This is a genomic window from Marinobacter algicola DG893, assembly GCF_000170835.1.
Classification (GTDB): Bacteria; Pseudomonadota; Gammaproteobacteria; order Pseudomonadales; family Oleiphilaceae; genus Marinobacter; species Marinobacter algicola.
This window is the reverse complement of sequence record NZ_ABCP01000026.1, coordinates 1-52,696: the sequence shown is the minus strand read 5'-3', so window position 1 is coordinate 52,696 and position 52,696 is coordinate 1. Positions and strand designations below refer to the sequence as shown.

The window sequence follows — 52,696 nt, the reverse complement described above, 5'->3', positions numbered from 1 at the left end:
ACCGCTGGTGTTCGGGTTGTGTCGCCAGACGCATTGCCCGGTAGCTATGTTCGGACAGGATAACCGCTGAAAGCATCTAAGCGGGAAGCCCCTTCCAAGATGAGATCTCCCTGGACCCTTGAGGTCCCTGAAGAGCCGTTCAAGACCAGGACGTTGATAGGTCGGGTGTGTAAGCGCTGCGAGGCGTTGAGCTAACCGATACTAATTGCTCGTGAGGCTTGACTATATAACACCCAAGACAATTGCGGATAACGCAAGAGCCATTGTGCTCAATCGAAATCAACATCACATCGTTCTACCTCGTCCACCCAGTGATCAACCGTTTTGCCTGACGACCATAGCGGTCTGGAACCACCTGATCCCATCCCGAACTCAGCCGTGAAACAGACCAGCGCCGATGGTAGTGTGGCTTCTGCCCATGTGAGAGTAGGTCATCGTCAGGCTCCTAATATAAAACAGCCCCGACAGCGTATGCTGCCGGGGCTTTTTTATGTTTGGATCGGGGCCCTGCTGTGCACTACAACGGCCCCCATGTGACAAGCTTGCCAACGGCAAGCGCAGGACGCCAGAGCGCAGCGACGGCGGGCCCGAAGGGCCGAAGGCCGACAGGCCTGAGCAATGTAGGTCATCGTCAGGCTCCTAATACCGAAAACCCCCGCGGCTTCGCCGACGGGGGGTTTTTATTGCCGGAAAAAAAGTAACGAACAACAACCTATAGTGGTGCGGTGCTGCTCAGGTTGCCCGGCATTGGTGCATTGTTGTGGTTTTTTATTTCTGGATATATGTGTAATGCATTGTTTTAAAACGTTAAAAACATTATGGAATATATCTTGCTGAAGTTATGGCTCAAGATTTAGGCTCCAACAGGTACCGGCAACGACGCCGCAAGAAGGAAGTGAAGGTGTCGGTCATTCCTGTTTTGCTCTGATAATTCACCAAATTTTGGTCCCTTCAGTAGAACCTTCCGCACGACCTGTTGGCAAACTCCGTATGTGAACAGGCCAACCTATGAGCGATACCTCTTTTCGATTCTTTTCTTTCGTAGGAAGGATCAAGATACTCCATCTCAGTTGGGTGGCGTTTTTCGTCAGCTTTCTGGTGTGGTTTAACCACGCACCCCTGATGTCATCCATTCGTGAACAGTTCGGACTTACAGCGTCGGAAGTCAACACTCTGCTGCTGCTCAACGTCGCTTTGACGATTCCCGCGCGAATCCTTATCGGCATGTTAGTGGATGCCCTTGGCCCCCGCCGTGTGTATAGCCTGGTCCTTGTTGTTTCAGGGCTTCTCTGCATCGCATTTTCACTCTCGACAACCTTTGAACAGCTCGCAGTGACCCGATTCTTGTTGGGCTTTGTTGGTGCGGGATTTGTTGTGGGTATCCGCCTGATAAGTGAATGGTTCCCGGCGAAGGAGCTGGGACTGGCTGAGGGTATCTATGGTGGTTGGGGTAACTTTGGAGCTGCGTTTGCCGGGCTTTCATTGCCGGCACTTGCGCTGTGGTTCGGTGGTGATAACGGCTGGCGCTGGGCGGTAGGCGCTACGGGCATCATTTCGATTTTCTATGCGGCGGTTTTCTATGCCCTGGTTCGCGATACTCCAAAAGGTTCGACCTATTTCAAGCCAAAGCGTGGCGGTGCGATGGAAGTAACCAGCAAGGGGGATTTCGTCCTTTACGTGGTAATGAACTTGCCGCTTTTCTTTGCTTTGGCTTTGATCGTTTGGCAACTGGGGCCCTATAAGCTCGGTATGCTGGGGGTTCCGACAACCTACCTCCTGTATGGTGTGATAGGGGTGATGGCTGCGTTCCAGTTTCTGCGGATCTGGCAGATAAACGGTCACGTCTTTCAGCGGCCTGTACCGGCATTTGATCGTTACCCGTTCAAGCAAGTCGCACTTCTCAATCTCGTCTATATGGCGAGCTTTGGGTCGGAACTGGCTGTGGTCTCCATGCTGCCGCTGTATTTCCTGGATACGTTTGATATTTCTCCCATGTTGGCAGGGATGCTCGGCGGCAGTTTTGCTCTGATGAACCTGTTTGGTCGCCCTGGCGGCGGCTACCTGGCTGACCGATACGGTCGGAAAATGATAACCATACTGATGCTGGCTGGCATCGCGGTTGGATACTTCTTCATGTCAAGGATCGACAGTAGTTGGCCTCTGCCATTGGCTGTCGCACTGGTTGTGCTCTGCTCAATATTCGTGCAGGGCGGGTGTGGTGCTGTGTACGCGTCGGTTCCGTTGGTGAAGCGTCGTCTTACCGGCCAGGTAGCGGGGATGGCAGGTGCCTACGGCAACGTAGGGGGTGTTGTCTTCCTGGTTGTCTTGGCCCTGGTGCCCTCGGAGCAGTTTTTTCTGGTGTTGGGGCTAATTGCTCTGGCGATCATGACCCTGGTGATGATTTTCATGGATGAACCTGATCCGCAAACAAGCGAGGTCATGCCGGATGGTTCAGTCAGGATGATTGACGTAACGTGAGTGCCCGTCTTCAGTTGCAAGCGGGCCAATACAGCATCGCCGGCAGGAAACCCGAAAATCAGGACAGCCTGGGTATTCGGTATCCAGAAGGTGAGGCCCTGATTCTCAAAGGTGTTACTGCTGTTATTGCCGATGGTGTGAGTGCTTCCGCCGCAGGCCGTGAGGCGGCCGAGACCTGCGTAAAAGGATTTCTGCACGACTATTACAGTACGCCGGATACCTGGGCCGTTGAAACTGCGGCCGGTCGAGTCCTTGGGGCCCTGAATCGATGGTTACACGGCCGCGGTCACGCCGGTCATGCAGATGCTCATGCGATGGTGTGTACTTTTAGCGGCGTCGTCATCAAGAACAATCGAGCTTATGTGTTCCATGTAGGGGATAGCCGAGTTTGCCTTGTTCGCAACGGCGAACTGGAGTGTCTGACCAGGGATCATCATGCCGTTGTAGGCGCCGATAGAGGCGCGCTAACAAAGGCCATGGGTGCTGAGCTGAATGTCGAAATTGATGTGTTCCGTGCGAATCTCCTGCCGGGGGATTGCTTGTTATTGACCACTGACGGTGTGCATGAATATCTCGATCCAGCTGTTATGGCCGGACTTGCAGCGGTGGGTGATGCGGATAAAGTTGCCAGGGCGCTAGTGGACGCAGCCTATTCCGCTGGAAGTCCAGACAACCTGAGTGCTCAGGTACTTAATATTGAGCACCTGCCGGCGGAAGATGTTGAGGCTCATTATGAGCGGCTGACGTCACTGGCATTTCCGCCGGTTTTGGAGCCCGGGCAAAGGCTTGACGGTTATCGGATTGTCCGGGAAATCCATGCCAGCCGTCGCACCCAGATTTACCTTGCCAGCCCCGATGCCGGCGGTGAGCCGGTGATTATCAAAACGCCGTCGCCGAACTTTGTGGATGATCCGGCCTATATTGACCGTTTTCTCAACGAGTGCTGGGTGGGGCGCCGTGTAAACAGTCCCCATATTGTGCGGTTTATTGAGCCGCCCCAGAACCGTCGCTGCCTCTATTGTGTCACCGAATATGTTCAGGGGCCGACGCTACGTGAGTGGATGAACGATAACCCTCGGCCAACACCTGCTGAGGTGCGGAATCTCATTCAGCAGATTGCCCTTGGTTTACGGGCTTTACACCGTCTTGAAATGGTGCACCAGGATCTCAAGCCAGAAAACGTACTGATTGCCAGAGACGGAACCGTTAAAATCATTGATTTGGGTGCAGTGCGAATTCGTGGGATTGAGGAAATTGATGTGCCGTGGGGACAGGAGGGTTGCCTGGGGACCGAAAGTTACGCTGCGCCGGAGTGCCTTGAAGGTGATCGGGCAACACCCGCCTCTGATCGCTATTCCCTGGCCGTCATTGCCTATGAACTGTTGACCGGTCAGCTTCCCTATGCGAAACCGCCCAGACCCTCCGTCCGTCGCCGCTTGCGCTATCGAAGTATGCGCGAATTCAACCCGGACCTACCGGCATGGCTGGATGCCTGCCTGCAACGCTCCGTTTCCTTAAGGCCGGAGTCTCGATACCCTTCGTTGTCGGAGTTTTTGCGGGATCTCGGACATCCTAACCCCGCGCTGACACCCACGACATGGCGCCCACTGGTGGACCGCGTGCCACCGGAAAACTGGCGTTTCATCGCGGTTGTTTCTCTGGTGCTCAACGGTTTTCTGCTCTGGCTAATCTGGATGAGCAGCGTCGACTAAACGCTATGCCCGCCCCGTCGGCACCGCGATAGATGATATACTCCCTGAGACACTGGTCTTCAGTTGCCCTGATGGAGAGCGCCATGCCTGCGAACGATCACCTGGTTATTTTTGACACAACATTGCGTGACGGTGAGCAAAGCCCCGGCGCAACGATGACAAAAGCGGAGAAACTGCGCATAGCCCGGATTCTTGAGAAGCTGAGGGTTGACGTCATAGAAGCAGGTTTTGCGATTGCCAGCCAGGGTGACTTCGAGGCGGTAAAGTCGATTGCGGAGTCTATCAAGGAATCTACCGTTTGCAGCCTTGCCAGGGCGCTGGACAAGGACATTGATCGTGCCGCCGAGGCCATAAGGCCGGCCGAGCGCGGACGTATCCATACCTTTATTGCGACGTCTCCGATTCACATGCAGTACAAGCTGCAGATGCAGCCGGACGACGTGGTTGATCAGGCCGTCAGATCCGTTAGGCGTGCCCGCAGTCACGTTGACGACGTTGAATTTTCCTGCGAAGACGCCGGTCGGTCAGAACTGGATTTCCTGTGCCGTATTATCGAAGCTGCAATCAAGGCCGGGGCAACAACCATCAACATTCCGGATACAGTGGGCTACGCCATTCCGGAACAGTTTGGGGAGACCATCCGTCAGTTGCTGAATCGTGTTCCAAATGCCGACAAAGCCGTGTTCTCCGTTCACTGCCACAACGATCTCGGGCTTGCAGTTGCAAACTCCCTTGCCGCCGTCAGCAGCGGTGCTCGGCAGGTGGAATGTACCATCAATGGCCTCGGGGAGCGTGCAGGAAACGCCTCCCTCGAGGAGCTTGTGATGGCGGTTCGCACTCGCCAGGATCTTTACACCATCGACACCCGGGTAGATGCGCAGCACATTGTGCCTGCCTCTCGACTGGTATCGACCATTACCGGCTTTCCGGTACAGCCTAACAAGGCGATCGTTGGTGCAAACGCCTTTGCCCACGAATCGGGTATCCATCAGGATGGCGTCCTGAAGCATCGGGAAACCTACGAAATCATGCGGGCTCAAGATGTGGGCTGGCACACCAACAGCTTGGTGCTGGGCAAACATTCCGGTCGCAATGCTTTCCGTTCCCGTCTGTTGGAACTCGGTATCCAGTTTGAAACCGAGACTGAGCTTAATGAAGCCTTTACCCGGTTCAAGGCGCTGGCTGATCTCAAGCATGAGATTTTCGATGAGGACCTTCAGGCGATTGCCAGCGATACCCGGCAGAAGGAAGAGGACGGCCGCTATGGGCTTGTTACCATGCAGGTGTGCTCTGAGACCGGTGTTATTCCCCGGGCTCGCTTGACCCTTTTGGTGGATGGCAGGGAGCACAAGGTAGAGGCAGAAGGCAGCGGGCCCGTTGACGCCACCTTCAAGGCCATTGAGTCCTTGGTAGACTCAGGCTGTAACCTGCAGCTCTATTCCGTGAACAACATTACCAGCGGTACGGATGCCCAGGGAGAAGTAACTGTTCGCCTGGAGCGCGGTGGTCGAATTGTAAACGGTATCGGTGCCGATACCGATATCATTATTGCCTCCGCAAAGGCTTACATTGAAGCCCTGAACCTGATCAGCCGCGGCGGTGTACGTCAGCACCCACAGGGCGCCGATGTCTGAACAGGGTAGGCGAAGGGGGCTAGCACAATGATGATGCCGGAGGCAGAGCGTCAATTTTATCTGGGCAAGGCGGGAATCCATCTCTGGTACGCAAGAAAGGCGTTACCCGGTGCTGCTCCGAGCCCTGAGTTCGCGTTTCCCGAGCACGAAGAGCCGGAACTGGAAGCCGCTGCGATTGCACCGCCTCCGGTTCCGACGCGGCCATCGGTTCCTCCGCGTAAGGTTGATGGTGTCGGCAAGGATCGAATCGCCGGCATCCAGGCGCTGATGGCCAATAGCACGCCGGAACCGACTGACGTACCGGTGGCCGAAAAAACGCTGGAAGCTCCGGTTGTCGCTGAGCCGGAGGCACCGGCCGAAGCGTCGTCCGACAAAACGCTGAACGTTGTTGGGGACTTGCCCCGTCAGATTCACGCCCACCTTGGATTCTGGTTCTCAGAGCGGCTTGTGCTGATCAGTGGTGTATCCGACCAGGCCAGCACGCGGCTTCAAGACACGCTGGCCAAAAACATCCTGGCGGCGGTCGGTGAAACCCGGATTGAGAAAGGGCGCGAGCTTCGCTGGCCGGTGTTTGGAAATCTGCGGGTTCCTGGAAACAGTGCAGACAATTTCCGCGATACTCTTCGTTCTCTGGCCAATGATTTTGGCGCCCGCAAGGTGGTCTTGCTCGGAGTGTTGGCTAACGATTCTCCGTCAGAAAGAGCGGTATTGCTCGACGACGCGTTGGGCGACGCTGCTGTCGACTTCTCCCATACTCTTGCCGAATTGGCTGCGGTGCCCGCTTATAAACGCGAGCTCTGGCAGCAGCTGAAGTCCACCGTTGGGGGCTGACTTGTGGGGCAGGATCCATACCGCAAGATAGAAAGTGCTGACCTTACGATCCGGGCGTTGCATCAGGAGGATCTGCCTGATGTCCTCAATATCGAAGCCCAGGGCTACTCCTTCCCCTGGAGCGAGTCCGTTTTTTTTGGATGCTTTCGGCCTGACTATCGGCTCTGGGCGCTTGTATGGGGGCAGCGGCTTAGCGGATATGCCGTCGTGGCTTACATGGTTGGTGAAGCCCATTTGCTGAATCTATGTGTGGCGCCGGCTAAACAAGGCAGTGGCGGAGGGCGTCGTTTGCTTCGGCACCTTGTGCTAGAGGCGGCGCGGGATGGCATGAGCCAGGTTTTGCTGGAGGTGCGCGCCAGCAACCGCGCAGCAATTGATTTGTATGCGGCGGAAGGTTTTGACGTGATTGGTCGCAGGAAGGGCTACTATCCTGCAGGCCGCGAGCGAGAAGATGCGTTGGTCATGGCGCTACCCTTGGGCGGATAGTCTCTCGAAATTCCGCGGTTAGATCGGGCATGCTCACAACGGATGCGGGTTCGCGTCAGTGTCTTAATATCCCTATAATGACGTCCGTTTTTTCAGTCTCTCCGAACCAGGTTGTTACCAATTATGACCAGCCTTGCCAGCGAAGTATCCCAACGCCGCACGTTTGCAATTATCTCGCATCCGGATGCCGGTAAAACCACCATTACAGAAAAGGTTCTGCTGTTTGGGCAGGCCATCCAGAAAGCCGGCACGGTAAAGGGCAAAAAGTCGGGACAGCACGCAAAATCCGACTGGATGGAAATGGAGAAGGAGCGTGGTATTTCCGTCACCACCTCGGTAATGCAGTTCCCGTATGGTGGGCGCCTGGTCAACCTCCTGGATACGCCTGGCCACGAAGATTTCTCGGAAGATACCTACCGCACGCTAACGGCAGTGGATTCTTGTCTGATGGTGATCGACAGTGCCAAGGGTGTTGAGGAGCGTACCATCAAGCTGATGGAAGTAACCCGCCTGCGGGACACGCCAATACTGACCTTCATGAACAAGCTGGACCGTGATACACGTGATCCTGTGGAGCTGATGGATGAGGTTGAGGATGTTCTCAAGATTGCCTGCGCACCGATTACCTGGCCCATCGGTATGGGTAAGAATTTTAAGGGTGTCTATCACCTGACCCGGGACGAAGTGATCCTGTACAAATCGGGGCAGGGCCATGCCATCCAGGAAAAACGAGTGATCCAGGGGCTTGAGAATCCTGAGTTGGATGAGGTTCTGGGGGGGTATGCTGGTGATCTTCGAGACGAGATTGAGCTGGTCAAAGGAGCGTCCCATGAGTTTGATCTGGACGCCTTCCTCGCGGGCAAGCTCACGCCGGTGTTCTTCGGTACGGCGCTGGGCAATTTCGGTGTGGATCACATGCTTGATGGTTTGGTGGAGTGGGCTCCCACACCGCAACCACGTGAAACCGATCAGCGATTGGTGAAACCGGAAGAGGATGTCTTCTCGGGCTTTGTGTTCAAAATACAGGCAAATATGGACCCCCAGCACCGGGACCGTGTGGCTTTTCTGAGAATCGTGTCTGGAAGTTACAATCAGGGCATGAAAGCACGCCACGTACGGATCGGCAAGGAGGTGCGTTTTTCCGATGCGCTGACCTTCATGGCAGGCGACCGGGAACATGCGGGAGAGGCCTTTGCAGGCGACATTATCGGCCTTCACAACCACGGCACCATTCAGCTGGGAGATACCTTCACTGCTGGTGAGGATATGAAATTTACCGGCATCCCCAATTTCGCACCGGAATTGTTCCGCCGTATTCGCCTGAAGGACCCGCTCAAGTCCAAGCAGCTGCAAAAGGGTTTGATCCAGCTTGCGGAAGAAGGCGCGGTACAGGTTTTTCGCCCGCTTCGAAACAACGACTTGATCGTGGGAGCGGTGGGTGTCCTGCAGTTTGATGTGGTGGTCAGTCGGCTCAAGAGTGAATATAAAGTAGAGGCAGTGTATGAGCCGATAAATGTCGCAACGGCACGCTGGGTAACGGCCTCTGATGAGCGTAAACTGGATGAGTTTGAGCGCAAGGCAAACGACTTCCTGGCTCTGGACGGCAGCGACCGATTGGCCTACATCGCGCCAACGATGGTTAACCTGCAATTGGCCCAGGAGCGCTATCCGGAGATCAGCTTCCATAAAACGCGGGAGCACTAGAAACACTAAATAGTGCTGGAGTGAGTGAATGCGACTCATTGATGCTCATTGCCATTTTGACTTCCCTGAGTTTGATGGGCGTCGCAAGGCAGTGCTTGAGGACGCTCGCAGCGTTGGTCTGTCGCATCTTGTTATTCCCGGCGTTCGGCGGCCCGACTGGAGCAGGGTGAGTCGCATTGCGTCGGAATACGATGGGCTCTACTACTGTCTCGGAATCCATCCCTGGTATGTGGCTGAGCATACCGCCGACGACCTATGCGCACTGCAAGGCTTGCTTGAGGACCGCCCCGGCCATTGTGTAGCCCTGGGGGAGTGTGGTCTGGATCGGCTCCACGGTGACATGAAAGATCAGTACGCCTGGTTTGAAGGGCAGGTTGATATTGCTGCGTTATTGCATTTGCCGCTGGTTATTCACTCCGTCAAGACCCACGACGAGGTTTATGAGGTGCTGCGGCGCAAGCGCTTTTCAGGGCGGGTAATGGTGCACGGGTTCTCGGGCAGCTACGAGCAAGCCGCCAAGCTGATCGATCTCGGTTGCTTCATTGGTGTTGGTGGTGTCATTACCCATCAGCGAGCCCGAAAGACCCGGGACACCATCGCCCGATTGCCCGTTGACGCGCTGATCCTGGAGACGGACGCCCCTGATATGGCGCCGGCGGGCATCGAAGCAGGGCATAATTCGCCAGTGTTTCTGCCGTCGGTGCTTGAGGCCCTTGCGCGTTTGCGGAATTCGGGGCTCGAAGATCTGGCCCAATCGCTGCTCTGCAATGTGCAGCGGCTGTATGGCTGGAACGAAATCGGCGCATCCGAGCGCTAGAATCATGTAGATCGCGACCACGGGTTGTTCCGGTGCCCCCGCCCCGGTAGGTGACTCCGCTATGCGCTGCCAACGCGGACACGTGAATAACGAAACAGTCTCTTTCAGGGTTGGCTTTTTTTTTGGGTTCGGATATACTTCGCGCCCTGGCTTTTCAAGGCGATGCCGTCATCTCAGCCCCGAATGATGTCAACGCCGCATAACATACAGGTAAAGAACCTCCTCCGGATGCCGAGCATTTACCGGTGGTGGTTTTTAACGTTTCTTATATAGCGTTCAAGGCGGAATCAATGAAGACTCTGAGTGCGAAACCAGAAACAGTAACACGTGACTGGTACGTTGTAGACGCAGCCGGCAAGACGCTGGGTCGTCTGTCAACTGAAATCGCCCGTCGTCTGCGGGGCAAGCATAAGCCTGAGTACACCCCTCACGTCGACACTGGTGATTACATTGTGGTTATCAATGCCAGTCAGGTACGGGTTACCGGCAAAAAAGCATTTGACAAGATGTACTACAGTCACACCGGCTTTCCGGGTGGAATCAAGTCCATCAACTTCGAGAAGCTGGTCGACAAGGCTCCTGAGCAAATCATCCAGAAGTCTGTTAAAGGCATGCTTCCGAATGGCCCGCTTGGCCGTGCCATGTTCAAGAAGCTGAAAATTTATGCCGGCGCTGAGCATCCTCATGCAGCCCAGCAGCCCAAAGAACTCGACATTTAACGGAAGGCGGATATGTCTGTAGCACAAAATTACGGTACTGGTCGCCGCAAGACATCCACGGCTCGGGTTTTTATCAAGCCGGGAAGCGGTAACATTTCTATCAACGGTCGCTCCATTGAGCAGTTTTTCGGTCGCGAAACTCTGCGGATGATTGTTCGTCAGCCCCTGGTGGTTGCCGAATCCACGGATCGTTTTGATATCAACATCACTGTTAAGGGTGGTGGCATCAGTGGTCAGGCTGGCGCTATTCGTCACGGCCTGACTCGCGCCCTGATGGATTACGATGAAACCTTGCGCCCTGCGCTGCGCAAAGCGGGTTACGTTACCCGTGACGCTCGTGAAGTGGAGCGTAAGAAAGTTGGTCTGCGGAAGGCGCGTAAGCGTCCTCAGTTCTCCAAGCGTTAAAAATCGCTGGAGCAGATCCGAAAAAAAACCCGGTCCTTTGGCCGGGTTTTTTGTTGTCTGGAAAATCAGTCTCGAGCAGGCTTGAGACAGGTAATGGCCCGGCTCAAAGCCTTTCCGACTTGTAAGGGCAGGGTAATTTCATTACCATTTGAGCGCTTATAATTTTAGGTTGAGAGAAGTCCTTTTCGATGTGCAGTTTCCCTGTAAGCAGGGCTGTATGTTGCCTGATGGGAGATAACCATAATGAGTAATGGCGACGTGAGCCAAGGCAGGCGCCGATTTTTGATCGGTGCCACGTCTGTGGTGGGTGGTGTCGGCGTCGTCGGTGCGGCCGTGCCTTTCGTAGCATCCTGGAATCCCAGTGCCAAAGCGGAAGCAGCCGGTGCACCGGTCACCGTCAATGTCAGTAAACTGGAGCCAGGTCAGCAAATGACCGTCAAATGGCGCGGTAAGCCGGTGTGGGTTATTCGCCGCACCGAAGAGATGAACGAAAACATTCTCGAGCTGAATGACCAGGTGAAGGATCCCCTTTCCAAGGAAGCGGACCAACCTGCCTACATCGAAGGCGAGCTCCGGGCAATCAAGGACGAGTACGCTGTTCTCGTTGGTATCTGTACCCATCTGGGGTGCTCTCCCCAATTCAGGCCAGAAGTTGCTCCAGCCGACCTCGGGGAAAACTGGCTCGGCGGCTTCTATTGCGCGTGTCACGGCTCCCGTTACGACCTTGCCGGGCGTGTCTATCCAAATATGCCGGCACCCGCGAACCTTCAGGTGCCTCCCTATCGCTTTGACGACGAGAACACTCTGACCGTCGGTCTGGATCCTGAGGGGGCCGCATAATGAACAAGTTAGTGAACTGGGTAGACGAACGTCTTCCAATTGTCGATGCGTGGAACAAGCACGTTGGCAAGTATTACGCGCCCAAGAACTTCAACATGTGGTACTTCTTCGGTTCGCTGGCAATGTTGGTGCTGGTGAATCAGCTTGTGACCGGCATCTGGCTGACCATGAGCTATAACCCCACAGCGGAAGGTGCGTTCGCGTCAGTTGAATACATCATGCGTGATGTTGAGTGGGGATGGTTGCTTCGATACCTGCATTCCACGGGCGCTTCCGCGTTCTTCGTGGTGGTTTATCTCCACATGTTCCGTGGCTTGATGTACGGCTCTTATCAAAAGCCGCGCGAGCTGATCTGGATCTTCGGTATGCTGATCTACCTGGTCTTGATGGCTGAAGCGTTCATGGGTTATCTGCTGCCCTGGGGCCAGATGTCCTACTGGGGTGCACAGGTGATCGTAAACCTGTTTGGCGCCATTCCGGTCATTGGCGATGATCTGTCACTGTGGATCCGCGGTGATTACCTGATCTCTGGTATTACTCTGAACCGATTCTTTGCATTGCATGTGGTCGCGTTGCCAATCGTTCTGCTCGGTTTGGTGGTGCTGCACATTCTTGCCCTGCACGAGGTTGGCTCCAACAACCCCGACGGTATTGATATCAAGAAGAACAAGGATGAAAACGGCATTCCCAAAGATGGTATACCGTTCCATCCTTATTACACGGTGCATGACCTGTTGGGCGTGGGTGTTTTCTTCTTCATCTTCTTTATTGTGGTCTTCTTCTTCCCCGAGATGGGCGGATTGTTCATTGAAAAGCCGAATTTCGAGCCTGCCAATGCCCTCAAGACGCCCGACCACATAGCGCCGGTATGGTACTTCACGCCGTTCTACGCCATGTTGCGGGCTGTGACTATTGACCTCTTCGGCCTGGACGCGAAGTTCTGGGGTGTTGTCGTGATGGGCGCTGCTATCGCCATTCTGTTTGTTTTGCCCTGGCTGGACAGAAGCCCGGTACGCTCAATGCGCTACAAAGGCTGGTTGAGCAAGATCGCTCTGACGATCTTCGCCATCAGCTTCATTGTCCTGGGGTATCTCGGTATTGTTCCGGCCACTGAGGGCCGCACAACGGTTGCCCAGATCCTGACAACGCTTTACTTCCTCTATTTTATTCTCATGCCGTTCTACACACGCATGGAGAAAACAAAGCCAGTTCCAGAGAGGGTGACAGGATGATGAGAAAGCTGATAGTTGGTCTTTTCATAGCGATCCTGCCGGCTCTCGGGCTGGCAGCGGGGGCGTCCGTGCCGCTTGATACCATGGAGCCGGACCATACCAACAAAGCGTCGCTCCAGCGCGGCGCGGCCCTTTTCACCAACTACTGCATGGGGTGTCACTCCATGGAGTATGCCCGGTATAAGCGTGTATCGGATGATCTGGGGATTCCCGCCGAGCTTTACGAGGAAAATCTGATTTTCACCGGGGCAAAGATCGGTGAGCTCATGAAAAATTCCATGAGCAAGGAAATGGCTGCGAGCTGGTTCGGCGCTCCGCCACCAGACCTGACGCTTGAATCGCGTCTTCGTGGTGAAGACTGGATCTATTCCTATCTTCGTGGCTTCTACAAAGATGAAAGTCGTCCGCTGGGTGTGAACAACGTGGTCTTCGAAAACGTTGGTATGCCCCATGTGTTGACCGGTTTGCAGGGCCTGTGCGCGGTTGAGCCGAGAATTGGTGAAGGTGCGAGTGTTGATCCTCTCAGCGGCGATGTTCGTAACGCGGACATTTGCCCGGAATGGGAAACGGAAGGTTCCATGGAGCCGGAGGAATTCAACCGGGCTATGTACGATCTGACCAACTTCATGTCTTACATGGGTGACCCGGTAAAGGTTGAGCGTGAAAGGCTGGGTATGTTCGTACTGATCTTCGTGGCGATTTTCTTTATCTTTGCCTACCTGCTTAATCGCGAGTACTGGAAGGACGTACACTGAGATTTCAGGTATAATTCCTGTCCCTGAGTTCCAGCGGGCAATAGCCGGCCCGCTGGATTTTTGCGTTTTTCAGGATCAATTCGGTTAGTCAAATCGTGAGGTAGTTCTATGGGCGTTGTGACCAAGCGGTCATCAATGACGTTTTTCTCGGACCCGGCCAGTCATTACAGCCACAGAGTCCGCATTGTGCTGGCAGAGAAGGGGGTAACGGTTGACGTCGTGAACGTTGATCCGGATAACCCGCCTGGAGAGCTGGCTGACCTGAATCCGTACAATGCCCTGCCGACGCTGGTGGATCGTGACCTTGTGCTCTACGAGCCAAACATCATGATGGAGTATCTGGACGAGCGTTTCCCGCATCCGCCATTGCTGCCGGTTTATCCTGTTGCGCGGGCGAACAGTCGCCTGATGATCCACCGCATCCAGAAAGACTGGTGTGGGTTGGTGGATCAGATTCTGGCGCAGCCCAACGCAAAAGCGTCGGACGCAGCCCGAAAAGAGCTTCGCGAGAGTTTGCTGGCCACGGCGCCGCTGTTCGGTGAAATGCCCTTTTTCCTGTCGGAAGAATTCACGATTGTGGATTGCTGTATTGCTCCGATTCTGTGGCGCTTGCCGTCACTGGGTATTGAGCTGAATGAAAAGCAGGCGAAGCCGCTTCAAAAGTACATGGAGAGCATTTTCAGTCGTGAAGGTTTCAAGGCGAGCCTATCAGACCTGGAAGAAGATATCCGTAACTGATATGCAGCGCCTGAAACCGGTTCAGGAGAAAGGCAGTGCCTGATAGTAAGATAACGATGACATCAAGCCGTCCCTACCTCGTTCGGGCATTCAACGAGTGGATTCTCGAAAACGACTGCACGCCCTACATTGTTGTGGATGCGGGAGTTCAGGGCGTTCAGGTTCCGACTGAGCATGTGGCCAATGGGCAGATCGTGCTCAATATCAGTCCTGGAGCTGTACGTGGTCTGGTGATTGGTAACGGCGCTCTGGAATTCAGCGCACGCTTTGGCGGTGTGCCAATGCAGGTCTTTATCCCGTTGCAGGCTGTCATGGCGGTCTACGCAAAGGAGAATGGTGAGGGCATGGTCTTTGGTAGCGAGCCAGGCTCCCCTGATCCGGAAGGACCTGGTGGCAAGGATTCCGAGCATGGTAGTGGTGATAACGGTCAAGGTGGTGACCGGCCCAGCGGTCGACCAACTCTCAAGGTGGTGAAATAGCGCTGTCTTGAAAGGCAAGCCTCAGGACGTGTAAAAGCCAGCTGTTAGCAACAGCTGGCTTTTTTGTTTATCCGCCGAACAGTTTTTCGTCGATCAGTCCGCACAGGGCGTTGATGATCACTAGCAGGATGGGCGTTGCAGCGGTCGGGGAAAGGTTGTCCAGAGCGATTTCATGGTCCTCCGGGTGCAGCAGGGAGGTGATGTCGGTTTTCTCCTTGGCGCTCAGTACTACCACATGCATTTCCCTGTCGTGCGCGGCCTGTATCGCCTGGATCAGGTTGGCTTTGTGGCCATCGTCCACAATAACCAGAAGCAGGTCGTTGGCTTTGCCAATAGCGCGAACCTGTCTTGAGAAGGTGTCATTGAAGCGATTGTCGCGACAGATTGCGGAGTAGGTTGTCGCATCTGCTCCCAGATTGATGGCGGGCAGTGCCGGTCGGTCATGCTCAAAGCGGTTGAGCATCGCCGTGCAGAAGTACTGTGTAAGTACGTTGGCGTTGCCGTTGGCGCAGGTAATGATTTTGCCATCATTCAGTAGCGTGTTAACGAGAGCGTCCGAGGCCCTCTCAATGGCCGGTGCCGTGAGGCTGGCAGAGTGGGCCGTGTGTTCCATATGGTTGGCAAACCATTGGTTTATCTGTTGTTCGGTATCCGTCATTAGTCAGACCTGAATGGCGTTTTTAATCCATTGTATCCGGTATTTTTTGAGTTCGCCCGGGGCTATCGCGATTACGTCAATTCTTGCGTTCGCATTCCACAACCCATGCCTATGGAGGTAAAACGAAGCGGCGCGGATTAGGCGCCTTTGTTTCGTGGGTGTGATGGATTCTGCCGCACCGGTCAGGCTACCCCTTCCGCGGAAACGCACTTCGAAGAAAACCAGCGCATCATTGTCCCGGCCGATGAGGTCAATTTCGCCTCCGCGACTGAATACGTTGCGTGCCAGGATGGTGACGCCCCGTGTCTGTAGGTAGCGAGCGGCAACGCCCTCGGCATGATCCCCTGTGGCTTTTCGTGTTCCTGAGCTGCCATCCATGGCACAACGTCCCCTGATTGCTAATTGGGATTGGAGGCGCCTTCCATGGCTGGAGTGCCCGATTCGGTTTCTTCGGGTTTCAGTGATGGCAGTTGTTCAGGCGTTCCTTCGCTGAATCGGGCCCAGAGCTGTACCCTGTGAATGCTGCCTTGGGGGGTCATGGTTAGTACCCCGGTCTGGCCGTCTATCTTGGCGCCATCGACCTGCCTCAGTAGTGGCAGGCGTTTGCTCAGGTTCCAGGCATCCGCTCCCATGGCGAACAGCCGGCCAATCTGGCCCCGGACATCGGGCATGGCTTCCTTGACGATGTCGCGGAAGCGGTTCGTCTTTTCAAGAACCCAGGGCGTGTCGGTGAAGGTGACGCCGTTCAGGTCCCGGTCCCTTGAGGGGTCCGGGTTACCTTCATAGACCATGGAGGGTGAGTAAACGGGCAAATCGCCGCCAAAATAGAAGGCGAATAGGGGCTTGAACTGCCGTGCGATGGTTGGCTCCGCCACCATAACGATGCCGTCGGCATCCTGGCGCCGCCGAGGCTCGAACTCAACGTCAATACCAGCAGTGCGTTCAACGTCTATGGCCCGGTCGCGGGATACGGTGATGCCAAGCAGGTCGGCAGTAACGGCGCGGAGATTGTCCTCGCGGAAATAACGCTCAATATCCAGGGCGATGCCTCCGTTCTCTGCCAGTTGGTCCAGCAGGGCATTTTCCAGTCGGTCCCCCCAATTTCCCATTGGGATCAGCACAAGAATCTGGTCGATACCTTCAGAATCAAGGCGATTGGCGATTTGCCTGGCTTCGTCTTCTGCCGACAGCCCGAACTGGTAGAGTCCTTCAGGAGCTGTGGTATCCCGTGGCAGATAGTTCAGGCCCAGAACCGGCACGGGCAGAGTCGACATGTCGCTAAGTGCTGCCAGGGACTCTTTCTCCAGGGGGCCGACAATCAGATCCTGTTCCTCTTTAGTCAGCTCGTCATAAAGCGAACGAAAATTACGATCCGAGGTGTCGACGACCCGAATGCTGATTTTTCCGCGCTCCGCCGACTCGTCCTCGTAGTAGGCGGCGAAAAAACCATCGCGGATGGCGGCGCCCGCGCTCGACAGTGGTCCGCTGAGTGGCAGTGCCAGGGTGATTCTTTCCGGCCGGCTGTCTGCGAGGCTCGTAATCAATTGCAGTTCAGCTGGTAAAACCCCGGCGGCGGGGTGATCAGGCCAGTTGTTCTGCCAACTGCGGATCATTCTTCCCTGTTCGTCCAGGTTGATGCCCGGCTGCCGGAGAATGCCCGCCAATTCAAGCCAGCCCTGGGCTTCATAGCCGATCGCTCGGCCTTTCCTGTCGACGAGCTGGGTGTCTGAGGTCTGTTTCAGGTTCTTCCAGATATCGTCATGGACCGATTGTGTATTGGCGTCTGTGTCCGCTCCGGACAGTAAGATCAGGGTAATCGCCGCCGCAAGGTTGTCTCCGGCAAGTCGATAGGTTTGTTCCTGCAGTCTTGCGGCGCGGTTAATCAGGTTTCTTTCATAGTTAAGGAAATGGTCTGGCTCAATGCCGGATACAATGTCCTTTGCCCAGTCGCCATCCTCGAGCGCAGTGGCGCTGGCCATGGCCAGCAGAAGCCGCTGGTTTTCGGTGGCCTCCGTGGCGGTTGAGAATTGCTCACTCTGAAGCAGCTTTCTGGCGGCCCGGTGTTCGTTTTGGCCCTGGAACCTGTCTGCTGCTCTTAACAGGTAAGCCTGTGCGCTTTGCCGGTTGGTTTCGCTGGCAGCGACTTCCAGGGCTTCTCCAGCGGTTTTGGCAATGTACGATTCCAGGTTCACGCTTGCGCAACCCGCAAACAGCACCGTCGTGGCCAGGAGAATGGCGATGGTTTTCAGGTTCTGGCGGTATTTGGTCATGGCTGGCTCACAGTACTCCGGGTTATTACGCTTGTGGCGCCGGGTAATCGGCGGCATCATGCCGGGAGCCCTGGTGCCCGCCGGGCTTCCCATTAATGGTTTGATTTATCAGGCCGCAAGTTTAACAGCTCCCGCGTGAATTCACATGACGTTGGTGTCATGCGCAGGGGGTAAAGAGGGGGATGTGTGAACTCAGAAAGCGAGCCGCCGGAACAGGCTGGCACCCTGTATATCGTTGCCACGCCGATTGGCAACCTGGATGACCTGTCTCCCAGGGCCGCGGCTGTTTTGTCGCGGGTTGCGGTGATTGCCGCCGAGGATACCCGCCATAGTGGCCGGCTTTTGCAGCACCTGGGCATCAGCAAGCCAATGATGGCCTTGCACGAACACAATGAACGGGACAAGGCGGGCCAGGTTCTGGGCAAACTTGCGGCCTGCCAGGATGTGGCTTTGATTTCCGATGCAGGGACGCCGCTGATCTCTGATCCGGGCTTTGTGTTGGTAAGGGAGGCTCGGGCGAGGGGGTATCGGGTTACTCCGGTGCCTGGTGCTTGTGCGCTCATTTCTGCGCTGAGCGCGGCAGGGTTGCCGACGGATCGGTTTTTGTTCGAAGGTTTCCTTCCCTCCAAATCCGGAGCGCGCAGGGCTGCTTTGGATCGCCTGGTGAGGGAATCCGCTACCTTGGTGTTCTATGAGTCGCCTCATCGTATTGTCGATACGGTGGGAGATATTGCAGAGGTAATGGGCGCAGAGCGAGAGCTCGTGCTGGCCCGGGAGCTGACCAAAACGTTCGAGACTTTCTATGCAGGGGCGGCGGCCCATGTCAGGCAAACTCTGGAGGCGGACCCCCATGGCAGTCGTGGCGAATTCGTGGTGATGGTGCGTGGCGCTAGCGCAGAGGAGTTGTCGGTGGGGTCGGCAGAGGCGGATCGGGTGCTGACGTTACTGCTGACAGAGCTGCCGGTCAAAAAGGCCGCGAAGCTGGCCTCGGAGTTAACCGGAATCTCCAAGAATGAGCTGTATCAGCGAGCGTTGTCTCTGAAGGACTGATCTCAGGAAGTCGCTGGTTCGCGGTTTTGCTTGCCTGCCGCTGCGGGCTGGAGTATGGTCTCGCCCGAGCTCGCCAGACAGTCGCCGCCGGTTTTACCGGGGGAGGAAAGTCCGGGCTCCACAGGGCAAGGTGCCAGGTAACGCCTGGGCGGCGCGAGCCGACGGAAAGTGCAACAGAAAGTATACCGCCTAAGTGACCGTGACATGTTTGCGGGCACCGGTAAGGGTGAAACGGTGCGGTAAGAGCGCACCGCGTGACTGGCAACAGTTCACGGCGATGGTAAACCCCACCTGGAGCAAGACCAAATAGGAATCCTATGGCGCGGCCCGTGCTGGATTCGGGTAGGTTGCTTGAGGCCTGTGGTGACGCAGGCCCTAGATGAATGACTGTCCCAGACAGAACCCGGCTTACCGGCGAGCTCATTTTTCTTTCCCCGTTTGATGTGACATTTGTCATTCTCACCAGAAAGCTTTTATAGCCAAAAAATCTTAGAGTTCACTTGCCGTCTTCAGAACTGACTGCAGGTGATTGATTTTTAGGTTTTTCTTTTCCGTAATCTCCGTCTTTTTACCAATCTTGTTCTGTAACCTCTTGTCATGAAAGGAACTTTTCCGGGTGTGGCGCTGTTCGCGGCGCTTGCATTGTGTATTGCGTGTTTCTATAGTGTGCACAAGTGGGAAAAAGTGGTTTCTAGTGGTTATTTGTGGTTTCTGAACCCCGGAATTGGTGCAAATGAGCAATTTTCTTGGCAGTCATGCCATCAATATGGATGCGAAGGGTCGCTTGGCGATCCCAGCCAGGGTGCGCGAAGAGCTCGCGCATGCCTGCAGTGGGCGCATTGTATTGACGGCCAATGCCGATGAAGAGCGCTGTCTGCTGATGTATCCGGAGCCCCAGTGGGAGGCGCTAAGGCCACAAATTGAAGCACTTCCCAATATGAATAAGGCTGCCCGCAGGTTGCAGCGACTGTTGCTTGGCCATGCCACGCCTTTGGAGCTGGACTCAGCGGGGCGCATCCTGGTGCCGCCCACACTGCGCAGTTATGCGCGCCTGGAGAAGAAATTGATGCTGATTGGTCAGGGCAAGAAGTTGGAGCTGTGGAGCGAAGAGCGCTGGTTCGCTTGGCTTGACGAATCATCGGATGAAGACGAAATGCCGCCGGAAATGGAGGCGTTGTCGCTATGACAGCCGGCCGCGAGCATGAGCCTGCCGGTCAGTACCGGCATCGTTCCGTGCTCCTGGACTCGGCGGTGGACTTGTTGGTCAACGATCCAGATGGCGTTTATGTCGATGGCACCTTTGGTCGCGGAGGTCACAGCCGGCTGATTCTGGGGCGGCTCGGGCAGGGCGGAAAGCTGCTGGGTATCGACAAGGATCCGGACGCAATCCAGGTGGCCCGAGACCTGTCGGCGAGCGATGCTCGGTTTCAGCCATTTCACGGCTCGTTTGCGGAACTGGGCGCTGCCGCTGAAGCCCAGGGGTGGATGAAGGTTAATGGTGTTTTGCTGGATCTTGGTGTTTCATCCCCGCAGCTGGACGATGCTGCTAGGGGGTTCAGCTTTATGCGCGATGGGCCACTGGATATGAGAATGGACCCCGGGCAGGCGCCAAGTGCGGCGCAATGGTTGGCCGAGGCGGACGAAAAAGACATCGCGAACGTGATCTGGCGATACGGCGAGGAGAAGTTCTCCCGCCGTATCGCTCGTCTTGTTGTGGAGCGGCGTAAGGAGGCGCCGCTGGAAACCACGCGCCAACTGGCGTCGTTGGTCAGTGAGGCGGTGCCGAAAAAAGAAAAGCACAAGCATCCGGCCACCCGGACGTTCCAGGCAATCCGGATTTTTATCAACCGGGAGCTGGAAGATCTGGAGCTTGGGCTCAATGCCGCTGTTGAAAAGTTGATGCCCGGTGGAAGGCTGGTGGTTATCAGCTTCCATTCGTTGGAGGACCGGCTGGTCAAACGCTTCATGCGGGACTTGGCGCGCGGACCGAGATTGCCAAAAGGCGTGCCGGTGACGGCAGAGCAGGAAGCATCGGCGTTTCGGTTGATCGGCAAGGCGAACAAGGCGGATACAGAAGAAGTGAGCGACAACGTGCGGGCGAGGAGCGCGGTTATGCGTGTACTTGAACGGATACCGGAACAACACAAGTTAGGGAGCGCGTAATCATGGGCGCGGTAGCGATTGAACAGCCAACAAAAACAGCGCGACTGAACAGGAAGCGTGTCAGGGACGGCGTTGCCACTGCGGTCAGGTTGTCGAACCAGGTCTTTACCGCACTTCAGCAGAAGCGCGTGTTGATCACCGTGGGTTTGGTGATGCTGTTGATTGTGTCCTCGTTGGGCGTAGTTGTCAGTGCCCATGAGAACCGTGAATTGTTCAACTCCTTATCTCAGCTGCAGGAGCAGCGTGACAACTACCAGCGTGAGTGGAGTCAGTTGTTACTGGAGCAGAGTGCTTTGAGTGCCCACGGACGGGTAGAGCAACTGGCCTCCGAGCGTTTCGGGATGGTCGTGCCAGGCAAACAGGATATCGTTCTGGTGCCGTTGATGGCGCCGCTCGTCGGGTCGCGTTAAGCGAAAACAACAAACCGTAAGGTGAAGACAGTGTCGGACCAGGGAAAAACAGCAACATGGGGCCAGCGACTGGCTGCCGGGCTTGGGGCCTGGCGGTACGGCACCGTGTTGGGCGTTTTTCTGTTGGTTGTCGGTGCCCTTGCCTGGCGGTTGGTGGACCTGCATGTGGTGGACAACGAGTTCCTGCGTAAGCAGGGTGACGTTCGCACCATTCGGGTGGAAAGCATCGATGCGCATCGTGGTGTGGTGACGGACCGGCACGGCGAATCACTGGCGGTGAGCACTCCAGTCCAGACCATCTGGGCGAATCCGTCCGAGATCGATGCGGATGAGCCGCGACTGACGAATGTCGCGCGCCTGTTGGGCCTTCAGGAGGCCAGGCTGCGCGAGCGGCTGCGTAAGTATTCGGGCCGCGAGTTTATTTACCTGCGCCGTAAGCTTCAGCCAGAAATTGCTCGGCAGGTGCTGGCAATGGGTATTCCGGGTGTGTACAGCCGCCAGGAGTACCGTCGTTACTATCCCGCTGGAGAGGTGACGGCTCATGTGGTCGGGTTTACGAATATCGATGAAAGCGGTCAGGAAGGTATCGAGCTGGCCTACAACCAGTGGCTGAGTGGTGAGAGCGGTCGCAAGCGGGTGCTCAAAGACAACCGTGGCCGTGTGATCAAGGATCTGACGTTGATCCGCGACGCGAAGCCTGGTCGCAACCTGGAACTCAGCATTGATTTGCGGCTCCAGTATCTGGCTTACCGGGAGCTGAAAGCCGTCGTCGGTGCGCACGACGCCAGGGGTGGCACTCTGGTGATGCTGGACGTGGACACCGGCGAGGTGTTGGCCATGGTGAATCAGGGGTCCTACAACCCCAACGACCGCAGCCAACTGAGCCCCGACCGTTTACGGAACAAAGCCATTACCGATCTGTTTGAGCCGGGGTCCACGATGAAGCCTGTTTCCATGGCAGCAGCGCTGGAGTCGGGAAAATTCAAGGCATCCAGCACCATTGACACAGCGCCGGGGTACCGGCGCTTTGGTCGTTTCACGATCCGTGATCATCGGAATTATGGGGTGATCAGCCTGACTGACGTGATTGCGAAATCGAGCAACGTTGGCATCAGCAAGATTGCCACTGAATTGGGCGGCGACACTATCCGGGATCTGTATGCCCGTCTGGGGCTGGGCCAGCCAACCGGTATCGGGTTCCCTGGTGAAGCCGTTGGCGTGCTGCCTGCGCCACCAAAGTGGCGCCCGGTCGAAGAGGCAACCCTGTCCTATGGCTATGGCATGAGCGTCAACGCGCTTCAATTGGCGCAGGCATACATGGTCCTGGCCAATGGCGGAATCCGTTACCCGCTGAGCCTGCTGAAAGCCGAAGAAAAACCCGTTGGGGAACGAGTTCTTTCCGAAGAAGTCTCATTCCAGATCAGGGGGATGTTGCGAGAAGTGGTCGAGAACGGTACCGGAAAGCGGGCTCAACCGGGATTCTATTCCGCCGGTGGTAAAACCGGGACGGTGCACCTGGTGGGCAAGAATGGATATGAGGACAGCCAGTACAAGGCGATATTTGCCGGTATGGCTCCCATCGACAATCCGCGGATTGTTACAGTCGTGGCTGTCGATGCTCCCCAGTCCGGCGAATACTACGGTGGCGAAGTGGCTGCGCCCGTATTCGCCCGGGTGATGGGTGATGCATTGCGGCTGCTGAACGTAAAGCCGGAACTGGAGCTGGGCGACGCAAAAGCGCCGCGTCGGGCATCCGGGGAGCGGGGTTAGGGTTATGTGTATTACATCACTCAGCACATTGTTGCAGGGAATCGCACCGGTACCGTCGGTGTTTGATGTCACAATCCACGGCCTGAAGACCGACAGCCGTGACGTCAGGGCGGGAGATGCGTTCGTTGCCCTGGCCGGTGCCCGAACGCCCGCCGACCACTACATCGAACAGGCGATCAGTGCGGGTGCCACCGTCATCCTGCTGGAGTCAGCGCAGCCGGATGAATGTTACGAGCATGAAGGTGTTCTTATCGTTCCGGTGACAGCATTGCGCGCTCATCTCGGGAAGATTGCGGATCGATTTTTCGAGCATCCCTCTCAGCGATTGCGCCTGATTGGCGTGACTGGAACAAATGGCAAAACCTCGGTAAGCCACTACATAGCGACATTGTTGCAGGAGACCGGCACCCCTTGCGGCGTTATCGGCACCCTTGGTTATGGTATGCCCGGTGCGCTGCAGGAAGGCGCACACACTACGCCGGATGTGGTGCAGGTAAATCGCGTGCTGTCGAAGATCATCGCCCAAGGTGGACGCGCGGCGGCGATGGAAGTCTCATCACACGCGCTCGAGCAGGGGCGGGTCGATAACCTGACCATGACCGGTGCGGTGTTTACCAACCTTACCCGGGATCATCTGGACTACCACGGTTCCATGGACGCATATGGGGCGGCAAAGGCTCGTCTTTTTCATCGCGAAGAGCTTCATTTCGCAGTCATCAATTTTGATGATCCGTTTGGCAGGCAGCTCTACGAGAAGCTTGACGGCAAATGCGACCGTGTCCGTTATAGCTTGCATGAGGCTCAGACCGAGCTCTGGTTGACGGAATTCGCACCGTCCATTGATGGTTTCAGCGCCAGTGTGGACGGGCTTTGGGGCAGGTTTAACGTGTCCGCCCGGGTTTTGGGTAGCTTTAACGTCAGCAATATTCTGGCAGCCATGGCGTCCGTGCTCAGCCTGGGGGTTCCGGTAGAAAGGGTTCAGCAGGCGGTTGAGCGGTTGTCGCCGCCGCCGGGACGGCTGGAGCCCTTCGCCGGCAGTAACGATGTGCGCGTTGTTGTGGACTACGCCCATACCCCGGATGCCCTGAACAGCGCGCTTGCCGCCTTGCGCCCCCATGTTGGCGGGCGGCTGTTCTGTGTGTTCGGCTGTGGCGGCGACCGCGACACCGGAAAGCGGCCAGAGATGGCCCGGGAAGCGGAAAGAGGAGCGGATGTCGTAATCGTGACGGATGACAATCCGCGCAGTGAAGACCCGGATGCCATTACCTCAGACATCGTCGCCGGATTTGAACATCCGGAACAGATTGCGGTTATCCATGATCGTGCAGAGGCGATTCGCCAGGCCATTCACTCTGCCGTGGCGGGGGACATTGTACTGGTTGCCGGAAAGGGCCACGAGGCGTGGCAGGAAGTGGCAGGCCAGAGATTTCCGTTCAGCGACGCTGAACAGGTGCGGCATGCGCTGTCGCTGAATGGGGGTGTCGCATGATGCGGCCATTTGCGCTGGCCGATGCTGTCAACTGGCTTGGTGGCACTGTGGCTGTGGGTGATCTGGACGGCCTGATGTTTCAGGGTGTCTCGACCGATACGCGCCGAATCGCCAGCGGAGACGTGTTCGTGGCGCTTCGGGGTGAGAACTTCGATGGACATGATTATCTGGCTGTGGCCGAGAAGGCTGGAGCCGTTGCAGCTGTTGTAGACAAGGCAGACCCGAGCATGGGGCTTCCGCAGATCCGGGTTTCGGACACGATAGACGCATTGGCACAACTGGCCCTGGCGAATCGCAATGCAAGCACTGCGCGTTTTGTGGCGATCACCGGTAGCAGCGGTAAGACCACGGTACGCGAAATGGTGGCCGCGATTCTTTCGCAGGTAGGCAATACCCTCGCCACCGAGGGCAACCTCAATAACCACATTGGCGTTCCCCTGACGCTGTTCAGGCTGTCACCGGAGCACCAACTGGGTGCGATTGAGCTCGGCGCCAGTGGCCTGGGGGAAATAGCCCACACCGTCAACATTGTTCGGCCGGAAGTGGTCATCCTCACCAACGCCGGGCAAGCGCACCTGGAAGGGTTTGGTGGTTATGACAATGTGGTGCGTGCAAAGGGTGAAATCATTGATGGCGCGCCGGAAACCGGTCTTGTCGTCCTGAACAGTGATGACCCGGCTTTTGATCTATGGCGGCAGCGGGCAGGCCAGCGTCGGGTCGCAGGTGTCAGTGGCCGGGCAAGTGAAGGGGCCGATTACGTCCCCAACGATATCCACAGCGATGGCGATGTTCGGATGTTTTGCGCTCAGGGGCCGGACGGCTGGTCCTGTGACGTCAGGCTTTCCCTGCAGGGCGAGCACAATATCACCAATGCATTGTTGGCGATTGCCGCTGCACGCGAGCTGGGTGCAGATAATGAGGCGATAAAGGCGGGGCTGGCGGCTCTGAAACCGGTAAAGGGGCGCCTGCAAATGATGGTGCTGACGCCAAAACTGACCGTCATCGACGATAGCTACAACGCCAACCCTGCCTCCATGAAAGCTGCTTTGGATGTGTTGGCTGCGCGACCAGCCAGCCGTGTGGCTGTGTTGGGGGCGATGGCTGAGTTAGGGCAGGACAGTCTCGCGCTGCATCGGGAGATTGGCGAGTTCGCCAGGGCGAGGGGCATCGAGAGACTGATTGCCGTGGGGCCTGGCTGTGAAGGATATGTTGAGGGTTTCGGAGACGCCGCTGAGGTGTGTGCGAGCCATGACGACGCCGTGCGTCGTCTGTTCGAGGGGCCTGCCGAGTCACAGACGGTACTGGTCAAGGGTTCTCGCAGTTCCGCCATGGATCGCGTGGTGGAGGGAATACAAGAAAAGGTGGGTAACGCATGCTGCTCTGGCTGACAGAGGCTCTTTCACAGTACTTTTCCGCGCTGACGGTTTTCCAGTACCTGACCGTCAGGGGGATCTTCGGGGTGTTGACGGCCCTGTTGATTTCCCTGCTGATCGGCCCGGTGATGATTCGCAAACTCAGCCAGTACCAGATTGGTCAGGCGGTTCGTGACGACGGCCCACAAACGCATTTGAGCAAAGCGGGCACGCCGACCATGGGTGGTGCGCTGATTCTGGTGGCTGTCGGGGTCAGCTCATTGTTGTGGGCGGACCTGAGCAACCGGTATGTCTGGGTGGCGATTCTGGTCACGCTGTTGTTCGGTGCGATTGGCTGGGTGGACGACTACCGAAAAGTGGTGGAACGCAATCCGAGGGGGCTGCCTGCGCGCTGGAAATATTTCTGGCAGTCAGTGATCGGAGCGACGGCGGCGGTAGTGTTGTTCATGAGTTCCGCACTGCCCCAGGAAACGTCGCTCTACGTGCCATTTTTCAAGAACGTATCGCTGACTCTGGGGCCGGTATTGTTCATTTTGCTGAGCTACTTCGTGATTGTGGGTAGCAGCAACGCGGTGAACCTGACCGATGGCCTGGACGGGCTGGCCATTATGCCGACAGTGATGGTGGCAGCGGCCTTGGGCATCTTTGCTTACGTGTCTGGTCACGCTCAGTTCGCCGATTATCTGCTGATTCCTCATTTGCCGGGCACCGGGGAGTTGATTGTGTTCTGTGGTGCGCTGGTGGGTGCCGGGCTGGGGTTTCTGTGGTTTAACACCTATCCCGCCCAGGTTTTCATGGGCGATGTTGGCGCTCTGGCGCTTGGCGCCGCGCTGGGTGTCGTGGCGGTGATCGTACGGCAGGAAATCGTATTGTTCATCATGGGCGGCGTGTTCGTTATGGAAACCGTCTCCGTGATTCTGCAGGTGGCGTCCTTCCGGTTGACTGGCCGGCGGATATTCCGCATGGCGCCGCTGCATCACCATTTTGAATTGAAGGGCTGGCCGGAACCGCGCGTTATTGTGCGCTTCTGGGTTGTCACTGTCGTGTTAGTACTGGTCGGCCTGGCCAGCCTGAAACTGAGATAGGGAAGCAAAGCACCATGGGTGTCATCGTTTCAGATCGTCGAACGCTGATTGTAGGGCTCGGTAAAACCGGGCTCTCCTGCGTGCGCTATCTGTGCGAAAAAGGCCGCGACGTTGCCGTGGCTGATAGCCGCCTGTCGCCGCCCGGCCTGGATGAACTGAGGGCCGAATGGCCGGACCTGCCCGTGTACCTGGGTGAGTTTGATGCCGAACTGTTTGCCGGATTTAACGAGTTGGTGGTCAGCCCCGGGATCAGTGTTGCCGAACCAGCGATTCGGGGTGCGGCCGATCAAGGGGCTGTCATTCGCGGTGACATCGACCTGTTTTCCGAAGCAGCGGACGCGCCGATCATTGCCATCACCGGTTCCAATGGCAAGACCACAGTGACCACGCTGGTCGGAGAGATGGCCAGGGCTGCTGGCCGCCGTGTGGAAGTCGGCGGCAATATTGGCACTCCGGCGCTGGATCTGCTTGGCCGGGGCGCGGACCTGTATGTTCTGGAATTATCGAGCTTCCAACTCGAAACCACCCGGGAACTGAATGCCCTGGCGGCCACAGTGCTGAACGTCAGCGATGATCACATGGATCGCTATCCGGACAAGATGGCCTATTTCCAGGCCAAACAACGAATTTTCAACGGCTGCCAGAACGCCGTGGTCAATCTGGACGATGCCCTGAGCACGCCCATGGCGAGGGACAACCTCCGGTTCCTGTGTTTCGGTTTTTACCGTGTTAACCCGGATACGTTCAGTACCCGCGATGACGATGAAGGCACCTGGATTACCTTCGGTTTCGACAACCTGCTGTTGGCCGAGGAATTGGGCCTGATGGGCCAGCACAATATCAGCAATGTGATGGCGGCACTGGCACTTGGACACGCTGCCGGATTACCTATGGACGTGATGCTGGACACTGTCAAGCGTTTCAAGGGGCTGCCGCATCGGTGCGAATTCGTTCGGCGGGTGAGTGATGTCGACTACATCAATGACTCCAAGGGCACCAATGTAGGAGCGACGACCGCCGCCATTGAAAGCCTGGTGCCAACGGGTGGAAAGATCGTGTTGATTGCCGGTGGTGAAGGCAAGGGCGCTGATTTCTCATTGCTCGCTGAACCCGTGGCAGCTCATTGTCGCGCGGTTGTACTGATCGGCGCTGATGCTGGGACCATCGCCACCGCCTTGGGTAATCGGGTGGAGACGGTCAACGCCGCTGACATCGCAGGCGCTGTCCATACGGCAAAAAAACTGGCCCAACCGGGTGACCGGGTACTGTTGTCACCTGCCTGTGCCAGCTTCGACATGTTCCGCGACTATGGGGATCGTGGCGATCGTTTCCGTCAACAGGTGGAGGGGCTGTGATGCACGCTGATCTCTCCCTCACCACCCATCACGGCCTGTTCCGTGATCTGCGGCCGCTGCCACTGCTGATCATCAGTTCCGCTGCGTTGCTGGTCATGGGCATTGTGATGATTTCTTCCGCCTCCATGGACATGGCGGCGGAAACCATGGGCAACAGTTACCACTATGTGATCCGTCAGCTTATTTTTGCCGGCATCGGCTGCGTACTTGCGCTGATTGCCGTCAACGTGCCGATCTCCTGGTGGGAGCGCAGCGGGTGGCTGTTGCTCGGGGTCGGTTTGCTGTCCCTGCTGCTGGTGCTGACGCCCCTCGGGCGTACGGTGAATGGCTCCACCCGTTGGATCTCGTTCGGGCTGTTCAATGTTCAGGTGTCGGAAATTGCCAAGCTTTGCCTGATTGCCTATCTGGCCGGCTACGTCGTGCGTCGTCGGGATGAGTTGCTAAACACCTGGCCCGGATTCCTCAAGCCGTTGGGCGTACTGGGTATTGCCTCGGTGCTGCTGGTTATCGAGCCGGATTTTGGCGCCACGGTGGTACTGGTTGCAGCATCAGCCGGCATGATTTTCCTGAGTGGCGTTCGGCTTAGCCGGTTTATGCCGCTGATTGGCGTGTTGGTGGTGATGGGCTCCGTGCTGGTATTCACCCAGCCCTACCGGTTGAAGCGTGTTGTGAGTTACCTCGACCCCTGGAAAGACCAGTTTGATACCGGCTACCAGCTAACCCAGTCGCTGATTGCGTTCGGTCGTGGCGACTGGGCGGGTACAGGGTTGGGGAATTCGGTACAGAAACTGTTCTATCTGCCGGAGGCCCACACCGACTTTATCTTCGCGATCATTGCGGAAGAATTCGGGCTGTTGGGGTCGCTGATGGTGCTGGGCCTGTTCACCGTATTGGTGGTGACTGGGTTTGTGATTGCCAGAAGGGCCGAGAAGGCGAGCATGCCATTCGCTGCGTGTTTCTCCTATGGCATTACTTTACTGATTGGTTTGCAGGCCGGTATCAACATGGCGGTCAGCACGGGGCTTCTGCCCACCAAGGGACTGACCTTGCCGCTCGTGAGCTATGGCGGTTCCAGCCTGATGATTACCGCTGTCTGTATTGGTGTGCTGGCCCGGGTGGAGATGGAGCGGCTGGACCGCGAGAAGCGAGCTGGCGAGAAGGCCCGTAAACCAGCGGCCAGGGGAGGTGCGGTTTATGACTGATAAACGGCGCTTTCTGATGATGGCTGGTGGCACCGGTGGCCATGTTTTCCCTGCCCTGGCAACGGCGAGACAGCTGCAGGACAAGGGGCATGAGGTTTTCTGGTTGGGTTCTCGTGGTGGTATGGAAGAGCGATTGATCGGAGAAACCGACATACCGCTGTCGCTGATCCAGATCTCAGGGCTTCGGGGTAAGGGGCGCCTGGCCTTGTTGATGGCGCCGTTCCGGCTGATGCGCGCTCTTGGCCAGGCCTTTACCATCGTTCGCGCCATCCGCCCACATTGCGTCATCGGCATGGGTGGCTTTGTGACCGGTCCTGGCGGCCTGTCCGCCTGGCTGAATCGGGTGCCGCTGGTAATTCACGAGCAAAATGCTATTGCCGGAATGACCAACCGCATTCTGGTGCGCTTCGCTCATACCGTGTTGGAGGCCTTTCCCGGGAGCTTCGGCACGACTGTGGTAACCCGCTGTACCGGCAATCCGGTCAGGCAGGATTTGGCAGAGCTTGCCGAACCTGATCAGAGGATGTCCGGACGTTCGGGCGCGCTGCGGTTACTGGTGGTAGGTGGCAGCCTTGGTGCCCAGGTGTTTAACCGCACGCTGCCGGCGGCATTGGCTCAGATGCCGGAGGCCGAACGGCCAACGGTGCGACATCAGTGTGGCGAGAAAAATATCGAGGAAGCCGGTTATGCCTACCGTGACCACGGCGTGGATGCATCGGTGGAACCATTTATCAAAGATATGGCAGAGGCCTACGGCTGGGCCGACATTGTGCTCTGCCGGTCTGGTGCGCTGACCGTTTCTGAGTTGTGCGTTGCCGGCGTAGGCGCCGTGCTGGTGCCGTTTCCCCACGCTGTGGACGACCACCAGACCCGGAACGCACAGCAGATGGTCAACGCGAAAGGCGCCATCCTGATCCCGCAGCCAAAGCTGTCGGCCGATCTGCTGGCGGAAACCCTGACCGATCTCGGCAAGGACCGCCGCCGGATTATGGACATGGCGAGGGCTGCTAAAACGCTGGCTCGCCCCGATGCAACGGAGAGAGTCGTGAATTACTGTTTGGAGGCCGCGAATGGCTGAATCCACAAATCCCCCACTGGTCTATCAGGTGCCCGAGATGCGCCGTATCCGCAATATTCATTTTGTGGGGATCGGCGGTGCCGGCATGAGCGGTATTGCCGAGGTTCTGAAGAACCAGGGCTACGATGTATCCGGTTCTGACATTCGTGAGAGCGCGGTTACCGACCGGCTCACCGGCATGGGTGTTGAGGTGTTCATCGGGCATCGCGAGGAGAACAGTGCCAGTGCTGACGTGGTTGTGGTGTCGTCTGCGGTAACGGGGGACAACCCAGAAGTATCGGCGGCTCGCGGCCGACGAGTGCCGATCGTACCCCGTGCGGAAATGCTGGCGGAAATCATGCGCTATCGCCATGGCATTGCCGTGGCTGGCACTCATGGCAAAACCACCACCACCAGCCTGATTGCATCGGTTCTGGGAGAGGCTGGCCTGGATCCCACGTTTGTGATTGGCGGCAAGCTCAATAGCGCCGGAACCAATGCGCAGCTTGGTGGTTCCCGCTATCTGGTGGCTGAGGCCGATGAAAGCGATGCCTCTTTCCTGCATCTGACGCCGGTGATTTCGGTGGTGACCAACATTGAAGCCGACCACATGGACACCTATGGCGGAGATATTGAGCGCCTGAAGCAGACATTCGTGGACTTCCTCCACAACTTGCCGTTTTACGGCGTTGCGGTGATGTGTGTGGATGACGGCTTCGTGCAGGAAATTATCCCCAGGATCTCTCGCGCCATCATTACCTATGGCATCGATAATCCGGACGCCGACTACCGGGCTGAAAACATTGAATCCGATGGCCTGCGGACACGGTTTGTGGTTCGTCGTCCGGGTGGTCGCAGTGATCTGGATGTGGAACTGAAAATGCCAGGCCGCCATAACGTGCAGAATGCTCTGGCGGCCATTGCCGTGGCCACCGATGAGGGCGTGGATGATGCCGCCATTTGTCGGGGCCTTGCGGGCTTTGCCGGGGTGGGGCGCCGGTTCCAGGTCTACGGCGACTACAGCACCCGCAAGGGCACTGTCACCCTAATTGATGACTATGGCCACCACCCCACGGAAGTGGAAGCCGTTATTCGTGCTGCCCGTGATGCCTGGCCTGATCGCAGGTTGGTCATGCTTTACCAGCCTCACCGCTACACCCGTACCCGGGATCTTTACGAGGATTTCGTCAGGGTACTTTCGGAAGTGGACGGGCTGTTGCTGATGGACGTGTATTCAGCGGGTGAGCCGGCGATACCGGGTGCCGATGGCCGTGCATTGTGTCGCAGCTTGCGGCAGCGAGGCAGCGTGGAGCCGCTGTTTGTGGAAGAAAATGGAGAAATCGAAGCCCTGCTTGCCAACACCTTACAAGATGGCGATCTGCTGATTACACAGGGCGCGGGTGATATAGGCGGAGTGGCTGCGCGACTGGCAGCAGCAGGAGTGATTGCGGATGAGTGAGGTGGCCAGGACTGTCGATTCACAAGGTTATCAGGCCGATCCGGAGACGCTGAAGGCACTGGGGCGGGTGGCAGTCTTCTTGGGCGGTGATTCCGCAGAACGTGAAGTGTCTCTGAAAAGCGGGCAGGCCGTATTGTCGGCACTGGTCTCCGCCGGCGTCGACGCCTATGCCGTGGATGTGCGTGGTTGTTTGCTGAAAACCGTAGAAGAGCCTGAGTTTGACAGGGTTTTTATTGCTCTTCACGGGCGCGGCGGGGAAGACGGCACGATTCAGGCCATCCTGTCCCAGGCGGGTATTCCCTTTACGGGCAGCGACGTGCTGGCTTCCGCGCTGGCCATGGACAAGCTGCGCAGCAAATACGTGTTTGAAGGCTGCGGATTGCCAACTCCGAAATTCCGTGCCATGGCTTCTGCGGAGGAGGCCGGCAGCCTACTACAGTCGCTGTCGTTGCCGTTGAGCGTAAAACCCTCGCGGGAAGGCTCCAGCATTGGTATTCGCAAAGTGAACAGTGAGCAGGAGCTGGTTGAAGCTTATACGCAGGCGGCTGCTCTGGACCCTCTGGTTCTCGTTGAAGAGTGGATTGAAGGCCCGGAATTTACCGTCAGCCTATTGCAGGATCAGGCGTTGCCGGCCATTGGCTTGTGCACGGACCATGTTTTCTACGACTACGACGCCAAGTACCTGGCCGATGACACCCGCTACCAAATCCCCTGCGGGCTGGACCCGGACAGCGAGTTGAAGCTCCAGCATCTGGCATTGGATGCGTTCCGGGTGCTGGGCTGCCGAACCTGGGGCCGGGTAGACATCATGCAGGACCGCCAGGGGGAATTCTGGATTCTGGAAGTGAACACGGTCCCTGGAATGACTGACCACAGTCTGGTGCCCATGTCGGCCCGGGCGGCCGGTATCAGTTTCGAGGAACTGGTGGTGAGGATCCTCATGGACACCTTGGAGGCAGGCGATGCTTGATAAGCTGCTGATCCGGAGCCGGGCGGTACCGTCCGACCCACCGAAGCGCAGGGGAGCTACCTCCCTTGGGCCAGAGCGGGACCGGTTTGGTTTGCTGAGAGCTGTATTGTCCGCCGCGCCCTGGGGGCAGGCGCTCATGGGCGCAGGTATTGTCCTGCTGGCGGCATTGGTTCCCTGGGGAACCAGCGAAGTGCTGAGCGCCATGGATCGTCAGGTCATGGCCATCGACGTCAAGGGCGAACTGGTGGGCGAAAATCGTACGGCGCTGGAGCGCAGTGCGGGCAAGTGGATAGGTCGGAGTTTCTTTGCCACGGATCTCTCTGACATCAAGGAGAGATTGGAACAGCGCCCATGGGTGGAGTCTGCAGCGGTCAAGCGCGTATGGCCGGACCGACTTCAGATCGACATCCGTGAGAAAAAACCATTGGCGTACTGGAACAGCAACCGGCTGGTGAGCCGCAACGGAGAACTGTTTGCGCCGCCTAATCCTGAAGTGGCCGGGCGACTGCCTCGGCTGGCTGGTCCGGATGAGCGTGTGAAGGAAGTGATTGATATGGCAAGGACCATGTCGGATACGCTCACCGGCCATAATCTCGGGTTTGCGGGGCTGAGTCTTGAACAGCGTGGAGCCTGGACGCTGACGCTTGCCAACGGCATCGAAGTGGTTCTGGGCAGGGATCAGGTTGAGGCGCGTTTTGAACGCTTTGTCACGGTTTATCAGGAACGGCTGGCGTCGCGCTCAGACGAAGTCAGACGGGTGGATGCCCGCTACAGCAATGGGGTGGCGGTTCAGTGGAAGCCGTCAGAAACGGCCTCGCGGACGAAATCATAGCAACGCTTAATTCAGACCTACGGTTTGGTGGAATACATGTCATCGGTTGAAACGGAAAACATGATTGTCGGCCTCGATATCGGAACCTCGAAAGTGGTTGCGATCGTCGGCAAGCGCAAAATGGACGGGACCATTGAGGTGGTGGGTATCGGTTCCCACCCCTCCCGCGGGCTCAAGCGTGGCGTGGTGGTCAATATCGAAACCACGGTCCAGGCGATACAGCGTGCGGTGGAAGAAGCCGAGCTGATGGCGGGTTGCCGAATTCACTCGGTCTACGCGGGTATTGCCGGCAGCCATATCAAGAGCCTCAACTCCCACGGCATTGTAGCGATCCGTGACCGGGAGGTGACCCAGGCCGACATTGACCGGGTGATTGACGCCGCTCAGGCCGTGGCAATTCCGGCGGATCAGAAGATTCTTCACATATTGCCGCAGGAGTTTGTCATCGACAGCCAGGAGGGCATCAAGGAGCCAATGGGGATGTCCGGCGTTCGCCTGGAGGCCAAGGTTCATCTCGTTACCTGTGCGGTGAACGCCGCCCAGAACATCGAGAAGTGCGTGAAGCGCTGCGGTCTGGAAGTGGATGACATCATTCTGGAGCAGTTGGCATCCAGTCACGCCATCCTCACCGAGGATGAAAAGGAGCTGGGTGTCTGCGTGGTGGATATTGGCGGTGGTACTACCGATATCGCTGTGTTCACCGGTGGCGCCATTCGGCACACGGCGGTCATCCCTATCGCTGGCGATCAGGTCACCAACGATATTGCCATGGCCCTGCGGACACCCACGCAGAATGCCGAGGAAATCAAGATCAAGTACGCCTGCGCCTTGACGCAGCTGGCTGGCGCGGATGAAACCATCAAGGTGCCCAGCGTGGGCGACCGGGCGCCACGGGACCTGTCCCGTCAGGCGCTCGCCGAGGTGGTGGAGCCGCGTTACGAAGAGCTGTTCACCCTGGTGCAGTCTGAACTTCGTCGTTCGGGATTCGAAGACCTGATCCCGGCCGGCATCGTGATTACCGGCGGTTCCTCCACCATGGAAGGCGTGGTGGAACTGGCCGAAGAAATCTTCCACATGCCGGTAAGGCTGGCCTGTCCGCAGGCGGTCTCCGGTATGACGGAGGTAGTCAACAACCCCATCTACGCTACGGGCGTTGGGTTGTTGATCCATGGCTTCCGCCAGATGGATCTGGGGCGGGCGCCGGCGCTTAAGGGTGAAGATGCACCCACGCTGTTTGAGCGCATGAAAGCCTGGTTCACCGGTCATTTCTGACGGCGAGCCGGGAGAAGACGTACACGAAGGTATCTCGAAAATCATAATCTCGAAAAATCAGTCTGGAAAAGGCTGATAAACAGCACGAAGGAGTAGGGGAAATGTTTGAACTCGTCGATAATGTCCAGCAAAACGCTGTCATTAAAGTAGTAGGCGTTGGCGGTGGTGGCGGTAATGCCGTTCGCCACATGCTCAACAGTGATATCGAAGGCGTGGAGTTCATTTGCGCCAACACCGACGCCCAGGCCCTGACGGATCTGGATGCTCGTCAGATCATCCAGCTTGGTGGCAACATCACCAAAGGGCTGGGCGCCGGTGCCAACCCGGAAGTAGGGCGTCAATCCGCTCTGGAAGACCGTGATCGCATTGCCGAGTCGCTGAAAGGCGCCGACATGGTGTTCATTACTGCCGGCATGGGTGGCGGAACCGGAACCGGTGCCGCTCCGGTTGTGGCCGAAGTGGCCCGGGAAATGGGCATCCTGACGGTTGCCGTTGTCACCAAGCCATTCATGTTTGAAGGCGGCAAGCGCATGAGTGTGGCGGAAGCCGGCCTCAAGGAGCTGGAAGAAACTGTTGACTCGCTGATCACCATCCCCAACGAAAAGTTGTTGGCGGTGATGGGTAAGAAAACCAGCCTGCTGGACGCATTTGGTTCAGCAAACGATGTGCTGTTGGGGGCGGTTCAGGGTATTGCTGACCTGATTACCCGCAACGGTATGATCAACGTGGACTTCGCCGACGTAAAAACCGTTATGTCGGAGATGGGCAACGCCATGATGGGTACGGCGCGTGCCACTGGCGAGAACCGGGCCCGCGAAGCTGCAGAAGCCGCTGTACGCAGTCCGCTTCTGGAAGACATCAACCTGCAGGGCGCCAAGGGTATCCTGGTCAACATCACCGCCGGTATGGATCTCAACCTGGGCGAATTCTCCGAGGTTGGTGATATCGTTCGCGAATTTGCCTCGGATTCCGCCACGGTGGTCGTGGGTACCGTGATTGATCCGGAAATGACTGACGAACTCAAGGTGACGGTGGTTGCGACCGGCCTGGGTGGCGATCGCGAGAAGCCGACCAAGGTGGTGGACAACACCCGTAGCCTGGATGGCACAACGGATTACAACCAGCTTGACCGTCCGGCCGTTCTGCGTCGTAGGGCCGTGGCTCACGGCAATGTGGCGATTGATCAGAGCAAGGACAGCGAGGAGCAGGGAGTCGACTATCTCGATATTCCCGCATTCCTTCGCCGTCAGGCTGACTGATAATCTGTTGCAAATGTATTCGGTAATGGAACCTTTGCGACCGAATTACGTGTGCTGACTATCAGTCCGGACGTGTGCCGGGAAGCCAATCAACGGTTAACGATTGGTTAAATGGTATTCAGTCTTACTTTCTGGTATTCTCCGGGCAGAATTTTGCCCAGACTATATCGCATTTATGTGACGGAAATATGTACCGATGATCAGACAACGGACACTTAAGAACACCATCCGCGCCACTGGCGTTGGCTTGCACTCGGGGGAAAAAGTGTATTTGACCCTGAAGCCCGCTCCGGTGGACTCGGGGATCGTTTTTCGCCGTACCGATCTTGACCCTGTGGTTGAAATCCGTGCCTGCGCGGAGAACGTTGGTGAGACCATGCTTTCCACGACACTGCTGAAAGATGGTGTCCGGGTTGCAACAGTGGAGCATTTGTTGTCAGCCATGGCTGGTCTCGGGATTGATAACTGTTTCGTCGAGCTCAGCGCCGCGGAAGTGCCTATTATGGACGGCTCTGCCGGTCCGTTTGTGTTTCTTCTGCAGTCCGCCGGTATTGCCGAGCAGGACGCCGCCAAGCGTTTCATTCGCATCAAGCGCGAAGTGACGGTTGAAGAAGGTGACAAGAAGGCGACTCTGCTGCCTTTCGAAGGCTTCAAGGTCAGCTTCGGTATCGACTTTGACCACCCTGTCTTCAAGGGGCGCGCTCAGACCGCAACTGTTGACTTTTCCAGCACGTCGTTCGTGAAGGAAGTCAGCCGCGCACGGACGTTTGGTTTCATGCGTGATATTGAAAAGTTGCGTGCGATGAATCTGGCGTTGGGCGGAAGCGTTGACAATGCCATCGTCGTTGACGATTACAAAATCCTCAACGAAGACGGTCTGCGTTACGACGACGAATTCGTAAAACACAAGTTGCTGGATGCCATCGGTGACCTCTACCAGTTGGGCAACAGCCTGATTGGCGAGTTCCGTGGTATTAAATCCGGCCACGACCTGAACAACAAGCTGCTGCGCAAGCTCAGGGCAGAAGAGGACGCGTGGGAAGTGGTGACCTTCGACGACGAGGCCGCTGCCCCGATTTCCTATATGAAACCTGTGCTGGCGGCGGGCTGAGGCAGGACGCCTTAATCCCGGACGTGGCTTGCGAGTTTTTCGAGAACCTCGCGTAATTGTTTGTCCTTCGTGTGCCCGGCTTCCTCTTTGAGGAGTCGGGCATTTTCGTTACTAAGGGGCGTCATTTTTGCTTTCGGACGCTCGCTGAATCGCGGCGGAGCGACCTTGACCTTCAGTTTCCAGACGAAACGGAACAACTCCTGCCTGCGAAGCTCTTCCATGATTTCATGCTGGCGGAAACGGATCTGGCTGGCGGTGGTGGCAGCCGTAGCTGACAGGGTCAGTTCCCCGTCATGGCAACTGACAAACCGTGTGCCTTTGGCAAGGCTTTGCGGAAGCGCAGCGATAACGAGCTGTTCTGCCTGCGTATGATGCTGGGCTTTGGCCATCAGTTCACGCAGGGTTGAGGCCCTGGAGAAGCTGTCCGGAGTCAATTCGAGGTCGGTTTTCTTTTTCATGGCAATCAGTAATTCTCGACGACAACGGTAACGATTGGTTACACTTCGGCACGGTTAATAGGCAGAGCCTGTATTACACTCGTTTTACATTGTCTGGTGTGTGTATGTCCACGGGCGGCTGCTATTTTATTAAACGTAGTCGTTGCAATGGATAGCACGTGCGTTTTCAGACGCGATTTATGCTGCCCAGGATTGAGTAGTCGGATAGGAAATCCGCAATCTGGCACAGGATGCCCCGGCAGGCCCAGTCAGAACACTCAGGATGCAACACTACAGGATCAGGTTGCGTCCCCATGAAACCAGAAGACGATATGAACATTATCCTCGTTGGCAAACGCCATGGGAAATCCCGTACGGTTTCTGTAAACGCCCCTGTCCTTGCAGGACTGGTGTTTTTCGTGACCGCAATGCTGATTCTGGCGGGTTGGTCTGGCTATAACGTGGCGGTGAGCCAGATTGAACCGGTCGAGCCTGCAGAATCGGAATTGGTTGCTCAGTGGCAGTCACGGCTGGGCGAACAAAAGATGGAACTGGCCCGGATTGAGCGAAATGTCCAGCAGCAGGTTGATGCCTTAACGCTGCGGCTGGGCGAGATGCAGGGGCGTCTTCTCAGGCTTGACGCCCTCGGGCAACGCTTCCTGGAGTCGGGGCTGGTGGCCAGCGACGAGTTTGACTTTGATCAGCCAGCGGCCGTCGGTGGCCCCGAGGAGAGTCTTGATGGCGACTCTTTCACCGCGCCGGAACTCACCAGCATGATTGATCGGCTTGCTCGCCGTATTGAAGATCGGGAGCAGCAATTGCGCATGCTGGACATGGTTACCTCCCGCCAGAAACTCGAAAAAGAGCTTTTTGTGGAAGGCCGTCCTATTACCTGGGGCTGGCTGTCCTCGAAATACGGTTATCGGTCCGATCCTTTTAACGGTAAGCGTACCTGGCATGCCGGCGTGGACCTGGCTGGCAAGGAAGGTAGCGACATTATCTCCGTGGCGGGCGGCGTGGTCACCTATGCCGACGAGCGCTACGGCTATGGCAACCTCGTTGAGGTGGACCATGGTGATGGCCTGGTAACCCGTTACGCCCATGCCAAGGCTATCAAGGTCAAGGTGGGCGATGTTGTCCAGAAGGGGCAGGTGCTGGCGCTGATGGGCAGCACAGGCCGTTCTACCGGGCCTCACGTGCATTTTGAAGTTATCCGCAACGGTAAATCCGAGAATCCGGAAACCTACATCAAGCGTGCTAGCCGCTAGCCGTTTACAGTGGCGCCTGTAAAGGCGCCTGATTTCTCCCCGTTGCCCCCATCCGGCACTCTTTTTTCAATCTTTTCAGCGTTGTGACAGGCTTCTGCAAGGCCCGACTTTTGTACTGCTGCGAAATAAGGTTAGAATGCCGGCTTCCTCCGTTTAATCAAAGAAGCAGTGGTCTATGTTCACAAAGCTTGCAACCAAGATGTTCGGCAGTAAGAACGCCAGAGAAATCAAGCGAATGCGCAAAACCGTATCGCGTATTAGTGAGCTTGAAGAGCAGTATGGCAATTTGTCCGACACCGAGTTGCAAGGTAAGACTGCCGAATTTCGCCGTCGCTATGACGAAGGTGAAGGCCTTGACGCATTGCTTCCGGAAGCATTTGCCACCACTCGTGAGGCAAGCCGTCGCGTTATGGGGATGCGCCACTACGACGTGCAGATGATCGGCGGCATCACGCTTCACGAAGGCCGTATTTCCGAGATGAAGACCGGCGAAGGTAAAACGCTGGTCGCAACGCTGGCCGTGTATCTGAACGCCTTGACCGGCAAGGGCGTACATCTGGTTACCGTGAACGACTACCTGGCCCGCCGCGACGCCGAATGGATGGGAAAGCTGTATCGGTTCCTGGGCCTGCAGGTCGGTGTCGTGGTGGCCGGCCAGCCCCCTGAAGAGAAACGGGCGGCCTATCAGGCGGATATTACTTACGGTACGAACAACGAGTTCGGCTTTGATTATCTTCGCGATAACATGGCCTTCAGCACGGAAGACAAGGTGCAGCGGGGCCTGCACTTTGCCATTGTCGACGAAGTGGACTCCATCCTCATTGACGAGGCACGTACCCCGCTGATTATCTCCGGGGCGGCCGAGGACAGTTCAAAACTCTACCTGGCCATCAACGAGCTGGTCCCGAGCCTCGAAAAGGGCGAAGTCAGCGAAGAAGAAGGCGAGCCCAGCGGCGATTTCACCATTGACGAAAAATCCCGTCAGGTAGAGCTCACCGAAACCGGCCATGAAAAAGTGGAAGAGTTGTTGCTGGAACGGGGGCTTCTGAAGGAAGGTGAAAGCCTGTATTCTGCCGCCAACCTCAGCCTCCTGCATCACGTCCACTCGGCCCTCAGGGCTCACCACCTGTTCCAGAAAGACGTGGACTATATTGTCCAGGGCGATCAGGTAGTGATTGTTGATGAGCATACGGGCCGCACCATGCCGGGCCGTCGCTGGAGCGAGGGGCTGCATCAGTCGATTGAAGCCAAGGAAGGGGTTCGCATTCAGGCAGAGAGCCAGACCCTGGCTTCCACCACTTTCCAGAATTACTTCCGCCTCTACGACAAGCTGGCCGGTATGACCGGTACCGCCGACACGGAAGCGTTTGAGTTTCGTCAGATTTACGGCCTGGACGTTGTTGTTATTCCTCCCAACAAGCCCATCCAGCGAATCGATTACAACGATCTGATCTACCTGACTCAAGAAGAGAAATTCCACGCCATCATTGATGAGATCAAGGACGTCACGGCTGAGGGTCGACCAATCCTGGTGGGCACGGCTTCGATCGAGGCCTCAGAGCTTCTGTCCATGCTGCTCAAGAAGGCGCGAATTGATCACAAGATCCTGAACGCCAAACAGCACGAGAGTGAGGCTCAGATCATTGCGCAGGCCGGTCGCCCGGGGGCGGTCACCATTGCCACCAACATGGCCGGCCGTGGTACGGACATCGTGCTGGGTGGTAACTGGGAATTTGAGGTGGCGGGCATGGAAAGCTCCACCGAAGAGGAAGTAGCTCGTATCAAGGCCGAATGGACCGAGCGTCACAACCAGGTGCTTGAAGCTGGCGGTCTGCACATCATTGGTACCGAGCGTCACGAATCCCGCCGTATCGACAATCAGCTTCGGGGCCGTGCCGGTCGTCAGGGCGACCCTGGTTCATCACGGTTCTTCCTGTCGCTGGAAGATAACCTGATGCGGATATTTGCGCCGGATCGCGTGAAGAGCCTGATGCAGGCCATGGGGATGAAAAAAGGCGAGGCCATCGAGCATCGAATGGTCACCAACGCCATTGAAAAATCCCAGCGCAAGGTGGAAGGCCGCAACTTCGATATGCGGAAAACCCTGCTGGAGTACGACGACGTTGCCAACGATCAGCGTACGGTGATCTATGATCAGCGTAACGAGGTCATGTCCTCGGAAGACGTTTCCGAGATGATTAAAACCATTCGCGAGGATGTGGTGGACTCTCTGGTCAGTGAGTTCATCCCGCCGCAGAGCATGCCGGAGCAATGGGATGTTGCCGGCCTGGAGAGCCAGCTGCAATCGGAGATGGCCATCAACCTGCCTGTTCAGCAATGGCTGGACGAGGACAGCAAGCTCTACGAAGAAAATCTGCGTCAGCGTATTCTGGAAGAGATTGTCGCGGCCTACGACGCCAAAGAAGAGCTGGCTGGCGCCGAGCCCATGCGCAAGTTCGAGAAGCAGGTGTTCCTGCAAGTGCTCGACACGCTCTGGAAAGAGCACCTTTCGAATATGGACCACCTGCGCCGTGGTATCCACCTGCGCGGCTATGCCCAGAAGAACCCTAAGCAGGAGTACAAGCGCGAGGCGTTTAACCTGTTTGAAAGCATGCTGGAAACCATGAAGCGTGATGTGGTCCGGGTGTTATCCCATGTCCGTGTTCAGAGCCGTGAAGAAATGGAAGAGGTGGAACGCCGCCGCAAAGAGGAGCTCGAGCGGGAGCTTGCCCAGGCGCGACTGCGCCACGATGAAACCAGCGCCACCGCGCAGCACAGACAGGATGACAACGCAGGTGGGTCTGGCGCCCAGCAGCCTCAGGGTACGCCGGAGACCTTTGTGCGCCAGGACCGAAAGGTAGGGCGAAACGAGCCTTGTCCATGCGGGTCCGGCAAGAAGTACAAGCAGTGTTGTGGAAAGGTCAACTGATTTCCGCCGCTGAGTGAGCGAACCAAGGCCCGCACCCTGATCGACAGGTTGCGGGTTTTTCGTTTGGTAACCGGTGTTCATGACGAAAGGAGATTGAAAATGGCAGTTGGTCCAGGAACCTTGCCGACGTTTTTCCCGGTGGCCGGTGTCAGGCTGGGTATCGGCAGCGCCGGTATCAAGAAACCCGGCAAGAAGGATCTGGTGGTTATTGAGCTGGCGCCAGGTAGCCGAGTGGCCGGTATTTTCACCCGTAATCAATTTTGCGCGGCCCCCGTTCACGTCACGCGAAACCATCTGGCCGGCGAAGCACCTCGCTACCTGCTGATCAACACCGGCAATGCCAATGCCGGCACCGGCGAACAAGGCATGAAAGATGCCCTGTCCTGCTGCCAGGCGCTGGCGGATCATGCCGGTGTCTCCGCCGGTAGCATACTGCCTTTTTCAACCGGCGTTATCGGTGAACCGCTGCCGGTGGGTAAAATCGTCAGTGCGTTGCCGCAGGCGCTGGCGGATGTCTCCGAATCGCACTGGGCGGAAGCGGCCTCGGGTATTATGACCACCGACACTCGTCCCAAGGGTGCCTCGCGCCAGATTGATCTGGACGGCCAAACGATATCCATATCCGGCATCAGCAAGGGTGCGGGGATGATTCGTCCCAACATGGCTACCATGCTGGGCTTCATCGCCACCGATGCGAATATCGCGCCGGATGTGCTGGCGAGCCTTTCGTCAGAGTTGGGAGAGGCGTCCTTCAACCGGATTACCATTGACGGTGACACGTCCACTAACGACGCCTGCATGCTGATTGCCAGCGGCCAGTCTGGCGGCCCTGAAATCACGGCCGATAGCCCGTCCCTGCCAAAGCTCAGAGAAGCACTACGCGAGGTCTTCCTCGAGCTGGCGCACGCGATTGTTCGCGACGGCGAAGGTGCCACCAAGTTTGTCACCATTGAAGTGAGCCGCGCGACATCGGTACAGGAGGCGCTGGACGTTGCCTATACGGTCGCTCACTCACCACTGGTCAAAACCGCACTGTTTGCGTCCGATCCCAACTGGGGGAGGATACTGGCTGCTGTGGGGCGTGCTGGTGTCGATGGGCTGGACCTGAACGCTCTCGAGATCTGGCTGGGCGATGTGTGCCTGGTTCGTAATGGCGGTCGTGCAGCGGATTACAGCGAGTCGCGCGGGCAGGCGGTGATGGACGGTGAGGAAATTACCATCCACATCGATCTCAGGCGGGGGGATGTCAGTGAACGGGTGTGGACCTGCGACTTTTCCCATGACTACGTCACCATCAATGCTGAGTATCGCACCTGATTATGACGCCAGTTCAGGAAATACACGTTGCGGTGGGTGTTGTCTTTCGTGATGGGAAAGTATTGATCGCCCGTCGGCCGGACCATGTTCATCAGGGCGGTTTACTTGAGTTTCCGGGTGGCAAGGTTGAGGCCGGTGAAACGGTCCAACAGGCCCTGGTCAGGGAAATTCGGGAAGAGACCGGGTTGCGGATAGATCCGGACCTTCTTGAGCCGGTGATTGAAATTCGCCACGATTACGGAGACAAGCGGGTGTTTCTCGATGTCTGGGAAGCCTCTTGCGCTGAAGGTGCCCCCGAGGGCCGCGAAGGGCAGGCGATACAGTGGCTGGGTGTCCAGGATCTGGCGGATGTGGATTTCCCTGCCGCAAACAGGCCAATTATCCGGGCTCTGAAGCTGCCTCGTCGCTATGCCATTACCGGTTCTATCGGTAACCCTTCCGCATTCCCCGACCAGCTTCGCCAGTGCTTGCTCGCAGCACGCCCGCAGTTGTGCCTGTTCCGGGCGCCGGAGTTAAGTGAGGAGATATACGAGCGGTTGGCGGGCTGGTCACTGGAGGCGTGTCGCGCCAGCGATTCCCTGTTGATGCTTCACGGTGCTCCGTTGCTGCTTGAGCTCCTGCCCCAGGCAGCCGGTTTGCACATGCCATGGCGGGAAGCCAGGCAGTATTCAGTACGGCCGATTCCCGAGGGGCAACTGCTGGCAATCTCCTGTCACGATGAAGAGGAAATTGCCCATGCAGAACAGCTCCAGGCAGATTTCATTACCCTGGGCCCGGTAAAGCCTACCTCTTCCCATCCTGGTGCGCCGGGAATTGGGTGGGCGCGTTTCCAGGCGCTGGCCGCAGGCGCAGGGATTCCTGTCTATGCCCTTGGCGGGCTTGCCCCTGATGATACTCATGCAGCCCGCCAGGCTGGCGCTCAAGGTATTGCGGGTATTGGTTTCTGGTGGTCAGGGAACGGATACTGATCCAGCCGCGAGTTCTGTACGCTCTGGTATGATAGATCCGTTAAGGCCGCTTTTATCAACGATTTTGGGAGACACCGTGAGCAAACTGACGCATCTTGACGATACCGGCGCGGCGCGCATGGTGGACGTTACGTCCAAGGCTGTTACCGAGCGTGAGGCCAGGGCCGAGGCGCTGATTCGGATGGCGCCGGACACCCTGGCAATGATTGTGGAAGGGCAGCATCCCAAGGGGGATGTGCTGGCGGTGGCGCGGGTCGCCGGTATCATGGCGGCCAAGAAAACCCACGAACTGATTCCGCTTTGCCACGCGCTGAACCTGACCTCGGTAAAGGTAGAGCTGACGCCGGGCAAGGACGGCGCTTCGATTCACATCGCCACTCGCTGCAAGCTCTCCGGCCAGACGGGTGTTGAGATGGAGGCCCTGACGGCCGCCAGTGTGGCGGCATTGACCCTCTACGATATGTGCAAGGCCGTTGATCGCGGTATGGTCGTGGACAATGTCCGCCTGTTGGAGAAGAAGGGTGGTCGTAGTGGCCACTGGTCTGCTTCTGACTCCGGTTCGTAAGATCCACCATACAGAGGCTACGCCAGGGCGCTGGCCTCGTGATAGAATGCGCCGCTCGATTGACTGAACCACGAGGAAACACTGTGGCTGTTCGTTACATCCAGACTTGCCGGCTGCCAACCCCTTTCGGCGTTTTCGACATGCACGGCTTTGAAGAGCCGGACACCGGAAAGGAGCACGTGGCGCTTACGCTGGGTGACCTCAACAGTCCGGAGCCGATGCTGGCGCGGACCCATTCCGAGTGCCTGACCGGCGACGCCCTTTACAGCATGCGCTGTGACTGCGGTTATCAGTTGGAAGAAGCCTTGCGCAGTATTGCCCGCGAAGGTCGGGGCATTCTTATGTATCTGCGCCAGGAAGGCCGGGGTATTGGGCTGTTGAACAAGATTCGTGCCTACAATCTGCAGGATCAGGGCGCGGACACCGTGGAAGCCAATGAACAGCTCGGCTTTGCGGCCGACTTGCGGGACTACAGCATGTGTCGGGATATGTTGGCACACCTTGGCATTCGCAGCCTGAGGCTGATGACCAATAATCCGCGCAAGGTGGATGCGTTGACCGATCTGGGTATAGAAATAGCGGAGCGTGTCCCTCTGCATGTGGGGCGCAACCCCCACAATGAGCATTACCTCAATACCAAGCAGAGCAAGCTCGGACACTGGTTCGAGACCCACCAGGACGACGATCCCGCCGTCTGATGTGATCTCTTCGCGGACTTATTGAACCGCCTTCAGTGACTGGTTGTACTTCATTCGCTCCAGGCGGGTTTCAATAGTGCGCTTGATGCCTTCGGCGTCCAGCCCGCAGGAAGACAGTAACTCGCCGTGCTTGCCATGATCTATGAAGGTGTCTGGCAGGCCGATCTGAAGCACGGGCTGGCTGACATCCCGACTGTTCAGGAATTCCGTCACTGCGCTGCCCGCTCCGCCAGCAATAGCGTTCTCTTCAATCGTGACCAGCAGGCCATGCTTTTCCGCCAATGCCAGGATGAGTTCTTCATCCAACGGTTTTACAAAGCGCATGTCGGCCACAGTGGCGCCCAGAGACTTGGCAGCCTCCAGTGCAGGCGTGAGCAGGGTGCCGAAGTTAAGGATGGCAACACCCGAACCTTCTTTCGCAAGCCGACCCTTGCCGATCGGTAGTGGAGCCAGTTCGCGGATCATCTCTGCACCCGGGCCAGTACCTCGCGGGTAGCGTACTGCCGCCGGCCCCTCAAACAACATGCCTGTGTGCAGCAGTTGACGGGTTTCGTTCTCGTCAGAGGGAGTCATCACGATCATATTCGGGACACAACGCAAGTAGCTGATGTCAAACGCGCCTGCGTGAGTGGGGCCGTCTTCACCTACCAGCCCGGCCCGGTCGATAGCGAACAGGACGTCCAGATTCTGGATGGCCACGTCATGGATCAGTTGATCGTAGGCACGTTGCAGGAACGTCGAATAGATCGCAACCACTGGTTTGGCGCCGTCGCAGGCAAGGCCTGCAGCCAGGGTGACGGAATGCTGTTCAGCAATGGCAACGTCGAAGTACCGGTCCGGGAAGCGTTGGGAGAACGCCAGAAGGTCGGAGCCTTCACACATGGCGGGGGTGATACCCACAATGCGGTCGTCGGCTTCGGCGGCGTCACAGAGCCATTGGCCAAATACATTGGCGTACTTCAGTTTCGATGGCTTCGGGGCAACCGGTTCTGGCTTGCTGGGTGGTACCGGCTCGATTTTATTGATGGCATGGTAGCCGATCGGATCAGCTTCGGCCGGGGCGAAGCCCTTGCCTTTGGTGGTGACCACGTGGAGAAATTGCGGGCCGTCCAGTTCGCGGATGTTCTCCAGGGTCTCCAGTAGCAGGGGCAGGTCGTGACCGTCGATGGGGCCAATGTAGTTGAACCCCAGCTCCTCAAACAGCGTGCCCGGGGAAATCATGCCCTTGAAGTGCTCCTCGGTCTTGCGGGCCAATGCCATCAACTGTGGTGTGCCCTGGAGCACCCGTTTTCCGCTGTCGCGGACCTGGTTGTAGGTCCGGCTCGCCAACAGCTTGGCAAAATAGTTCGACAAGCCTCCCACATTGCGGGAAATAGACATGTCATTGTCGTTGAGGATCACCAGCATGTTGGCGTCCAGATGCCCGGCGTGGTTCAAAGCCTCGAAGGCCATGCCGGCCGTCATGGCACCGTCGCCGATGACGGCAATGCTCTTGCGACCAGTGCCCTGCATGCGGGAGGCGATGGCCATACCCAGGGCAGCACTGATGGAGGTGCTGGAATGACCAACGCCGAAGGTATCGTATTCGCTCTCCGCGCGTTTCGGAAAGCCGGCCAGGCCATCTTTTCGACGGATGCTGTTCATGCGTTCCCGGCGCCCGGTCAGGATTTTATGGGGATAGGCCTGGTGGCCCACGTCCCATACCAGGCGGTCCTCCGGGGTATTGAAGACGTAATGCAGGGCAACGGTCAGCTCCAGGACACCCAGGCCAGCGCCGAAATGGCCGCCTGTTTGACCCACCGACCATAGCAGGAAGGCACGTAGCTCCCTGGCGAGCTGAGTCAGTTGTTCCGCTGCCAGCTCGCGCAGTTGCCCGGGAGTGTCAATCCTGTCCAGCAGCGGCGTGTTGGGCCGTTGGGACGGGATTTCCTTAAAAGTATATGTATCCTGCATCTGCTCTGGTCTTTTCCGGGTGGTTCAAAATGTGGGTACTATTATAGGGGATGAAGGCACCCGGTTTCATACTGATTGGGCCAGTTGGGCCCCTCCAGTCCTTCATAAGTCAGTGTGCATGTCAGAGCCGTTGATGATCAATGGGTGCGTGCCACCACGTAGCCGGCCATGTCCCGGAGCAGGTCACCTTCCACGCCAAACATCTCGATGCTGGCCAGTGCGGACTCAAGCAGCTGTGACAGGTAGTTCCGGGCGCCGTCTGCGCCCATCAACGAGGGATAGGTTGGCTTGGAGCGGGCCAGATCCGAGCCCTGGGGTTTGCCGATTACAGTCGTGTCGCCCTCAATATCCAGAAGGTCATCCTGCACCTGGAAGGCGAGACCGAGGGTTTGCGAATAAACCGTGAGGGCCGCCAACTGGTCTTCGTTCACATCGGTTGCGGTGAGGGCCCCCATCCGGACGCTGGCCGCAATGAGTGCGCCGGTTTTGTGGCGGTGCATATTTTCCAACTGCTCGACGGTCAGCTGCTTGCCGACGGACTCAAGGTCTATCGCCTGTCCACCCGCCATGCCCTGATGGCCGCTGGCGGTCGCCAATTCCCGTATCATTGCAAGGCGCACCTGATCATCCACTCCCGGTGCTTCGGCCAGCCAGCCGAACGCAAGGGTCTGCAGCGCATCGCCTGCCAATATGGCGGTGGCTTCGTCAAAGGCGATGTGTGTGGTGGCGCGGCCGCGGCGCAGGTCGTCATTGTCCATGGCCGGGAGGTCATCGTGAATCAACGAGTAGGCATGAATCAGTTCCAGCGAGCAGGCGGGAACGATCGCACTCTCCCGGGGTTGGCCCAGCGCCGTGGCTGCTGCCAGGCAAAGCGCCGGCCGGATGCGCTTGCCTCCGCCCAGCACACTGTATCGCATGGCCTGTTGCAGGCGTTCAGAACCTTGGCCGGATGCACAAAGCTGGCGCTCAAGTTCGGCGTCAATCTGATTGCGGCATTGTTCCAGGAACGCCGCCAGGCGGGTGTTCGGAGTTGACATCAGGCGGGTTCGTCCGGAGTGAAAGGGCGTGTTTCCAGTGTACCATCGCTGCTTTCCACCAGTTGTTCTACCCGCTGTTCAGCCGTCTTGAGTGCCTGTTGGCACTCACGAGTCAGCTTTACGCCGCGTTCAAATGCTGTGAGAGACTGCTCCAGGGAGAGTTCGCCCTGCTCCAGGTCATGAACCAGTTTTTCCAGCTCATCCAGGGATTTTTCGAAGTCGGCGATGGACGCCGAGCTTTTCTCACCGGCCATAAAGGGCCTCCGGTTGCTTCGCGGAATTTGGCGGATTATACCAAAGCTTCAGGCCGACCGCTGCCAGCAGAAATGTCTTGTGCCTTCCTTTTTTCCCTCCGGTCCCCAACACTGTTCTGTCACCCGGATTTCACCAATAGCGCTGACTGTGACCACCGTCGTGGCGCGGGTGCCGTAGTCGCCGCCGATAATGAAAGGGGAAGACAGGAAGCGCTCGGTATCTTTGCCAACACCGGTATCCGGCAGTTCATGGTCGGGCGCCGGCGTTGTGTCCTGAAGGCGTTCGATAAGGTTGTGATGGAGATCATCGGTGCGGTCCGCCGACGCCCCTTCCAGCAAATCGGTCACCGAGTTTCTCAACCTCAGCAGTTTTGGCCAGGGGGTCTGCAGGAGGTGGTTGCTCAAGCCGTAGGTGCCGCGATGAACATGGCGCCCGGGATGAGCGTCACGGTTGCTGTAGTACCATCCTGCGTGCTCATCCAGCCTGACCAGATTAAATCCCGAGTAATCGCTTTTTTTCGTCTGCAGTCGGATTGCGAGCGCATCTCGGCTTTCTGCCAGCGACATTAGTGGCAGTTCGCCACGGGAGTGGGCGCCGGGTACCTGCGAGCCTTCCCGTACATTGGTCACGGCGGCAACACCTCCATCCTCATCGACTGCGAGCCAAGTGCCGCCTGACTGCAAATCACGTCCCGCCAGGATATTGCGCCCGGCGGTTTCGCTGTGCCACCAGTCCATAGCCGCTGTGGGCCGGCGAAAGAACTCATCACGATTTGCTGCCACGACCAGTGGAAAGGCAGGATGCTGTTGTACGCTAAAAACAATCAGGCACATGGTGGCGGGCTCATCAGTCGCGAGTGAACAAAAGGGATTCGGTGTGTATCATACCAGCCTGATTCGCTGTCTGCGTGTGGCTGAGTATGACCCTTTTTGCTGTTGTTGGCCTCTATCTTGTGCTGGGCGCCCTGGCGGGCACCATGGCTGGTCTGTTTGGCATTGGTGGCGGGCTGGTTATTGTTCCGGTGCTTATTTTCAGTTTTGACCTGCAGGGTGTGAGTGGCGACATTGCGGCTCATCTGGCTGTGGGCACCTCTCTGGCCACTATTGTCTTCACCTCCATCAGTTCAATACGGTCCCACCATCTTCATGGCGCCGTCCGCTGGGAGATATTCCGCCCCATGACGGCGGGTATTGTACTCGGTGCGGTGCTGGGTGCCTGGACCGCATCCATGCTCAGTGGTGAGGCCCTGGAGTTGGTCATAGGTGTGTTTGTCATTCTGGTGGCTTTAAAAATGCTTTTCGGTGCCAACCCCAAACCCGGTCGCGATGTGCCGGGATCCGTCGGGCTGGGGAGCGCCGGCGCCAGTATTGGCTGGGCATCCGCTATTTTTGGCATTGGCGGTGGCACGCTGACCGTTCCGTTCCTGAGCTGGTGTAACGTGCGGATGCAGCAAGCGGTGGGCACCTCTGCCGCCTGTGGATTGCCCATCGCTGTGGCCGGTGCGCTGGCAAATATTGCCACTGGCTGGCAGAACCCGGAGCTGCCCGAGCTCAGCATTGGGTTTATCTATTTGCCTGCGTTTGTGGGTATTGTTCTGACCAGTGTATTGTTCGCCCGGGTTGGAGCCAATCTGGCTCATCGCCTGGACGCGGCCCTGTTGAAAAAAATCTTCGCCATCTTCCTGATTGTCGTAGGTATCCGTTTTCTGTTGTGACCTGAGGGGTTCTTGATGCTTCAGCATCCGCAAATCGATCCGGTGGCCATTGCCATCGGGCCTTTGAAAATACACTGGTACGGCTTGACCTACCTGGTCGGATTTCTTGTGGGCTGGTGGCTGGGCCGCCTTCGTGCCCGCAAGCCTTGGTCGCCCATTACCGAAGTGCAGATGGGGGACATGCTGTTCTATATTGCCCTTGGTGTGATACTGGGCGGCCGTTTTGGCTATGTGATCTTCTACAATTTCAGCGCCTTCGCGGACGATCCGCTGATGTTGCTGCGTGTGTGGGAAGGAGGTATGTCGTTCCACGGTGGCCTGCTTGGTGTGATCTTCGCCATGTGGTGGTTCGGTCGCAAGGTGGACCGCACCTTCTGGCAGATTGCGGATTTCGTTGCACCGCTGGTGCCGGTAGGACTCGGCGCTGGCCGTATAGGCAACTTCATCAACGGCGAGCTGTGGGGTAAGCCCACCGACGTTGCCTGGGGCATGGTCTTCCGCACAGCACCTGACAGCTTGGCCCGGCACCCGTCCCAGCTTTACCAGTTTGCCCTGGAAGGCGTCCTGCTATTTATCGTCCTGTGGTGGTTTTCGTCCAAGCCGCGGCCCCGTATGGCGGTTTCTGGCTTGTTCCTGGCGTGTTATGGCATTTTCCGCTTTCTGGTGGAGTTTGTTCGCCAGCCCGACCCACAACTGGGCTATCTGGCCTTTGACTGGCTTACCATGGGGCAGGTGTTGTCGTTCCCCATGATCCTCGCGGGTGCTGCTCTGATTGTTCTTGCTTACCGGAGAAACGCTGAATGAAAGCCTATCTCGACCTGATGAAAGACGTGGTGGACAACGGCATGGACCGCGGTGACCGCACCGGCGTCGGCACCCGCTCTGTGTTCGGCCGCCAGATTCGCTTTGACCTGCAGGGCGGCTTCCCGCTGGTGACGACCAAGAAAGTCCACCTGCGCAGTATTATCCAGGAGCTGCTGTGGTTTCTGCAGGGTTCCACCGACAACAACTGGCTGAAAGAACGCAACGTTTCTATCTGGAATGAATGGGCCCTGGAGAACGGCGACCTCGGTCCTATCTACGGCAAACAGTGGCGAAGCTGGCACTGCCCGGACGGCAGCACTGTTGACCAGATCAGCGAGGTCATTGAGCAGATTCGCAACAAGCCTAATTCCCGCCGGCTGATTGTCTCGGCCTGGAACCCGGCTGAGCTCCCGGATGAATCCATTGGCCCTCAGGACAACGTCCGCCAGGGGCGCATGGCGTTGGCGCCTTGTCACTGCCTGTTCCAGTTCTACGTTGCCGACGGCAAACTCTCCTGTCAGCTCTACCAGCGCAGTGCGGATCTGTTTCTGGGGGTGCCGTTCAATATCGCATCTTACGCATTGCTGACTCACATGATTGCCCAGCAGTGCGATCTGGGTGTAGGGGAGTTCGTTCATACCTTTGGTGACTGTCACCTTTACCAGAACCATCTGACCGACAATATCGTGTTCGAGCAACTTAAACGGGAGCCACGGGCGTTGCCCCAATTGGTGATCAAGCGGAAACCTTCTTCGATCTTCGAGTACGAATTGGAGGATTTCGAGTTTGACGGTTACGAGCCTCATCCTGGGATTAAGGCGCCTATTGCGGTCTAGCCTCTGGTATGGATCCGGCCCTCTGAGTTTGGGGGCTGCATGGCAGTGACTGACCAGTGCGGAACCATCGCCCGGTAGGTGACACGCAATACCCGATACGGCAACAGGAACCGTCGGAAGATCCTGTTAAGCGCCAGCTTGAACGCAATGTGTTCACCGGCAAGCTGAGCGACGTTCTCAATTCCGCGGTCAACTGGGGCCGCAAAAATTCCCTCTGGCCCTACAACTTCGGGCTGTCCTGCTGCTACGTGGAAATGACCACCGCCTTCACCGCGCCCCACGACATTGCCCGCTTCGGAT

Annotated in this window: 48 protein-coding genes, 2 rRNA genes, 1 other RNA gene and 1 pseudogene; 44 read left to right on the top strand and 8 right to left on the bottom strand. The window is 57.3% G+C overall.

What is annotated here, in order from left to right; translation table 11 throughout:
* The 16 genes from MDG893_RS14720 to MDG893_RS14645 all read left to right on the top strand — a co-directional run.
* Window positions 1–226, top strand: a 23S ribosomal RNA gene (locus tag MDG893_RS14720); the annotation flags it as partial.
* A 101-nt stretch (window positions 227–327) separates the two neighbouring features.
* A 5S ribosomal RNA gene (gene rrf, locus MDG893_RS14715) occupies window positions 328–443 on the top strand.
* Window positions 444–1,008: 565 nt separating this feature from the next.
* Window positions 1,009–2,478, top strand: a complete 1,470-nt coding sequence (locus MDG893_RS14710) for an MFS transporter (protein WP_040474647.1) — start codon at window positions 1,009–1,011, stop codon at window positions 2,476–2,478.
* Window positions 2,475–4,190: a bifunctional protein-serine/threonine kinase/phosphatase gene (locus MDG893_RS14705; RefSeq protein WP_007154603.1), complete on the top strand. Its 1,716-nt coding sequence runs from the start codon at window positions 2,475–2,477 to the stop codon at window positions 4,188–4,190. The genes MDG893_RS14710 and MDG893_RS14705 overlap by 4 nt, the downstream gene beginning before the upstream one ends.
* A gap of 83 nt (window positions 4,191–4,273) precedes the next feature.
* The gene (locus MDG893_RS14700; RefSeq protein WP_007154602.1) at window positions 4,274–5,824 is read left to right on the top strand and encodes a 2-isopropylmalate synthase; all 1,551 of its coding nucleotides are present in this window, start codon (window positions 4,274–4,276) and stop codon (window positions 5,822–5,824) included.
* Window positions 5,825–5,851: 27 nt separating this feature from the next.
* Window positions 5,852–6,655, top strand: coding sequence for a hypothetical protein (locus tag MDG893_RS14695; RefSeq protein ID WP_040474646.1), 804 nt, complete (start codon window positions 5,852–5,854; stop codon window positions 6,653–6,655).
* A gap of 3 nt (window positions 6,656–6,658) precedes the next feature.
* On the top strand, window positions 6,659–7,141 hold the full coding sequence (gene rimI, locus MDG893_RS14690; protein ID WP_040474645.1) for a ribosomal protein S18-alanine N-acetyltransferase: 483 nt from the start codon (window positions 6,659–6,661) through the stop codon (window positions 7,139–7,141).
* A gap of 123 nt (window positions 7,142–7,264) precedes the next feature.
* Entirely contained in the window at window positions 7,265–8,845 is a 1,581-nt protein-coding gene (gene prfC / locus MDG893_RS14685; RefSeq protein ID WP_007154600.1) for a peptide chain release factor 3, read from the top strand.
* A 28-nt stretch (window positions 8,846–8,873) separates the two neighbouring features.
* On the top strand, window positions 8,874–9,662 hold the full coding sequence (locus MDG893_RS14680; protein WP_007154599.1) for a TatD family hydrolase: 789 nt from the start codon (window positions 8,874–8,876) through the stop codon (window positions 9,660–9,662).
* A gap of 290 nt (window positions 9,663–9,952) precedes the next feature.
* A complete protein-coding gene (gene rplM / locus MDG893_RS14675) occupies window positions 9,953–10,381 on the top strand; it encodes a 50S ribosomal protein L13 (RefSeq protein ID WP_007154598.1) in 429 nt (142 codons plus the stop codon).
* Window positions 10,382–10,393: 12 nt separating this feature from the next.
* Window positions 10,394–10,786, top strand: coding sequence for a 30S ribosomal protein S9 (gene rpsI, locus MDG893_RS14670; RefSeq protein WP_007154597.1), 393 nt, complete (start codon window positions 10,394–10,396; stop codon window positions 10,784–10,786).
* Window positions 10,787–11,029: 243 nt separating this feature from the next.
* Complete coding sequence (petA, locus tag MDG893_RS14665; RefSeq protein WP_007154596.1) at window positions 11,030–11,626, top strand: ubiquinol-cytochrome c reductase iron-sulfur subunit; 597 nt, start codon at window positions 11,030–11,032, stop codon at window positions 11,624–11,626.
* Complete coding sequence (locus tag MDG893_RS14660; RefSeq protein ID WP_007154595.1) at window positions 11,626–12,858, top strand: cytochrome b; 1,233 nt, start codon at window positions 11,626–11,628, stop codon at window positions 12,856–12,858. Before petA ends, MDG893_RS14660 begins: the two co-directional genes overlap by 1 nt.
* A complete protein-coding gene (locus tag MDG893_RS14655; RefSeq protein WP_040474649.1) occupies window positions 12,858–13,613 on the top strand; it encodes a cytochrome c1 in 756 nt (251 codons plus the stop codon). Before MDG893_RS14660 ends, MDG893_RS14655 begins: the two co-directional genes overlap by 1 nt.
* 108 nt (window positions 13,614–13,721) lie before the next feature.
* Window positions 13,722–14,351 carry a glutathione S-transferase N-terminal domain-containing protein gene (locus MDG893_RS14650; protein WP_007154593.1) on the top strand — a complete coding sequence of 210 codons (630 nt, stop codon included), beginning with the start codon at window positions 13,722–13,724 and terminating at the stop codon, window positions 14,349–14,351.
* Window positions 14,352–14,407: 56 nt separating this feature from the next.
* Window positions 14,408–14,830: a ClpXP protease specificity-enhancing factor gene (locus MDG893_RS14645; RefSeq protein ID WP_007154592.1), complete on the top strand. Its 423-nt coding sequence runs from the start codon at window positions 14,408–14,410 to the stop codon at window positions 14,828–14,830.
* A gap of 67 nt (window positions 14,831–14,897) precedes the next feature.
* On the opposite strand, the gene MDG893_RS14640 is transcribed toward MDG893_RS14645, so the two are convergent.
* From MDG893_RS14640 to MDG893_RS14630, 3 genes are read right to left on the bottom strand one after another with little or no spacing between them, the layout of a single operon-like run.
* On the bottom strand, window positions 14,898–15,488 hold the full coding sequence (locus tag MDG893_RS14640; RefSeq protein ID WP_007154591.1) for an SIS domain-containing protein: 591 nt from the start codon (window positions 15,486–15,488) through the stop codon (window positions 14,898–14,900).
* Window positions 15,489–15,491: 3 nt separating this feature from the next.
* Window positions 15,492–15,866 (bottom strand): YraN family protein, encoded by a 375-nt coding sequence (locus MDG893_RS14635; RefSeq protein WP_007154590.1) that lies wholly within the window; start codon window positions 15,864–15,866, stop codon window positions 15,492–15,494.
* Window positions 15,867–15,886: 20 nt separating this feature from the next.
* Complete coding sequence (locus tag MDG893_RS14630; protein ID WP_244264436.1) at window positions 15,887–17,818, bottom strand: penicillin-binding protein activator; 1,932 nt, start codon at window positions 17,816–17,818, stop codon at window positions 15,887–15,889.
* 126 nt (window positions 17,819–17,944) lie between these two features.
* Here MDG893_RS14630 and rsmI point away from each other — a divergent pair, with 126 nt between their 5' ends.
* The 18 genes from rsmI (at window position 17,945) to lpxC (ending at window position 37,615) form a co-directional block, all read left to right on the top strand.
* Entirely contained in the window at window positions 17,945–18,808 is an 864-nt protein-coding gene (gene rsmI / locus MDG893_RS14625) for a 16S rRNA (cytidine(1402)-2'-O)-methyltransferase (protein WP_007154588.1), read from the top strand.
* 65 nt (window positions 18,809–18,873) lie between these two features.
* Window positions 18,874–19,235, top strand: an RNA gene (gene rnpB / locus MDG893_RS20525) — RNase P RNA component class A.
* A 306-nt stretch (window positions 19,236–19,541) separates the two neighbouring features.
* Window positions 19,542–19,994: a division/cell wall cluster transcriptional repressor MraZ gene (mraZ, locus tag MDG893_RS14620; RefSeq protein ID WP_007154587.1), complete on the top strand. Its 453-nt coding sequence runs from the start codon at window positions 19,542–19,544 to the stop codon at window positions 19,992–19,994.
* Window positions 19,991–20,971 carry a 16S rRNA (cytosine(1402)-N(4))-methyltransferase RsmH gene (rsmH, locus tag MDG893_RS14615; RefSeq protein ID WP_007154586.1) on the top strand — a complete coding sequence of 327 codons (981 nt, stop codon included), beginning with the start codon at window positions 19,991–19,993 and terminating at the stop codon, window positions 20,969–20,971. Before mraZ ends, rsmH begins: the two co-directional genes overlap by 4 nt.
* A 2-nt stretch (window positions 20,972–20,973) precedes the next feature.
* Window positions 20,974–21,381 (top strand): cell division protein FtsL, encoded by a 408-nt coding sequence (ftsL, locus tag MDG893_RS14610; RefSeq protein ID WP_007154585.1) that lies wholly within the window; start codon window positions 20,974–20,976, stop codon window positions 21,379–21,381.
* Window positions 21,382–21,411: 30 nt separating this feature from the next.
* The gene (locus tag MDG893_RS14605; protein WP_007154584.1) at window positions 21,412–23,151 is read left to right on the top strand and encodes a peptidoglycan D,D-transpeptidase FtsI family protein; all 1,740 of its coding nucleotides are present in this window, start codon (window positions 21,412–21,414) and stop codon (window positions 23,149–23,151) included.
* Window positions 23,152–23,155: 4 nt separating this feature from the next.
* Window positions 23,156–24,640 (top strand): UDP-N-acetylmuramoyl-L-alanyl-D-glutamate--2,6-diaminopimelate ligase, encoded by a 1,485-nt coding sequence (locus MDG893_RS14600; RefSeq protein WP_007154583.1) that lies wholly within the window; start codon window positions 23,156–23,158, stop codon window positions 24,638–24,640.
* Window positions 24,637–26,028: a UDP-N-acetylmuramoyl-tripeptide--D-alanyl-D-alanine ligase gene (locus tag MDG893_RS14595; protein ID WP_007154582.1), complete on the top strand. Its 1,392-nt coding sequence runs from the start codon at window positions 24,637–24,639 to the stop codon at window positions 26,026–26,028. Before MDG893_RS14600 ends, MDG893_RS14595 begins: the two co-directional genes overlap by 4 nt.
* Complete coding sequence (gene mraY, locus MDG893_RS14590; RefSeq protein WP_007154581.1) at window positions 26,013–27,098, top strand: phospho-N-acetylmuramoyl-pentapeptide-transferase; 1,086 nt, start codon at window positions 26,013–26,015, stop codon at window positions 27,096–27,098. The genes MDG893_RS14595 and mraY overlap by 16 nt, the downstream gene beginning before the upstream one ends.
* 14 nt (window positions 27,099–27,112) lie before the next feature.
* Window positions 27,113–28,453 carry a UDP-N-acetylmuramoyl-L-alanine--D-glutamate ligase gene (gene murD, locus MDG893_RS14585; protein WP_007154580.1) on the top strand — a complete coding sequence of 447 codons (1,341 nt, stop codon included), beginning with the start codon at window positions 27,113–27,115 and terminating at the stop codon, window positions 28,451–28,453.
* A complete protein-coding gene (gene ftsW, locus MDG893_RS14580; RefSeq protein ID WP_007154579.1) occupies window positions 28,453–29,655 on the top strand; it encodes a putative lipid II flippase FtsW in 1,203 nt (400 codons plus the stop codon). The genes murD and ftsW overlap by 1 nt, the downstream gene beginning before the upstream one ends.
* Window positions 29,648–30,733: an undecaprenyldiphospho-muramoylpentapeptide beta-N-acetylglucosaminyltransferase gene (gene murG, locus MDG893_RS14575; protein WP_007154578.1), complete on the top strand. Its 1,086-nt coding sequence runs from the start codon at window positions 29,648–29,650 to the stop codon at window positions 30,731–30,733. The genes ftsW and murG overlap by 8 nt, the downstream gene beginning before the upstream one ends.
* Window positions 30,726–32,171, top strand: a complete 1,446-nt coding sequence (gene murC, locus MDG893_RS14570; protein WP_007154577.1) for a UDP-N-acetylmuramate--L-alanine ligase — start codon at window positions 30,726–30,728, stop codon at window positions 32,169–32,171. Before murG ends, murC begins: the two co-directional genes overlap by 8 nt.
* Entirely contained in the window at window positions 32,164–33,141 is a 978-nt protein-coding gene (locus tag MDG893_RS14565; RefSeq protein ID WP_007154576.1) for a D-alanine--D-alanine ligase, read from the top strand. The genes murC and MDG893_RS14565 overlap by 8 nt, the downstream gene beginning before the upstream one ends.
* A complete protein-coding gene (locus tag MDG893_RS14560; RefSeq protein ID WP_007154575.1) occupies window positions 33,134–33,973 on the top strand; it encodes a cell division protein FtsQ/DivIB in 840 nt (279 codons plus the stop codon). Before MDG893_RS14565 ends, MDG893_RS14560 begins: the two co-directional genes overlap by 8 nt.
* A 36-nt stretch (window positions 33,974–34,009) precedes the next feature.
* Entirely contained in the window at window positions 34,010–35,245 is a 1,236-nt protein-coding gene (gene ftsA / locus MDG893_RS14555; RefSeq protein WP_007154574.1) for a cell division protein FtsA, read from the top strand.
* 101 nt (window positions 35,246–35,346) lie between these two features.
* The gene (ftsZ, locus tag MDG893_RS14550; protein WP_007154572.1) at window positions 35,347–36,504 is read left to right on the top strand and encodes a cell division protein FtsZ; all 1,158 of its coding nucleotides are present in this window, start codon (window positions 35,347–35,349) and stop codon (window positions 36,502–36,504) included.
* Window positions 36,505–36,700: 196 nt separating this feature from the next.
* A complete protein-coding gene (gene lpxC / locus MDG893_RS14545; RefSeq protein WP_007154571.1) occupies window positions 36,701–37,615 on the top strand; it encodes a UDP-3-O-acyl-N-acetylglucosamine deacetylase in 915 nt (304 codons plus the stop codon).
* 11 nt (window positions 37,616–37,626) lie between these two features.
* Here the strand turns inward: lpxC and MDG893_RS14540 are convergent, their stop codons facing one another.
* Window positions 37,627–38,073, bottom strand: coding sequence for a DciA family protein (locus MDG893_RS14540; protein ID WP_007154570.1), 447 nt, complete (start codon window positions 38,071–38,073; stop codon window positions 37,627–37,629).
* 293 nt (window positions 38,074–38,366) lie between these two features.
* Here MDG893_RS14540 and MDG893_RS14535 point away from each other — a divergent pair, with 293 nt between their 5' ends.
* From MDG893_RS14535 to ribA, 6 genes are all read left to right on the top strand, one after another.
* Window positions 38,367–39,320, top strand: a complete 954-nt coding sequence (locus MDG893_RS14535) for a M23 family metallopeptidase (protein ID WP_007154569.1) — start codon at window positions 38,367–38,369, stop codon at window positions 39,318–39,320.
* Between the two features lie 175 nt (window positions 39,321–39,495).
* Window positions 39,496–42,249: a preprotein translocase subunit SecA gene (secA, locus tag MDG893_RS14530; RefSeq protein ID WP_007154568.1), complete on the top strand. Its 2,754-nt coding sequence runs from the start codon at window positions 39,496–39,498 to the stop codon at window positions 42,247–42,249.
* Window positions 42,250–42,348: 99 nt separating this feature from the next.
* On the top strand, window positions 42,349–43,566 hold the full coding sequence (gene argJ, locus MDG893_RS14525; protein WP_007154567.1) for a bifunctional glutamate N-acetyltransferase/amino-acid acetyltransferase ArgJ: 1,218 nt from the start codon (window positions 42,349–42,351) through the stop codon (window positions 43,564–43,566).
* A 2-nt stretch (window positions 43,567–43,568) separates the two neighbouring features.
* The gene (locus MDG893_RS14520; RefSeq protein ID WP_040474643.1) at window positions 43,569–44,534 is read left to right on the top strand and encodes a Nudix family hydrolase; all 966 of its coding nucleotides are present in this window, start codon (window positions 43,569–43,571) and stop codon (window positions 44,532–44,534) included.
* Between the two features lie 76 nt (window positions 44,535–44,610).
* Complete coding sequence (gene moaC, locus MDG893_RS14515; RefSeq protein ID WP_007154565.1) at window positions 44,611–45,099, top strand: cyclic pyranopterin monophosphate synthase MoaC; 489 nt, start codon at window positions 44,611–44,613, stop codon at window positions 45,097–45,099.
* A gap of 83 nt (window positions 45,100–45,182) precedes the next feature.
* Window positions 45,183–45,797 (top strand): GTP cyclohydrolase II, encoded by a 615-nt coding sequence (ribA, locus tag MDG893_RS14510; protein WP_007154564.1) that lies wholly within the window; start codon window positions 45,183–45,185, stop codon window positions 45,795–45,797.
* 18 nt (window positions 45,798–45,815) lie between these two features.
* Here ribA and dxs read toward each other — a convergent pair whose 3' ends face one another.
* The 4 genes from dxs to MDG893_RS14490 all read right to left on the bottom strand — a co-directional run bounded on the left by dxs (window position 45,816) and on the right by MDG893_RS14490 (window position 49,875).
* On the bottom strand, window positions 45,816–47,750 hold the full coding sequence (dxs, locus tag MDG893_RS14505; RefSeq protein WP_007154563.1) for a 1-deoxy-D-xylulose-5-phosphate synthase: 1,935 nt from the start codon (window positions 47,748–47,750) through the stop codon (window positions 45,816–45,818).
* Window positions 47,751–47,887: 137 nt separating this feature from the next.
* Window positions 47,888–48,787: a polyprenyl synthetase family protein gene (locus tag MDG893_RS14500; protein WP_007154562.1), complete on the bottom strand. Its 900-nt coding sequence runs from the start codon at window positions 48,785–48,787 to the stop codon at window positions 47,888–47,890.
* On the bottom strand, window positions 48,787–49,041 hold the full coding sequence (locus MDG893_RS14495; protein WP_007154561.1) for an exodeoxyribonuclease VII small subunit: 255 nt from the start codon (window positions 49,039–49,041) through the stop codon (window positions 48,787–48,789). The genes MDG893_RS14500 and MDG893_RS14495 overlap by 1 nt, the downstream gene beginning before the upstream one ends.
* 48 nt (window positions 49,042–49,089) lie before the next feature.
* On the bottom strand, window positions 49,090–49,875 hold the full coding sequence (locus tag MDG893_RS14490) for an NRDE family protein (protein WP_007154560.1): 786 nt from the start codon (window positions 49,873–49,875) through the stop codon (window positions 49,090–49,092).
* Between the two features lie 86 nt (window positions 49,876–49,961).
* On the opposite strand from MDG893_RS14490, the gene MDG893_RS14485 reads away from it, so the two are divergent.
* The 4 genes and pseudogenes from MDG893_RS14485 to MDG893_RS14470 form a co-directional block, all read left to right on the top strand.
* Window positions 49,962–50,756, top strand: a complete 795-nt coding sequence (locus tag MDG893_RS14485) for a sulfite exporter TauE/SafE family protein (protein ID WP_007154559.1) — start codon at window positions 49,962–49,964, stop codon at window positions 50,754–50,756.
* Between the two features lie 15 nt (window positions 50,757–50,771).
* Window positions 50,772–51,560: a prolipoprotein diacylglyceryl transferase gene (gene lgt / locus MDG893_RS14480; protein WP_007154558.1), complete on the top strand. Its 789-nt coding sequence runs from the start codon at window positions 50,772–50,774 to the stop codon at window positions 51,558–51,560.
* The gene (locus MDG893_RS14475) at window positions 51,557–52,396 is read left to right on the top strand and encodes a thymidylate synthase (RefSeq protein ID WP_007154557.1); all 840 of its coding nucleotides are present in this window, start codon (window positions 51,557–51,559) and stop codon (window positions 52,394–52,396) included. Before lgt ends, MDG893_RS14475 begins: the two co-directional genes overlap by 4 nt.
* Before the next feature lie 56 nt (window positions 52,397–52,452).
* Window positions 52,453–52,696 (top strand): annotated as a pseudogene (locus tag MDG893_RS14470) (NADH-quinone oxidoreductase subunit B); the annotation flags it as partial.

Coding starts and splice junctions, on each gene's coding strand:
- MDG893_RS14635 (WP_007154590.1), bottom strand. CDS start 15,866: ATGGATGGCAGCTCAGGAACACGAAAAGCCACAGGGGATCATGCCGAG.
- ftsW (WP_007154579.1), top strand. CDS start 28,453: ATGCACGCTGATCTCTCCCTCACCACCCATCACGGCCTGTTCCGTGAT.
- MDG893_RS14680 (WP_007154599.1), top strand. CDS start 8,874: ATGCGACTCATTGATGCTCATTGCCATTTTGACTTCCCTGAGTTTGAT.
- MDG893_RS14535 (WP_007154569.1), top strand. CDS start 38,367: ATGAAACCAGAAGACGATATGAACATTATCCTCGTTGGCAAACGCCAT.
- MDG893_RS14600 (WP_007154583.1), top strand. CDS start 23,156: ATGTGTATTACATCACTCAGCACATTGTTGCAGGGAATCGCACCGGTA.
- MDG893_RS14565 (WP_007154576.1), top strand. CDS start 32,164: ATGAGTGAGGTGGCCAGGACTGTCGATTCACAAGGTTATCAGGCCGAT.
- MDG893_RS14475 (WP_007154557.1), top strand. CDS start 51,557: ATGAAAGCCTATCTCGACCTGATGAAAGACGTGGTGGACAACGGCATG.
- prfC (WP_007154600.1), top strand. CDS start 7,265: ATGACCAGCCTTGCCAGCGAAGTATCCCAACGCCGCACGTTTGCAATT.
- MDG893_RS14660 (WP_007154595.1), top strand. CDS start 11,626: ATGAACAAGTTAGTGAACTGGGTAGACGAACGTCTTCCAATTGTCGAT.
- MDG893_RS14560 (WP_007154575.1), top strand. CDS start 33,134: ATGCTTGATAAGCTGCTGATCCGGAGCCGGGCGGTACCGTCCGACCCA.
- MDG893_RS14700 (WP_007154602.1), top strand. CDS start 4,274: ATGCCTGCGAACGATCACCTGGTTATTTTTGACACAACATTGCGTGAC.
- MDG893_RS14540 (WP_007154570.1), bottom strand. CDS start 38,073: ATGAAAAAGAAAACCGACCTCGAATTGACTCCGGACAGCTTCTCCAGG.
- MDG893_RS14485 (WP_007154559.1), top strand. CDS start 49,962: ATGACCCTTTTTGCTGTTGTTGGCCTCTATCTTGTGCTGGGCGCCCTG.
- MDG893_RS14640 (WP_007154591.1), bottom strand. CDS start 15,488: ATGACGGATACCGAACAACAGATAAACCAATGGTTTGCCAACCATATG.
- MDG893_RS14630 (WP_244264436.1), bottom strand. CDS start 17,818: ATGATGCCGCCGATTACCCGGCGCCACAAGCGTAATAACCCGGAGTAC.
- MDG893_RS14490 (WP_007154560.1), bottom strand. CDS start 49,875: ATGTGCCTGATTGTTTTTAGCGTACAACAGCATCCTGCCTTTCCACTG.
- MDG893_RS14695 (WP_040474646.1), top strand. CDS start 5,852: ATGATGATGCCGGAGGCAGAGCGTCAATTTTATCTGGGCAAGGCGGGA.
- MDG893_RS14650 (WP_007154593.1), top strand. CDS start 13,722: ATGGGCGTTGTGACCAAGCGGTCATCAATGACGTTTTTCTCGGACCCG.
- MDG893_RS14520 (WP_040474643.1), top strand. CDS start 43,569: ATGACGCCAGTTCAGGAAATACACGTTGCGGTGGGTGTTGTCTTTCGT.
- MDG893_RS14495 (WP_007154561.1), bottom strand. CDS start 49,041: ATGGCCGGTGAGAAAAGCTCGGCGTCCATCGCCGACTTCGAAAAATCC.
- ftsL (WP_007154585.1), top strand. CDS start 20,974: ATGGGCGCGGTAGCGATTGAACAGCCAACAAAAACAGCGCGACTGAAC.
- lgt (WP_007154558.1), top strand. CDS start 50,772: ATGCTTCAGCATCCGCAAATCGATCCGGTGGCCATTGCCATCGGGCCT.
- MDG893_RS14710 (WP_040474647.1), top strand. CDS start 1,009: ATGAGCGATACCTCTTTTCGATTCTTTTCTTTCGTAGGAAGGATCAAG.
- dxs (WP_007154563.1), bottom strand. CDS start 47,750: ATGCAGGATACATATACTTTTAAGGAAATCCCGTCCCAACGGCCCAAC.
- ftsZ (WP_007154572.1), top strand. CDS start 35,347: ATGTTTGAACTCGTCGATAATGTCCAGCAAAACGCTGTCATTAAAGTA.
- petA (WP_007154596.1), top strand. CDS start 11,030: ATGAGTAATGGCGACGTGAGCCAAGGCAGGCGCCGATTTTTGATCGGT.
- rsmH (WP_007154586.1), top strand. CDS start 19,991: ATGACAGCCGGCCGCGAGCATGAGCCTGCCGGTCAGTACCGGCATCGT.
- murG (WP_007154578.1), top strand. CDS start 29,648: ATGACTGATAAACGGCGCTTTCTGATGATGGCTGGTGGCACCGGTGGC.
- secA (WP_007154568.1), top strand. CDS start 39,496: ATGTTCACAAAGCTTGCAACCAAGATGTTCGGCAGTAAGAACGCCAGA.
- murD (WP_007154580.1), top strand. CDS start 27,113: ATGGGTGTCATCGTTTCAGATCGTCGAACGCTGATTGTAGGGCTCGGT.
- lpxC (WP_007154571.1), top strand. CDS start 36,701: ATGATCAGACAACGGACACTTAAGAACACCATCCGCGCCACTGGCGTT.
- mraY (WP_007154581.1), top strand. CDS start 26,013: ATGCTGCTCTGGCTGACAGAGGCTCTTTCACAGTACTTTTCCGCGCTG.
- mraZ (WP_007154587.1), top strand. CDS start 19,542: ATGAGCAATTTTCTTGGCAGTCATGCCATCAATATGGATGCGAAGGGT.
- MDG893_RS14655 (WP_040474649.1), top strand. CDS start 12,858: ATGAGAAAGCTGATAGTTGGTCTTTTCATAGCGATCCTGCCGGCTCTC.
- MDG893_RS14595 (WP_007154582.1), top strand. CDS start 24,637: ATGATGCGGCCATTTGCGCTGGCCGATGCTGTCAACTGGCTTGGTGGC.
- rpsI (WP_007154597.1), top strand. CDS start 10,394: ATGTCTGTAGCACAAAATTACGGTACTGGTCGCCGCAAGACATCCACG.
- murC (WP_007154577.1), top strand. CDS start 30,726: ATGGCTGAATCCACAAATCCCCCACTGGTCTATCAGGTGCCCGAGATG.
- MDG893_RS14645 (WP_007154592.1), top strand. CDS start 14,408: ATGACATCAAGCCGTCCCTACCTCGTTCGGGCATTCAACGAGTGGATT.
- rplM (WP_007154598.1), top strand. CDS start 9,953: ATGAAGACTCTGAGTGCGAAACCAGAAACAGTAACACGTGACTGGTAC.
- ftsA (WP_007154574.1), top strand. CDS start 34,010: ATGTCATCGGTTGAAACGGAAAACATGATTGTCGGCCTCGATATCGGA.
- MDG893_RS14500 (WP_007154562.1), bottom strand. CDS start 48,787: ATGTCAACTCCGAACACCCGCCTGGCGGCGTTCCTGGAACAATGCCGC.
- argJ (WP_007154567.1), top strand. CDS start 42,349: ATGGCAGTTGGTCCAGGAACCTTGCCGACGTTTTTCCCGGTGGCCGGT.